This window comes from Streptomyces sp. NPDC003077, assembly GCF_040611095.1.
Taxonomy (GTDB): Bacteria; Actinomycetota; Actinomycetes; order Streptomycetales; family Streptomycetaceae; genus Streptomyces.
In genome coordinates this window covers 1-57,397 of record NZ_JBEXNM010000049.1, presented here as the reverse complement: position 1 = coordinate 57,397, position 57,397 = coordinate 1, and the positions used below count along the sequence as shown (strand labels likewise).

48 protein-coding genes, 1 tRNA gene, 1 other RNA gene and 1 pseudogene (1 of these 51 cut by a window edge) are annotated in these 57,397 nt (G+C 72.3%); 35 read left to right on the top strand and 16 right to left on the bottom strand.

Features of this window, described 5'->3' with window-relative positions; genetic code table 11:
* From ftsE to ssrA, 5 genes are all read left to right on the top strand, one after another.
* Positions 1-22, top strand: the end of a protein-coding gene (gene ftsE, locus ABZX96_RS27250) for a cell division ATP-binding protein FtsE (RefSeq protein ID WP_355549450.1). 668 nt of this gene lie to the left of the window's left edge; 22 of the gene's 690 nt are visible here — the last part of the coding sequence; the start codon falls outside the window, past its left edge; its stop codon occupies positions 20-22.
* A 9-nt stretch (positions 23-31) separates the two neighbouring features.
* Positions 32-943, top strand: a complete 912-nt coding sequence (gene ftsX, locus ABZX96_RS27245; protein ID WP_355549448.1) for a permease-like cell division protein FtsX — start codon at positions 32-34, stop codon at positions 941-943.
* Positions 944-1,010: 67 nt separating this feature from the next.
* Positions 1,011-2,237, top strand: coding sequence for a S41 family peptidase (locus tag ABZX96_RS27240; protein WP_355549447.1), 1,227 nt, complete (start codon positions 1,011-1,013; stop codon positions 2,235-2,237).
* 75 nt (positions 2,238-2,312) lie between these two features.
* Entirely contained in the window at positions 2,313-2,819 is a 507-nt protein-coding gene (gene smpB / locus ABZX96_RS27235; protein WP_355549445.1) for an SsrA-binding protein SmpB, read from the top strand.
* 279 nt (positions 2,820-3,098) lie between these two features.
* Positions 3,099-3,468, top strand: a transfer-messenger RNA (tmRNA) gene (ssrA, locus tag ABZX96_RS27230).
* A gap of 103 nt (positions 3,469-3,571) precedes the next feature.
* Here the strand turns inward: ssrA and ABZX96_RS27225 are convergent.
* Complete coding sequence (locus ABZX96_RS27225) at positions 3,572-4,786, bottom strand: MFS transporter (RefSeq protein ID WP_355549467.1); 1,215 nt, start codon at positions 4,784-4,786, stop codon at positions 3,572-3,574.
* Positions 4,787-5,085: 299 nt separating this feature from the next.
* Between ABZX96_RS27225 and ABZX96_RS27220 the strand changes: the two genes are divergently transcribed.
* From ABZX96_RS27220 to ABZX96_RS27210, 3 genes are all read left to right on the top strand, one after another.
* Entirely contained in the window at positions 5,086-6,078 is a 993-nt protein-coding gene (locus ABZX96_RS27220; protein WP_355549443.1) for a LysR family transcriptional regulator, read from the top strand.
* A 140-nt stretch (positions 6,079-6,218) separates the two neighbouring features.
* Entirely contained in the window at positions 6,219-6,752 is a 534-nt protein-coding gene (locus ABZX96_RS27215) for a DUF4232 domain-containing protein (RefSeq protein WP_355549441.1), read from the top strand.
* 272 nt (positions 6,753-7,024) lie between these two features.
* Entirely contained in the window at positions 7,025-7,438 is a 414-nt protein-coding gene (locus tag ABZX96_RS27210; protein ID WP_355549439.1) for an ATP-binding protein, read from the top strand.
* Between the two features lie 391 nt (positions 7,439-7,829).
* Here the strand turns inward: ABZX96_RS27210 and ABZX96_RS27205 are convergent, their stop codons facing one another.
* The gene (locus ABZX96_RS27205; protein ID WP_355549437.1) at positions 7,830-8,606 is read right to left on the bottom strand and encodes a methyltransferase; all 777 of its coding nucleotides are present in this window, start codon (positions 8,604-8,606) and stop codon (positions 7,830-7,832) included.
* A 320-nt stretch (positions 8,607-8,926) separates the two neighbouring features.
* Between ABZX96_RS27205 and ABZX96_RS27200 the strand changes: the two genes are divergently transcribed.
* The 6 genes from ABZX96_RS27200 (at position 8,927) to ABZX96_RS27175 (ending at position 17,120) form a co-directional block, all read left to right on the top strand.
* On the top strand, positions 8,927-9,580 hold the full coding sequence (locus tag ABZX96_RS27200; protein WP_355549435.1) for an ABATE domain-containing protein: 654 nt from the start codon (positions 8,927-8,929) through the stop codon (positions 9,578-9,580).
* 1,182 nt (positions 9,581-10,762) lie between these two features.
* The gene (locus ABZX96_RS27195) at positions 10,763-11,302 is read left to right on the top strand and encodes a sigma-70 family RNA polymerase sigma factor (RefSeq protein ID WP_355549433.1); all 540 of its coding nucleotides are present in this window, start codon (positions 10,763-10,765) and stop codon (positions 11,300-11,302) included.
* Positions 11,299-12,039: a zf-HC2 domain-containing protein gene (locus ABZX96_RS27190; RefSeq protein WP_355549431.1), complete on the top strand. Its 741-nt coding sequence runs from the start codon at positions 11,299-11,301 to the stop codon at positions 12,037-12,039. The genes ABZX96_RS27195 and ABZX96_RS27190 overlap by 4 nt, the downstream gene beginning before the upstream one ends.
* A gap of 176 nt (positions 12,040-12,215) precedes the next feature.
* A complete protein-coding gene (locus ABZX96_RS27185; RefSeq protein WP_355549429.1) occupies positions 12,216-14,606 on the top strand; it encodes a UvrD-helicase domain-containing protein in 2,391 nt (796 codons plus the stop codon).
* 488 nt (positions 14,607-15,094) lie between these two features.
* Entirely contained in the window at positions 15,095-16,528 is a 1,434-nt protein-coding gene (locus ABZX96_RS27180; protein ID WP_355549428.1) for an NAD-dependent malic enzyme, read from the top strand.
* A 310-nt stretch (positions 16,529-16,838) separates the two neighbouring features.
* Positions 16,839-17,120 (top strand): HU family DNA-binding protein, encoded by a 282-nt coding sequence (locus tag ABZX96_RS27175; protein WP_007382399.1) that lies wholly within the window; start codon positions 16,839-16,841, stop codon positions 17,118-17,120.
* A gap of 1,120 nt (positions 17,121-18,240) precedes the next feature.
* Here the strand turns inward: ABZX96_RS27175 and murA are convergent.
* Positions 18,241-19,581 carry a UDP-N-acetylglucosamine 1-carboxyvinyltransferase gene (murA, locus tag ABZX96_RS27170; RefSeq protein ID WP_355549426.1) on the bottom strand — a complete coding sequence of 447 codons (1,341 nt, stop codon included), beginning with the start codon at positions 19,579-19,581 and terminating at the stop codon, positions 18,241-18,243.
* Positions 19,582-20,084: 503 nt separating this feature from the next.
* Between murA and ABZX96_RS27165 the strand changes: the two genes are divergently transcribed.
* Entirely contained in the window at positions 20,085-20,675 is a 591-nt protein-coding gene (locus tag ABZX96_RS27165) for a YqgE/AlgH family protein (protein WP_355549424.1), read from the top strand.
* Positions 20,676-20,758: 83 nt separating this feature from the next.
* Here the strand turns inward: ABZX96_RS27165 and ABZX96_RS27160 are convergent, their stop codons facing one another.
* Entirely contained in the window at positions 20,759-21,931 is a 1,173-nt protein-coding gene (locus ABZX96_RS27160; protein ID WP_355549422.1) for a LysR family transcriptional regulator, read from the bottom strand.
* Between the two features lie 304 nt (positions 21,932-22,235).
* Between ABZX96_RS27160 and ABZX96_RS27155 the strand changes: the two genes are divergently transcribed.
* The 3 genes from ABZX96_RS27155 (at position 22,236) to ABZX96_RS27145 (ending at position 25,621) form a co-directional block, all read left to right on the top strand.
* A complete protein-coding gene (locus ABZX96_RS27155; RefSeq protein WP_355549421.1) occupies positions 22,236-23,432 on the top strand; it encodes an MFS transporter in 1,197 nt (398 codons plus the stop codon).
* Positions 23,419-23,709, top strand: a complete 291-nt coding sequence (locus ABZX96_RS27150) for a DUF3039 domain-containing protein (RefSeq protein ID WP_355549420.1) — start codon at positions 23,419-23,421, stop codon at positions 23,707-23,709. Before ABZX96_RS27155 ends, ABZX96_RS27150 begins: the two co-directional genes overlap by 14 nt.
* 490 nt (positions 23,710-24,199) lie before the next feature.
* The gene (locus tag ABZX96_RS27145) at positions 24,200-25,621 is read left to right on the top strand and encodes a DUF5685 family protein (protein WP_355549419.1); all 1,422 of its coding nucleotides are present in this window, start codon (positions 24,200-24,202) and stop codon (positions 25,619-25,621) included.
* 269 nt (positions 25,622-25,890) lie between these two features.
* Here the strand turns inward: ABZX96_RS27145 and ABZX96_RS27140 are convergent, their stop codons facing one another.
* Complete coding sequence (locus ABZX96_RS27140; protein ID WP_355549418.1) at positions 25,891-26,187, bottom strand: SSI family serine proteinase inhibitor; 297 nt, start codon at positions 26,185-26,187, stop codon at positions 25,891-25,893.
* Positions 26,188-26,191: 4 nt separating this feature from the next.
* On the opposite strand from ABZX96_RS27140, the gene ABZX96_RS27135 reads away from it, so the two are divergent.
* From ABZX96_RS27135 to ABZX96_RS27095, 9 genes and pseudogenes are all read left to right on the top strand, one after another.
* A complete protein-coding gene (locus ABZX96_RS27135) occupies positions 26,192-26,941 on the top strand; it encodes a hypothetical protein (protein ID WP_355549416.1) in 750 nt (249 codons plus the stop codon).
* 249 nt (positions 26,942-27,190) lie between these two features.
* The gene (locus ABZX96_RS27130; protein WP_355549465.1) at positions 27,191-28,495 is read left to right on the top strand and encodes an extracellular solute-binding protein; all 1,305 of its coding nucleotides are present in this window, start codon (positions 27,191-27,193) and stop codon (positions 28,493-28,495) included.
* Complete coding sequence (locus tag ABZX96_RS27125) at positions 28,492-29,415, top strand: sugar ABC transporter permease (protein ID WP_355549414.1); 924 nt, start codon at positions 28,492-28,494, stop codon at positions 29,413-29,415. Before ABZX96_RS27130 ends, ABZX96_RS27125 begins: the two co-directional genes overlap by 4 nt.
* A gap of 50 nt (positions 29,416-29,465) precedes the next feature.
* Positions 29,466-30,356: a carbohydrate ABC transporter permease gene (locus ABZX96_RS27120; protein ID WP_355549463.1), complete on the top strand. Its 891-nt coding sequence runs from the start codon at positions 29,466-29,468 to the stop codon at positions 30,354-30,356.
* Positions 30,357-30,429: 73 nt separating this feature from the next.
* A complete protein-coding gene (locus tag ABZX96_RS27115) occupies positions 30,430-30,591 on the top strand; it encodes a hypothetical protein (protein WP_355549412.1) in 162 nt (53 codons plus the stop codon).
* Positions 30,588-32,231, top strand: a complete 1,644-nt coding sequence (locus ABZX96_RS27110; RefSeq protein ID WP_355549410.1) for a beta-N-acetylhexosaminidase — start codon at positions 30,588-30,590, stop codon at positions 32,229-32,231. Before ABZX96_RS27115 ends, ABZX96_RS27110 begins: the two co-directional genes overlap by 4 nt.
* 871 nt (positions 32,232-33,102) lie before the next feature.
* Entirely contained in the window at positions 33,103-33,999 is an 897-nt protein-coding gene (locus tag ABZX96_RS27105) for an FAD binding domain-containing protein (RefSeq protein WP_355549408.1), read from the top strand.
* 1,784 nt (positions 34,000-35,783) lie between these two features.
* A pseudogene (locus ABZX96_RS27100) lies at positions 35,784-36,347 on the top strand ((2Fe-2S)-binding protein); the annotation flags it as partial.
* A gap of 458 nt (positions 36,348-36,805) precedes the next feature.
* Positions 36,806-39,148, top strand: a complete 2,343-nt coding sequence (locus ABZX96_RS27095; RefSeq protein ID WP_355549407.1) for a xanthine dehydrogenase family protein molybdopterin-binding subunit — start codon at positions 36,806-36,808, stop codon at positions 39,146-39,148.
* 198 nt (positions 39,149-39,346) lie between these two features.
* Here ABZX96_RS27095 and ABZX96_RS27090 read toward each other — a convergent pair whose 3' ends face one another.
* From ABZX96_RS27090 to ABZX96_RS27075, 4 genes are all read right to left on the bottom strand, one after another.
* Positions 39,347-40,381 (bottom strand): serine hydrolase domain-containing protein, encoded by a 1,035-nt coding sequence (locus ABZX96_RS27090; RefSeq protein ID WP_355549405.1) that lies wholly within the window; start codon positions 40,379-40,381, stop codon positions 39,347-39,349.
* On the bottom strand, positions 40,381-40,584 hold the full coding sequence (locus ABZX96_RS27085; protein WP_355549403.1) for a hypothetical protein: 204 nt from the start codon (positions 40,582-40,584) through the stop codon (positions 40,381-40,383). Before ABZX96_RS27085 ends, ABZX96_RS27090 begins: the two co-directional genes overlap by 1 nt.
* Before the next feature lie 351 nt (positions 40,585-40,935).
* Entirely contained in the window at positions 40,936-41,121 is a 186-nt protein-coding gene (locus ABZX96_RS27080) for a hypothetical protein (protein WP_355549401.1), read from the bottom strand.
* A gap of 207 nt (positions 41,122-41,328) precedes the next feature.
* A complete protein-coding gene (locus ABZX96_RS27075) occupies positions 41,329-41,532 on the bottom strand; it encodes a hypothetical protein (RefSeq protein WP_355549399.1) in 204 nt (67 codons plus the stop codon).
* A 242-nt stretch (positions 41,533-41,774) separates the two neighbouring features.
* Here ABZX96_RS27075 and ABZX96_RS27070 point away from each other — a divergent pair, with 242 nt between their 5' ends.
* The 3 genes from ABZX96_RS27070 to ABZX96_RS27060 all read left to right on the top strand — a co-directional run bounded on the left by ABZX96_RS27070 (position 41,775) and on the right by ABZX96_RS27060 (position 43,721).
* Positions 41,775-42,608: a helix-turn-helix transcriptional regulator gene (locus tag ABZX96_RS27070; protein WP_355549397.1), complete on the top strand. Its 834-nt coding sequence runs from the start codon at positions 41,775-41,777 to the stop codon at positions 42,606-42,608.
* On the top strand, positions 42,583-42,765 hold the full coding sequence (locus ABZX96_RS27065; protein ID WP_355549395.1) for a DUF397 domain-containing protein: 183 nt from the start codon (positions 42,583-42,585) through the stop codon (positions 42,763-42,765). Before ABZX96_RS27070 ends, ABZX96_RS27065 begins: the two co-directional genes overlap by 26 nt.
* A 215-nt stretch (positions 42,766-42,980) precedes the next feature.
* Positions 42,981-43,721 carry a GntR family transcriptional regulator gene (locus ABZX96_RS27060; RefSeq protein ID WP_355549393.1) on the top strand — a complete coding sequence of 247 codons (741 nt, stop codon included), beginning with the start codon at positions 42,981-42,983 and terminating at the stop codon, positions 43,719-43,721.
* A 228-nt stretch (positions 43,722-43,949) separates the two neighbouring features.
* Here the strand turns inward: ABZX96_RS27060 and ABZX96_RS27055 are convergent.
* Together ABZX96_RS27055 and ABZX96_RS27050 are read right to left on the bottom strand one after the other, a co-directional pair.
* Positions 43,950-44,021, bottom strand: a tRNA-Cys gene (locus ABZX96_RS27055).
* Between the two features lie 281 nt (positions 44,022-44,302).
* On the bottom strand, positions 44,303-44,641 hold the full coding sequence (locus tag ABZX96_RS27050) for a hypothetical protein (protein ID WP_355549391.1): 339 nt from the start codon (positions 44,639-44,641) through the stop codon (positions 44,303-44,305).
* 491 nt (positions 44,642-45,132) lie between these two features.
* On the opposite strand from ABZX96_RS27050, the gene ABZX96_RS27045 reads away from it, so the two are divergent.
* From ABZX96_RS27045 to ABZX96_RS27030, 4 genes are all read left to right on the top strand, one after another.
* Positions 45,133-46,638, top strand: a complete 1,506-nt coding sequence (locus ABZX96_RS27045; RefSeq protein ID WP_355549390.1) for an MFS transporter — start codon at positions 45,133-45,135, stop codon at positions 46,636-46,638.
* A 659-nt stretch (positions 46,639-47,297) separates the two neighbouring features.
* Entirely contained in the window at positions 47,298-49,094 is a 1,797-nt protein-coding gene (locus tag ABZX96_RS27040) for a DEAD/DEAH box helicase (RefSeq protein WP_355549388.1), read from the top strand.
* Positions 49,095-49,542: 448 nt separating this feature from the next.
* Positions 49,543-50,184 (top strand): helix-turn-helix domain-containing protein, encoded by a 642-nt coding sequence (locus ABZX96_RS27035; RefSeq protein WP_355549386.1) that lies wholly within the window; start codon positions 49,543-49,545, stop codon positions 50,182-50,184.
* 181 nt (positions 50,185-50,365) lie between these two features.
* Positions 50,366-51,145 (top strand): S16 family serine protease, encoded by a 780-nt coding sequence (locus tag ABZX96_RS27030; protein ID WP_355549384.1) that lies wholly within the window; start codon positions 50,366-50,368, stop codon positions 51,143-51,145.
* Between the two features lie 222 nt (positions 51,146-51,367).
* Here the strand turns inward: ABZX96_RS27030 and ABZX96_RS27025 are convergent, their stop codons facing one another.
* The 5 genes from ABZX96_RS27025 to ABZX96_RS27005 all read right to left on the bottom strand — a co-directional run bounded on the left by ABZX96_RS27025 (position 51,368) and on the right by ABZX96_RS27005 (position 55,912).
* Positions 51,368-52,471 carry a glycine betaine ABC transporter substrate-binding protein gene (locus ABZX96_RS27025; protein WP_355549382.1) on the bottom strand — a complete coding sequence of 368 codons (1,104 nt, stop codon included), beginning with the start codon at positions 52,469-52,471 and terminating at the stop codon, positions 51,368-51,370.
* On the bottom strand, positions 52,471-53,394 hold the full coding sequence (locus ABZX96_RS27020; protein ID WP_355549380.1) for an ABC transporter permease: 924 nt from the start codon (positions 53,392-53,394) through the stop codon (positions 52,471-52,473). Before ABZX96_RS27020 ends, ABZX96_RS27025 begins: the two co-directional genes overlap by 1 nt.
* Positions 53,391-54,668 (bottom strand): betaine/proline/choline family ABC transporter ATP-binding protein, encoded by a 1,278-nt coding sequence (locus tag ABZX96_RS27015; protein WP_355549378.1) that lies wholly within the window; start codon positions 54,666-54,668, stop codon positions 53,391-53,393. The genes ABZX96_RS27020 and ABZX96_RS27015 overlap by 4 nt, the downstream gene beginning before the upstream one ends.
* 112 nt (positions 54,669-54,780) lie before the next feature.
* A complete protein-coding gene (locus ABZX96_RS27010) occupies positions 54,781-55,428 on the bottom strand; it encodes an ABC transporter permease (RefSeq protein WP_355549376.1) in 648 nt (215 codons plus the stop codon).
* A 16-nt stretch (positions 55,429-55,444) separates the two neighbouring features.
* Entirely contained in the window at positions 55,445-55,912 is a 468-nt protein-coding gene (locus ABZX96_RS27005; protein WP_355549375.1) for an Lrp/AsnC family transcriptional regulator, read from the bottom strand.
* 252 nt (positions 55,913-56,164) lie between these two features.
* Between ABZX96_RS27005 and hppD the strand changes: the two genes are divergently transcribed.
* Positions 56,165-57,241: a 4-hydroxyphenylpyruvate dioxygenase gene (gene hppD, locus ABZX96_RS27000; RefSeq protein WP_355549461.1), complete on the top strand. Its 1,077-nt coding sequence runs from the start codon at positions 56,165-56,167 to the stop codon at positions 57,239-57,241.
* The last annotated feature ends 156 nt before the right edge of the window (positions 57,242-57,397 follow it).

The window sequence follows — 57,397 nt, the reverse complement described above, 5'->3', positions numbered from 1 at the left end:
CGTGTACGGCTACCAGCACTGAAAGGACGCCATGCGCGCCCAGTTCGTCCTGTCGGAGATCGGCGTCGGCCTCCGGCGAAACCTCACGATGACGATCGCCGTCATCGTCTCCGTAGCCCTCTCGCTCGGCCTGTTCGGCGCGTCGCTCCTGATGAGCGACCAGGTCAACACCATGCAGGGCTACTGGTACGACAAGGTCAACGTCACCATCTACTTCTGCAACAAGAACGACGCCCAGGTCAGCAAGCGCTGTGCGAAGGGCCCGGTCACCGAGCAGCAGAAGAAGGAGATCAAGGCGGAGCTGGACCGGCTGCCGCTCGTGGAGAGCGTGCAGTACGAGTCCAGCGAGCAGGCGTACAAGCTCTACAAGGAGCAGTTCGGCAACACGCCCGTGGCCGGGCTGGTGATCCCCGAGCAGCTTCCGGAGTCCTTCCGGGTCAAGCTCAAGGACCCGACGAAGTACTCCGTCATAAAGACGGCGTTCTCCGACCGTCCGGGCGTCCAGGAGGTCCAGGACCAGCAGGAGACCGTCAAACCCCTCTTCAACCTGCTCGACGGGATGAAGGTGGCGGCGCTGGGCGTGATGGGGCTGATGCTCCTGGTGGCGCTGCTGCTGATCGTGAACACCGTACGGGTCTCCGCCTTCAGCCGGCGGCGGGAGACGGGGATCATGCGGCTGGTGGGAGCGTCCAGCTTCTACATCCAGATGCCGTTCATCCTGGAGGCGGCGATCGCCGGGCTGCTCGGCGCCCTGTTCGCCGGGGTGCTGATCGTGGGCGGCAAGTACCTCCTGGTCGACAACTGGCTAGCGGGCCGCATCAAGGTCGTCAACTTCATTGGCTGGGATTCGGTGCTGTCGGTGCTGCCGCTGGTACTGCTGATCGGCTTGTTGATGCCGGCGCTCGCGGCGTTCGTCGCGCTCCGCAAGTACCTCAAGGTGTGAGTTTCGCCTAGGGCGCCGTACGGTCAACAGGCCGTACGGCGCTTCTTTCTGGCCTACACTCACCGGCATGTCGGGCCCGTGGCTGTTCGTCCGGCCCCGCCGCATCCGCCGCGGGGCGGCCCTGACATTGGTCTTCACGAGTGTGCTCGTCACCGGAGCGGCGGCGGGCTCCTGGGGCGAGAACCCCGGCACCGGCGCGGAACGGCGCATACCGGCTCCCGGAGGCTCCGCGCCCGCCACCCCCCGCCGCGCCGACCGGCAGGCCGTCGAGGACGCCGTCACGCGCGCCATGAAGGCCGGCGAGTCCGGCGCCGAGGCCGCCTCCGGCGTCGTCAGCCGCGGCGGCGACCGCTGGTCCACCGTCTACACCGCGGGCGAGTACGCGGGCTTCCGCCAGGAGCTGGACGGCGTGTACGTCGGCACCGGTCTGTGGGTGCGGCAGGCGGCGGACGGGTGGATCGAGGTGGCCCGGACCCAGCCCGGCAGCCCGGCCGCCGAGGCCGGTGTCCGGGCCGGGGACGTGCTGCGCGCCGTCGACGGCACGCCCGTCCGGCACCACCCCGTCACCGACGTGGTGGCCCGGCTGCGCGGCGACCTCCCGAAGCGGCCGAACGGCGCGCCGCGAGGCCGCGACCGCGACGCCCCGGTGGGCAGCCGGGTGGCGCTGGAGCTGCGGCGTGGGGAGCACACGTGGACCGAGGCGCTGCGCCGCGTGCGCCTGAAGGTGCGCAATGTGACCACCGAGTGGCCGGCCGGCGCGGATGGCCCGCTCCGGATCAAGGTCGACACGTTCGCCAAGGGCACCGGCGAAGAGGTCCGGCGCGCGGTCCGCGCGGCCTCCCGCCGCCACGGCATCCTGCTCGACCTGCGGGGCAACACCGGCGGCCTGGTCACCGAGGCGGTCACCGCCGCCTCGGCGTTCCTGGACGGCGGTCTGGTCGCCACGTACGACGTCCACGGAAGCCAGCGCGCCCTGTACGCCGAGGACGGCGGGGACACCGCCGTCCCCCTGGTCGTCGTCGTGGACGGCGGCACGATGAGCGCGGCCGAGCTGCTGACCGGCGCGCTCCAGGACCGGGGGCGGGCGGTCGTCGTGGGCTCGCCGACGTTCGGCAAGGGCGCCGTGCAGATGCCCAGCGAGCTGCCGGACGGATCGGTGGCCGAGCTGACGGTCGGCCACTACCGCACGCCGTCGGGCCGGGCCGTGGACGGGCGCGGGATCGCCCCGGACCTGAACGCCGAGGACGGCACGGAGCGCCGGGCCCGCACGGTCCTGTGGGGCTTGGGCGGCTGACCCGTCCGGGCGACCGATCCGCCTCGGGAATTGGCTCGCCTTCCTACCGGTGCGTAGTGCGAAAATGGCCGCACTATGACCAAGGGCAAAGGCAGCAAGAACAAGGGCAAGGACGACGGCCGCAAGCTCGTCGCGCAGAACAAGAAAGCGCGCCACGACTACCACATTCTGGACACCTACGAATGCGGTCTGGTGCTCACCGGCACGGAGGTGAAGTCGCTCCGCCAGGGCCGGGCCTCGCTCGTGGACGGGTTCGTCCAGATCGACGGCCACGAGGCGTGGCTGCACAACGTGCACGTCCCGGAGTACGCCCAGGGCACGTGGACCAACCACAGCGCCCGGCGGAAGCGGAAGCTGCTGATGCACCGGGCCGAGATCGACAAGCTGGAGTCCAAGAGCCAGGAGAGCGGCCACACGATCGTGCCGCTGTCCCTGTACTTCAAGGGCGGCCGGGCCAAGGTCGAGATCGCGCTGGCCAAGGGCAAGAAGGAGTACGACAAGCGGCAGACGCTCCGGGAGCAGCAGGACCGGCGCGAGGCGGAGCGCGCGATGTCCGCGGCGCGGCGCCGCCAGCGGGCGTGATCGCAGCCGCGGGGTCGTCCGGACGGACGGGCCGGGTGGCGGGCGTTCCGGACGGCGGCTCTTCCGGACGCGTGGCCTCGCCGCGTGCCTGGTGCCGGGCCTGATCGCGGGGCCTGATCGTGGGGTCAGGTCTGGGGTCGGGTCGGCGTGGCCCGGGGCTCGCCGGGTGCCCGGGAATATGCTGGCACCGCCCTACGTTGGTCACGTACGATGGCACACGTGCCCCCGCGAGGGGCCACGGCGCTCCACCGAGTGGGGCGTGCTTTGAAAAAACAACATGGGGATGATCGGTTTCGACAGCGGATGTCGAAGCAGGGGAAGCGAGCCGAGGAAGCGGCAATGATCTCGTTAACCATGTGTCGCAACCAATAATCGCCAACACCAAGCGCGATTCCTTCGCCCTCGCTGCCTAAGTAGCGACCTGCGAAGTGTCAGCCCGGGGATGTTCCCGACCCGGATCCTGGCATCAGCTAGGGAACTAAACCACTAGGCCCGGTCACGGGGCCTGGTGGGAAATCAAACAGTGACTGAGCCCGTCGGAGACTTGTCCGCGTGATCTCCGGGGCCGAGAAAATCGCAGCGGACTGCGCTCGGAGAAGCCCTGATTCCGCACCGTTGGACGCGGGTTCGATTCCCGCCATCTCCACTCATCCCATGTGGGAGAACGGCCCCTGGCCCGCCGCGTCGTCGGCGGACCGGGGGCCGTTCTCGTATGCGGGCTTCCCGTACACGTGCTGCTCGTATGCGGGCGGTCACGGCTTCGCGTCCGCCGTCCGGCGCGCGCGGCCGGTGACCGCCACGGCCGTGACGAGGGCGAGCGCCGCGGCGGTGGCCGGGACGGCGTACCCCGAGTGCGGGCCGAAGGCCGGGCCCAGATGCTGTACGGACCAGCCGCCCATCGCCGAGCCCGCCGCGATGCCGCCCAGCAGCGCCGTCACCGCCAGCGTCATCCCCTCGTTCAGGCGGGCCGGCGGCGTACGGGACTGGAGCAGCGCCATGGCCGTGACCATGGTCGGCGCGGTCGCCATCCCCGCCACCAGCAGCGACCCCGCCAGGAGCGGCAGGCCGCCGCGGGACGCGGCGAGCAGCGGCAGCAGCATCAGCAGCGCCATCGCGCCCACGCACCACACGAAGCGGCTGCCCGGCGACCCGGCCGGGCGCAGCAGCCCGTACACCAGCCCGGCCGCGCAGGACCCGGCCGCCTGCAGCGCCAGTACCGGGCCCGCCGCGCCCTGGTGCCCGTGCGCGTCCGCGAACCCGATGGTGACGATCTCCAGCGAGCCGAAGACCGCGCCGGTGGCGAGGAAGGTCACCAGCAGCCCGGCCACCCGGGGGTCGCGGACGGGCGACCGGCCGGTCCGCGGGGCGCCGGGCGTCACCGGCGGCTCCGTACGGCGCTGCGCGGCGAACAGCACTACGCCGGTGAACAGCAGCACCGCGCCCACGAGGGTGCCCGCCTCCGGGAACAGCGCCGTGCACAGGAAGGCCGCGAGCACCGGTCCGAGCATGAAGCAGAGCTCGTCCGCGGCCTGTTCGAAGGCCTGGGCGGTGTGCAGCGCGCGCGGGTCGCGCCGGAAGAGGTGCGCCCAGCGGGCACGGGACATCCCGCCGGTGTTGGGCGTGGTCGCGGTGCAGGCGTACGCCGCGAAGAGCGTCCAGACGGGCGCCTGGAGGCGTACGCACAGCAGCAGGGCCAGGGAGCCGGCGACCGCCACGGCCGTCGCGGGCACGGCGACCCGGGCCTGTCCGTGGCGGTCGACCAGCCGGGCCGTCCAGGGGCCGACCACCGCGGTGGCGGCGAGGCCGGTGGCGGTCACCGCGCCGGCCAGCGCGTACGAGCCGTACGCCCCGGCGATCATGATGACCGCGCTGACGCTGAACATGCCCATGGGGAGCCGGGCCACCAGGTTGCCCGCGGTGAAGGCGCGCGCCCCCGGGACGGCGAAGAGCCGCCCGTAGGGGGCCAGGACCCGCGCGAAGGGGGCGCGGCGCCGGGGCCGGGCGGCGGTCGGGCGGACGGGCGGCGCGGTCACGGGCCGGGAGGCGAGGAAGAGGATCACGCGTCTACGGTCGCGGGTCGCTCCGTGGTGGGTCCAACACCTTTGGGGCGGGGATTGACGCGGATGGGTTGTTAATCCGGGATGGGGGAACGAGGGGTTCTCGGGGCGGGGATCGATATGGATGGGTGTGGGGCGCGGGCGGTGCGCTCCCCAGGGAGACGGCCCCGGGCGGTGTCGCCCACCCCGTCGTCCGCCACCATGGCCCGATGCCCCACGACCTGGACCCGCGCCTGCTGCGGGCGTTCCTCGCCGTCGCCGACGAACTGCACTTCACCCGGGCCGCGGCCCGCCTCTACGTCGCCCAGCAGGCGCTCAGCCGGGACGTCCGCCGGCTGGAGCGGGAACTGGGCGCCGACCTGTTCGTGCGGACGACCCGGCAGGTGGCGCTCACCCCGGAAGGGGCCCGGCTGGTCCCGTACGCGCGGCGGGTGCTGGACGCGTACGAGGAACTGGCCGCCGCCTTCCGCGCGGAGCCGGAGCGCCCGCTGCTCGTCGACATCAGCGCGCCCGTCGGCACCGCGCACCGGGTGCTGGAGGAGACCCGCCGGGCGTGTCCCGACACCGAGTTCGTGGCCCGCTTCCACAGCGGGCTGACCGGCGCGGCCCCGGAGCTGCTGGCGGGGCGGCTGGACGTGTCCTTCGGACGGCTGGCCGGGCTGCCGCCGGACGTGCGGGCCGGGCTCGCGCACCTGCCCGTCCGGTACGAGCCGATGGCCGTCCTGCTGCCGGCCGGCCACCCGCTGGCGGCGCAGCCGGCCGTCCCGCTCGCCGCGCTGGCCGGCCAGACGCTGTACGCCGGAGCCGGGAACCCGCACACCGCCGAGTGGACCGACCTCGCCCACCGGCTGTTCGCCGGGCGCGGGATCGCGATGGCCGAGCCGTTCCCGGAGATCGACGGCTCGGAGGAGTTCATGCGGGTGGTGCGCAAGAGGGGGTGGTGGGTGCTGGCGAGCGTGGAGTTCATCGACGTCCCCGGTATGGCGCTGCGCCCCCTCGTCGACCCCGTACCGCTCTCGCCCGTCTCGATGGTGTGGCGGCGCGGCCTGCGGCACCCGGGGCTCGCGGCGCTGCGTACGGCGTGTCGCGCGCTGGGTGCGGCAGGGGGCTGGCTGCGGCGGCCGGATGGCGGGGACTGGCTGCCGGAGGAGGACGCGGGGCTGATGACGGGTGGAGAGGGGGCCGCGGGGGCGGCGGGCTGACGGGCCCGGGGGCGGTGCGGGGAACCGCGCGGCAAAGTTCCGGGCAAGGTGCGTGATCTTCGTCTCTTCAGGCAACCTCCGCGGCGCTCCGCTCATCATCACCAACAGACGAGGAACGGCCGACCATTGCAGGGGGATTCGTGCGGAAGCGTGCACTGATGCTGGCGCCCTTGGCCGCGTTGGTATTGGGGCTCGGGGCGGTCGGCTGTGACGAGCCGCGCGCCGACGCGCTGCGGGCCGGCTGCGTCACCAAGGACCTGAAGTGGAAGGCCGTCGTCCTGAAGAAGACGGGCAAGCCCGGCGGCTATCGCACGGGGCGGCTCTCCGCCGTCAACACCGGTGCGAACGATTGCGTCTTCCGGGGCTTCCCGTCCGTGCTGGTCAACGTCGGCAAGGGCCCGGAGGCCAACGGGCGCGGCTACGGCCGGGCGCGCCCGGTCAGCCTGCCCAGCGGGAGCGGCGTGGCGATCGACCTGCGCTACAAGACCGCGGGCAAGGCCGAGGCCGAGTTCGGGTGCCTGGTGGAGAGCGACTCCGTGTGGGTGACCGCGCCGAAGGACGAGAACGGCGGCGTGCGGATACCCGTACGGGACGAGGCCGGGCGGCACGCGCGCTTCCAGATCTGTGACGACACCGTCCGGATGATGCCGCCCCGGCGGATGAGCGGGAAGTAGCCCGCCGGGAGCGCGGGCGGGGAGCGCGCGCCCGGCGCGGCGCGAACGCGGGCGGTGAGCCGCAGGCCAGAGCCCGCCATTGTGTCCCGGCCGAGGGGGTCGGGGCATCGATCGGTCGTATGGCAGTTGATGGCTTTTTGCGCATCCGTTTCGGCCGCCCGACCGGCAACCCGCCTTTCAGACGCCTGCCGGGCCACATCTGGAATGCGACTCCGTTTTTGCCGCCTCTTACCCACTGTTCAAGAGTAGTTACGGAGTGCGACCGTTGTCTCATGAACCAGGAGATCCAACTCACCTGCGTACGTGAGCGCTTTTATCGCCGCGAGCGGCGATCCGTGCCGCTGGCGAGGGAGTTCGTACGTCAGGCACTCGCCGAACTGGGGATGGGTGCCGGCGAGCGTGCGGAAGAGGTGTTGCTGTGCGTGAGCGAGCTGGTGACCAACGCGCTGGTGCACGGGGTGCCGCCGGGGCGCGGTTTCCGGCTCCAGCTCTGGGTCACCGGCGACGGCGCGCTGCGGGTGGAGGTGCACGACAGCGGGGAGGGCCGCCCCCGCGCGGGCGCGGTGCCGGCGGGCGCCGAGGAGGAGGCCGGGCGCGGGCTGATGCTCGTGGAGGCGCTCGCGGACAAGTGGGGCGTGGGGGAGCGGGCACCGGGCAAGATCGTTTGGTGCGAGTTCGAGGTGTGAGGCGGGGGCGGGGCGCTCAAGGGGCCCTGGGGCTCGTCGCCTGAAGGGGCGGTGGGCCGGGACTCGTCCCCTGAAGGGGCGATTCCGGTGGGCCGGGGCTCGTCCCCTGAAGGGGGCCGGTTCCGGGCCGTCACCGCCCCCGCAGGGTCGGAGACCATCCGCTGGGGAGGGCCCGTGACGGGAACCCGTTCGCGGCGAGGCCCCGGGCCCGGAGCGCACCTGCCGGAGGGGACGCACCCGTCCCCGTACGGCGGGGACGGCGGCGCGTCCGGCCCGGCCCCCGGCGAGCCCGGCCCGGCCCCGGCACCGGCGCGTCCGGCCCGGCGGGTCCGGCTCCCCCGGCGCGGGCGGCCGACGGGCGGGCGCCCGATGGACGGGCGCCCGCGCCGCCTCACTCGGGGTTGCTGACGCGGATCTTGGACTGGCCGTGCGGCCGGCTCTCCCAGTCCTCCATGAAGCGCGCCTCCAGGCCGTGCTTGCGGGCCATCGCCAGCAGCGTCTCCGTGCGGTAGTAGAAGTCCTCGCGCAGCACGTGGTGTTCGGTGCCCTCCGTGCGGTCGAAGGTGAAGTCGAAGTACCCGCCGGGCGCCAGGATGCGGCCGACGTGGGCCAGCGCCTGGTTGATGACGTGCGCGGGGGAGTGCGAGAAGACGCTGTGCGCGTGCACGATGTCGAAGTGCCGGTCCGGCAGGAAGTCGAAGGTCAGGTCCTGCGTGATCGTCAGGTGCGGCAGCTTGTCCTGGAGTTCGTAGCGCGTCAGGGTGCGCTTGGCGGCGACCAGGATGTCGGGCGAGATGTCGATGCCGTAGTAGTTGCCGGTGTCGAGGTACTGGATGAAGCGCCAGCCCGCCCGCAGGTTCCCGCAGCCGATGTCGAGCATGCGGTGCTCGGGGGCGATGCCGTGCTCCTTGAGGTAGGAGAACTGCATCTCGCCCAGCGCCAGCCAGCGGTCGTGGCTGCGGCTGCCGACCGCCGCCTCCGGGTTGCGGCTGGTGTCGGAGGCCATGACGGCGCGGTAGTAGGCCACGTGGTCGGGGTGCTTCAGGCGCAGCCAGCCGTCCCGGGCGGTGCGCTTGAGGTAGGGGGCGATGCGCTCGGGGTGCTGTACCGCGTAGCGGACCTTGTGGGTGAGGGTGGCGCGGTTCCTGAGCATGTTCTTTGGCGACATGGAGACCTTCGTCCGGACGGGCCGACGCGCGGCGGCGCACGGCACGACGACAGACCGCTCGTCGCGCCGTGCCATATGCATGACGTGTATACGCGCACTGTATACGTGTCTTGTATAGACGCCTTGTATACCCCCGGGGTTCATCTGACGGGCGAGCGGGCGCGAGGGAGTGCGCGGGGGTGCCCGGGGCGCCTTCGGGGCGGGCGGAAGGCCGGGAGCGGGAGGCGGCGGGCCGGTACCGAGGGTTCCGGACGAGGGGTCGGGCCGGGCACTCTGGGAGACGAGCGTGGCAAGCGTTGTCCCGAAGGAGTGACAGGCACATGGCGGCGCCCTACGACCTGCGGTACGACTGCGGGCGGATCAGTCTCGACCTGGTGGCCACCGCCGGCCACCCGCGGACCGAACGGCTCGCCGGACCGGAGGAGTTGACCGCCTGGCTCGTCGGCGCGGGAGTGGTGCCCGGCGGCGCGCGGCTCGGTGGCGTGGACCGCGCCTGGGTCGCCCGCTTCCGGGCGCTGCGCGAACTGCTGCGCCGCGTCGTGCACGGCGAACTGCGCGGCGGCGCCGACGAGTCCGACCTCGCGCTCCTCAACAGGACGGCGGCGAGCGCCGAACCACCCATAAGGGCGTTACGCGCGCCGGACGGCACCCTGGTGCGCGCCCTCGCCGGGCCGCCCGACTGCGCCGGTCTGCTCGCCGCGGTGGCCCGGGACGCGATCGTCCTGCTCACCGACGCGGTGACGCGCGCTCAGTTGCGGCAGTGCGAAGGGGAAGGTTGCTCCCTGGTCTACCTGGACACCTCGCGCGGACGGCGGCGGCGCTGGTGCTCCAGCGAGGTGTGCGGGAACCGCGAACGGGTGGCGCGCCACCGTCGGCGCGCCACCCGTGGAACCGCCGAGGGGGGAGCCCCCGGCACTCCCGCCTCTGCGTCCGCTCCCGCCTCTGCCTCCGCGTCCGCGTCGGCGGTCCGATGAGGTGCCGGTGCGGGTGCCGGCGCCGTGGGTCCGGTGGCGCGGTGCCGGGGCCCGGCCGTCCCCGCCGGTGAAGGCGCACCTGCGAAGCCGGTGAAGCTGGTGAAGCCGCTCAGCCCGAGAAGGCGCCCTTGTGAAGCCTGCGAAGCCCGCGAAGTCGGCGAGGCCCGTGAAGTTGGCGAAGCACGTGAAGCCCGTGAAGGGCGCGCCGGTGGCGGCGCCGCGACCCCCGTACGCGGCGCCGCCCGACCCGGCGGCGTGGTGTCCGCCACCGCTCCCGGTGTGGCTGTGGTGGTGCGCGGTCCCGTTCCCCGGCGCGTTCGTGGTGCCGGCCGGGCGGCCGGTCGCGCGGGCCCCGGCGTCGTCGTCCCCCCTGTGTCCGGTCGAACGCCGCACGGTGCCTCCCCCTGGGCGAGTCGGTGTCCCCGAAACCGTCTCTCGCACCGTTGTACGGGATGAACGCGCGCGTTCGCTCAATCGGCGAATGAGGGGTGCGTCACAGTATTCGGGCTGAACATGGAAGCCATTCGATCCGTAACCGACCGGCCCGACATCGATACGTAAAGAGCCGAAGAATTACGTAAGGAACCGAAGGGGTGGCGGAGGGATATGGGAGCCGTCATGGGGATGGTGCTCCGTCCCGTACGCGGAACCCGTTCCGGTCGTCGGGAGGGCCGGGCGAACGCGTCCGTGCGGCCGGTCCGAGATTCTTCCGCGGGCGTTGAGTCGCGCTGCCGCGGCGGCCCGTAGTCCCGTAGTGAGGATTTCCCATCGGGCCCGCCGGGACGCGTCTTCGGAGGGCGGAGAACGGGGGTACGGGACGGACGTGCGCGGGCGGGACCTGGCCGCCGGGAGGTGTGCGACCACCCGTGGTGACCAGCGCGCGCCCCCGCCGCCGAGGGGGACGAGGGAAAGGCGGGGGATGAGGGAAGGCCGGGAAAAGAGCGCGTCCGCTGGAAGGACGGGAACGGCGTTGGCCGAATCATGTACGGGGGTGGCGGAAATGCACACGGCGACCTTACGGAAATGTTCCACCGTGCCTTTTCGCGGGACGGCGGCTGATCGCGGTGGTGGCTTCCGCGACCGCTCCGCTTTCCTTTCCGGACCGGCGCGCGCGCCCGGATTCGGGGGCTGATTCCCGTGTCGTGCGAATGTCGCTTCCGCCCTATCGACCCGGGGGTCGGCGTGCGCGAGGATGCCGACGTGGCAGACCGGACGAGCCCGGACGAGGAGCTCATGCGGGCGCTTTACGAAGAGCACGCGGGCCCGCTCTTCGCTTTTGTTCTGCGCCTGGTGGCCGGGGACCGGCACCGGGCCGAGGACGTGGTCCAGGAGACGCTGCTGCGCGCCTGGCGCAACGCGGACCAGTTGCAGCGCGCGACGGGTTCCGTCCGCCCCTGGCTGGTGACCGTCGCCCGGCGGATCGTCATCGACGGCCACCGCAGCCGCCAGGCCCGGCCGCAGGAAGTGGACGCCACCCCGCTGGAGACGATGCCCGCCGCCGACGAGATCGACCGGGCGCTGCGCCTGATGACGATCTCCGACGCGCTGGCGGACCTGAGCCGAGCCCACCGAGAGGCCCTGATCGAGACCTACTTCAAAGGGCGCACGGTCAGCGAGGCGGCGGAGGTGCTGTGTGTGCCGGCCGGGACCGTGCGGTCCCGTGTCTTCTACGCGTTGCGCTCCCTGAAGCTTTCGCTCGAAGAACGAGGAGTGACGGCGTGACCCCGCCCACAGAGCCGATCCCCCACAGCGACGTCGGTGCCTACGCGCTCGGTGCCCTGTCCCCGGCGGAAGCGGCCCGTTTCGAGGAGCACCTCGCCGGTTGCGCGCGGTGCGGCGCCGAACTCGACGACCTGATGGAACTGACCCCGCTCCTGGCCGACTACCGGGACACCGCCGCGGACACCGCGACGCTCACCGCGACCCCCGGCCCGAACGTCCTGGAGGGCCTGCTGGACGAGGTCACCGCCACCCGGCGCACCCGCCACCGCCGCCGCCTGTACCTGGCGGGCGCCGCGGCGGTGCTGATCGTCGGCGGGCCGCTGGCCGCCGGCGCGCTGACCTCCGGCTGGCAGCACGACACACAGGCGCACCAGTCCGGTTACACGCAGACCGGCTACGGGAGGGGCGAGAAGGTCGGGACCGTCGACCCGGTCACCAAGGTCGCGGCGACCGTCTCGATGGAGCCCAAGCCCTGGGGCACCCATGTCGCGCTCAAGCTCGGCAACGTCAAAGGCCCGCTGACCTGCGACCTCGTCGCGGTCGGCAAGAACGGCGCGGAACAGACCGTCACCACCTGGGCGGTCCCCGAAGGGGGTTACGGCCTCAAGGACGGCGCCTACAAGTGGAACCGGGACCCCCTCTACACCCACGGCGGGGCCGCGATGAACCGCGACGACATCGACCACTTCGAGGTCCGCACCCTGGACGGGAAGCGGCTGGCCTCCATCAAGGTGTAGCGCCGGGCCTCCATCGAGGTGCGCGGCGGGCGCGGGGCATCGCCCGCCGCGGAGCCGCGCACTCCGCCGCCGTCCCCCGTCCGCGGTCGCTGTCCGGTCGCTGACCTGCAGGTGCGTCCGTTGCCGGGTTCGCGTACGGTGGACGGCTGCCCTACGCACAGCAGAAGGGGGCTTGGGTGGCCGCGCAGAACGCCACGCACGCGCCGGATTCCGTTCGCGACCGCGAAATCGAAACCGAGCAGACGCATCTCGACCGCGTCTACGAGCGTCTTGAGGAGAAGATCCACGAGGCCGAGTTCCTGATGGACGACGCCGCCAAACGGGGTCAGGTCGGCACGCCCGGCGCGCTCGCCGAGCGGGACGCCCAGGTCTTCCAGGCCGGCGTCCACCTCCACCGGCTCAATTCGGAGTACGAGGACTTCCTCTTCGGCCGCATCGACCTGCTCCTGGGCAAGGACGGGGAGAAGGGCCCGGACGGCGCGTACACCTCCGTCGAGCCCGCCGACGGCGCGATCACCGACGGCCGCGCCGAGATCGCCGAGACGCTGCACATCGGGCGGCTCGGCGTCCTGGACGCGGACTACAGTCCGCTGGTCATCGACTGGCGGGCGCCCGCCGCCGCGCCGTTCTACCGGGCCACGCCGGTGGCGCCGGGCCGGGTCGTGCGCCGCCGGGTGATCCGTTCCAAGGGCCGCCGGGTGCTCGGCGTCGAGGACGACCTGATGCGTCCGGAGATCACCGCGACGCTGGACGGGCACGAGCTGCCCGCCGTCGGCGACGGCGCCCTGATGGCCGCGCTGGGCCGGGCCCGCAGCCACACCATGCGCGACATCGTCGCCTCCATCCAGGCCGAACAGGACCTGGTCGTGCGCGCCCCCGCCGCCTCCGTCACCGAGGTCGAGGGCGGGCCGGGCACCGGCAAGACCGCCGTCGCCCTGCACCGCGCGGCCTACCTCCTCTACCAGGACCGCCGCCGCTACGCGGGCGGCATCCTCGTCGTCTCCCCGACCCCGCTGCTGGTCGCCTACACCGAGGGCGTGCTGCCCTCGCTCGGCGAGGAGGGCCAGGTCGCCATCCGCGCCCTGGGCTCGCTGGTCGACGGCGCCGAGGCGACCGCGTACGACACCCCCGCCGTGGCCCGGATCAAGGGCTCCAGCCGCATGCAGAAGGTGCTGCGCAAGGCCGCCCGCGGCGCGCTGGAACTCGGCACCGGCCGCCCGGCGGCCCAGGACGGGCAACTGGCTTTCGGTGAGGACGAGGACGGCGGCTCCCCGCACGGCCGCGCCGTGCCCGACCGGCTGCGCGTGGTCGCCTTCGGCGCCCGCATCGAGCTGGACGCGGACGAACTGCGCCGCATCCGGCAGGCCGCCCTCGGCGGCACCGCCCCGCTCAACCTGCTGCGCCCGCGCGCCCGCCGCCTCATCCTGGACGCGCTGTGGTCCAAGTCCGGCGCCTCCACCCGGCACACCGACCCGGAGCTGGCCGCCGAGGCGCGGCAGGCGTTCGACGAGGACATCACCACCGAGCCGGAGTTCGCGGACTTCCTGAACGCCTGGTGGCCCGAGCTGACCCCGCGCCGGGTGCTGGCCGCCATGGCCGACGAGCGCCGGCTCGCCCGCTGGTCGCGCCGGGTCCTGAACCCGCGCGAGGCCGGCCGGCTGGCCCGTTCGCTGCGGCGGCTGGACGCGGCGGGCCAGGGCCCGCTGTCGGTCCACGACGTGGCCCTGCTGGACGAGCTCCAGCTCGTCCTGGGCGCCCCGGCCCGGCCCGCCCGGCCGCGCGAGGCCGACCCGCTGGACCAGCTCACCGGCCTGGAGGAGCTGACCACCTTCGCCGACCGCTCCTCGGGTGGCCGAGGCCGCCGCGACCGGCTGGAGGAGGAGCGCACGGAGTACGCGCACGTCATCGTCGACGAGGCGCAGGACCTCACGCCCATGCAGTGGCGGATGGTCGGCCGCCGCGGCCGGCACGCCACCTGGACGATCGTCGGCGACCCGGCGCAGTCCTCCTGGTCCGACCCGGACGAGGCCGCCGCCGCCCGCGACGAGGCCCTGGGCGCCCGTCCGCGCCGCCGCTTCACCCTCACGGTCAACTACCGCAACCCGGCCGAGATCGCCGAGCTGGCCGCCAAGGTGCTGGCCCTGGCGATGCCGGGCATGCAGGCGCCGTCCGCGGTCCGCTCCACGGGCCTGGTGCCCCGGTTCGCGGTGCCGGACGGCACCGGCGACGCGGCGCTGGCCGCCGCCGTGCGCGAGGAGGCCGCCCGGCTGCTGTCCGAGGTGGACGGCACCGTCGGCGTGGTCGTGGCGATGAACCGCCGGGAGCAGGCCCGCTCGTGGCTGTCCGGGCTCGGCGACCGGGTGGTGGCGCTCGGTTCCCTGGAGGCCAAGGGCCTGGAGTACGACGCGACGCTGGTGGTCTCCCCGGCCGAGATCGCGGACGAGTCCCCGGCCGGGCTGCGTGTCCTGTACGTGGCCCTGACGCGGGCCACCCAGCGGCTGACCGTCCTGTCCGGCGCCCGCGACGAGCCGGACGAGCAGGGGGTCCCGGACCTGCTCAGGGACTGAGGGGCAGGCGGGGCCGATCGGGTGGAATCCCGGGGCCGGACCGCTTCCGGGCCAGGCGTCGAACGGGAGTGCTGGGACGGGATTCGTTCCGGGAAAGGGTTTGTTAGCCTTGTAAGTGGCACCGGCCCGATCCAAGCCCCCGGGCCCAACCTTAGTCGCTGCGAGCGACCACTTGCCGCGAGGCGAGCATGGCGGGTCGGTGTCACCTCATCAGCGCGACGGGCGCCTTCCGGACCTCTCCGGAAGGCGCCCGTCGTCGTTGGCGCGGGGTTCCCCGGGAGGCTTCGAGGAGCGGCGCTCGCGCCGGGCGGGTCTTCCCTCCGCCGACTCTCTCTCGTATGGTGGAATTGTCTTTCCGAAACTGGTAGCTCGTTACCGTCTACCGGCTGGTAGGTGGGACGATCGAACAACGCCCTCCGGCCCTTGGCCTCCCCTCGGGCCCGGTACGGGGCACAGAGAGTCACAAGGGAAAGCAGAGGAAGTCGGCCATGGCAACGGCGCCTAGCGTCTCGTATTCGATGACGGTGCGACTGGAAGTCCCCGCGAGCGGCACCGCCGTCAGCCAGCTCACCACGGCCGTGGAGTCCTCCGGCGGGTCGGTCACCGGCCTCGACGTGACCGCCTCCGGCCACGAGAAGCTCCGTATCGACGTCACCATCGCCGCGACCTCCACCGCCCACGCGGACGAGATCGTCGAGAAGCTGAGGGGCATCGAGGGCGTCTCCCTCGGCAAGGTCTCCGACCGTACGTTCCTGATGCACCTCGGCGGCAAGATCGAGATGTCGTCGAAGCACCCCATCCGGAACCGCGACGACCTCTCGATGATCTACACCCCCGGCGTCGCCCGGGTCTGCCAGGCCATCGCGGACAACCCCGAGGACGCCCGCCGCCTGACCATCAAGCGCAACAGCGTCGCGGTCGTCACGGACGGCTCCGCGGTGCTCGGCCTGGGCAACATCGGCCCCAAGGCCGCGCTGCCCGTCATGGAGGGCAAGGCGGCCCTCTTCAAGCGGTTCGCCGGTATCGACGCCTGGCCGCTGTGCCTGGACACCCAGGACCCCGACGCGATCGTGGAGATCGTCAAGGCCATCGCCCCCGGGTTCGCCGGCATCAACCTGGAGGACATCTCCGCGCCCCGCTGCTTCGAGATCGAGGCGCGGCTGCGCGAGGCGCTGGACATCCCCGTCTTCCACGACGACCAGCACGGCACCGCCATCGTCGTCCTCGCGGCCCTGACCAACGCGCTGCGCGTGGTCGGCAAGAAGGCCGAGGACGTGCGCGTGGTCATGTCCGGCGCGGGCGCCGCCGGCACCGCCATCCTCAAGCTCCTGATCGCGGCCGGCGTCCGGCACGCCGTCGTCGCCGACATCCACGGCGTGGTGCACCGCAAGCGCGCCGACCTGGTCGACGCCGACCCGGACTCGCCGCTGTGCTGGATCGCCGACAACACCAACCCCGAGGGCATCACCGGCACCCTCAAGGAGGCCGTGGTCGGCGCCGACGTCTTCATCGGCGTCTCGGCCCCGAACGTGCTGGACGGCGACGACGTGGCCAAGATGGCCGACGGCGCGATCGTCTTCGCGCTGGCCAACCCGGACCCCGAGGTGGACCCGGCCGTCGCCCGCCAGAGCGCCGCCGTCGTCGCCACCGGCCGCTCGGACTTCCCCAACCAGATCAACAACGTGCTGGTCTTCCCGGGCGTCTTCCGCGGCCTGCTGGACGCCCAGTCCCGCACGGTCAACACGGACATGATGCTGGCCGCCGCCCGCGCGCTGGCCGACGTCGTCCACGACGACGAGCTCAACGCGAACTACATCATCCCGAGCGTCTTCAACGACAAGGTCGCGGGCGCGGTGGCCGGCGCGGTGCGGGACGCCGCGAAGGCCGCCGGAGGCGCTGTGACGGCCGCCACGACGGGCTGACGCACGGCGCGTCGCGTGACACCGCGCCTTTCGGTCCCCCATAGGGTGGCCAGGCGGCACACGGCCGCGCACCGGTGGGAGCGCGGCCCGGGGCGGCGCGGTGCGGAATGTCACCACTACGAGGCTGAGGTGCTTTTCGTGTGACCCTCACGGGTGCCGGATTGGCTTTCCCGATGCAGGTGGGGGCAGGATGCGTACCCGGGCGCGAGGGTCTGGCAAGCAGACCCGGGTCCGGGGACTGTCCGAGGGCCCTGGCAGCATCGGCTTCGATCTCACGCCTCATTGGCAAGAAGAACACGGGAGTACAAACATGAACCGCAGTGAGCTGGTGGCCGCTCTGGCCGACCGCGCCGAGGTGACCCGCAAGGACGCCGACGCCGTGCTGGCCGCCTTCGCCGAGACCGTCGGTGAGATCGTCGCCAAGGGCGACGAGAAGGTCACCATCCCCGGCTTCCTGACCTTCGAGCGCACCCACCGTGCCGCTCGCACCGCGCGCAACCCGCAGACCGGCGACCCGATCCAGATCCCGGCCGGCTACAGCGTGAAGGTCTCCGCGGGCTCCAAGCTCAAGGAAGCCGCCAAGGGCAAGTGATCCGGGGCCCCCGGGGACGAGGGGCACGGACACACTGATTGATCACGAGAGGCAGCCACCCTGAGGGGTGGCTGCCTCTCGTGCGTACGGCTTCGCCCGGCCGGGGTGCCGGTGGTGGTGCGGGGTGCGTTTGCGGCCGTGGGCCGCGGGGTGCCGTTGCTGGTGCGGGGTGCGTTGGTGGCCGCGGGCCGCTGTGGAGGCGCTGTACGGGGCGTGGGCGCCGTATCCCCTGGTCAGGAGGGTTACCGGGCCAGGCCCGGGGCTTTCGGGGCCCTGCGGGGCGTGTGGGGGCGTGGTGGGGGCTTGGTGGGCCTTGGTGGGGCTTGGTGGCCTTGGGGTGTCGTTTGGGGGCGGGCCCGGCGAATTCAAGCCTGCCCGGTGGTTGAGGACACGGTGACGGATGCGGTGATGAGCCGCGGTTTTCCTGCCGGGCCGGGGGCGGAGGCCCGCACGCTTCGGGGCGAGCCCGGCATTTTTAGCCCGTCCGGCGTTTGAGGACGCGGTGACGGAGTGGATGACGAGTCGCACCTGCCGACTGCCCCCGTGGGCTGTGCCTGCCCTTTCCGGGCCGGATCCGCCCTTTCCAGCCTGTCCGGCGGTTGAGGACGTCCGGGTGCTTGGGGCCGGGCTCGCCACATTTCAGCCCGTCCGGCGTTTGAGGACACCCCGGTGAGCGCGGGTACGGGCTCGGGGGCGGGTGGCGGGTGATCTTTGGATGCCGGTGAACGCCGGGGGCGTTGTCCTCAATCGCCGGACGGGCTTGTTTTTGCCGGGCCGTCGTCCATTGGTGCGGGTGGGGTGGATTTGCCGGGCCGTCGTCCATTGGTGCAGGCGGGGGAGGGGCTGATTTGGCGGGCCGCTGCCCACTGGTGCGGGTGGGGCGGGGTGGATTTTGGCGGGCCGTCGTCCATTGGTGCAGGCCGGGGAGGGCTGATTTGGCGGGCCGCCGTCCACTGGTGCGGGTGGGGCGGGATGGATATTGCCCGGCCGTCGTCCATTGGTGCAGGCCGGGCGGGCCGGGCGGGCCGGGTGGCGGGCCCGGATGCGCCGAAGGGCGGCCCCGTGAGAGAAGGGCCGCCCTGGGGCGTGGTGCGCGGGCGCGTAGGCCGCGGGGGGCGGGTCAGGCGTCGCCGTCGGGGCCGTTCGGGAGTTCCACGTGGGCGCCGAGGGAGATCAGCTTCTCCATGAAGTTCTCGTAGCCGCGGTTGATCAGGTCGATGCCGTGGACCCGCGAGGTCCCCTGCGCCGCCAGCGCCGCGATCAGGTACGAGAAGCCGCCGCGCAGGTCGGGGATGACCAGGTCGGCGCCCTGCAGCTTGGTGGGGCCGCTGACGACCGCCGAGTGCAGGAAGTTGCGCTGGCCGAAGCGGCAGTCGGAGCCGCCCAGGCACTCGCGGTAGAGCTGGATGTGCGCGCCCATCTGGTTGAGCGCGGAGGTGAAGCCGAGCCGGGACTCGTACACCGTCTCGTGGACGATCGACAGGCCGGTGGCCTGCGTCAGCGCCACGACCAGCGGCTGCTGCCAGTCGGTCTGGAAGCCGGGGTGCACGTCCGTCTCCAGGGCGATGGCGTTGAGCGCGCCGCCCGGGTGCCAGAAGCGGATGCCCTCGTCGTCGATCTCGAAGGCGCCGCCGACCTTCCGGTAGGTGTTCAGGAAGGTCATCATCGAGCGCTGCTGCGCGCCGCGCACGTAGATGTTGCCGTGCGTGGCGAGCGCGGCGGACGCCCAGGAGGCGGCCTCCAGGCGGTCCGGGAGGGCGCGGTGGGTGTAGCCGTCGAGCTTGTCGACACCGGTGATCCGGATGGTCCGGTCGGTGTCCATGGAGATGATCGCGCCCATCTTCTGCAGGACGCAGATCAGGTCCTCGATCTCCGGCTCCACGGCCGCGTTCGACAGCTCGGTGACGCCCTCCGCCAGGACGGCGGTCAGCAGCACCTGCTCGGTCGAGCCGACGGACGGGTACGGCAGGCGGATCTTGCAGCCGCGCAGGCGCTGCGGCGCCTCCAGGTACTGGCCGTCGGCGCGCTTCTCGATGACGGCGCCGAACTGGCGCAGCACGTCGAAGTGGAAGTCCACCGGACGGCCACCGATGTCGCAGCCGCCCAGGCCGGGGATGAAGGCGTGGCCGAGGCGGTGCAGCAGCGGGCCGCAGAACAGGATCGGGATGCGGGAGGAGCCGGCGTGCGCGTCGATGTCCGCGACGTTGGCGCTCTCCACGTGCGACGGGTCGAGGACGAGCTCGCCGGGTTCCTCACCGGGGCGCACGGTGACGCCGTGGAGCTGGAGCAGCCCGCGTACGACGCGCACGTCACGGATGTCGGGCACATTGCGCAGCCGGCTCGGACCGCTTCCGAGCAGGGCGGCGACCATGGCCTTGGGTACGAGGTTCTTCGCGCCGCGAACCCGGATCTCGCCCTCAAGCGGGGTGCCGCCGTGGACAAGCAAAACGTCGTCGGTCATGGATCTCGCGTTCCTGGAGACGGGCAGGGCCAATGAGAAATGGTAAGCGCGGTACGAGGGGTGCCCGCAGGGGTGTAGGGCCTCCAGGCGTGTAATGGCTTTGTCACAACACGTACCGTTCTGGGCGGGCCACGCACGGTGATGCGGCGCGGGGGGCGTGAGGCGCCTGGGGGAGCGCGAGGCGGCGCGGGGGGTGGTGCGGTGCCCTGTGTGTCCCCTTTCTTTGTCATCTGATGGTTCCTGTCCACGGGTGTGGCTCCGCGTGTCGTGTGTCCGGTTTTCCGGGTGGGGCGTGCGGGGCCGTTGTGGTGGCGCGGATCTCGTCGCGGAGGGTTCCGGGGGGTCGCGGGGTTCGTTCGTACGAGGTCGGGGCCGCCGCGCGAGCCGCGTCCGTACCCGGCGGTCCGCCGTGCGGCCCCCGGTCCGTACGTGTCCGGTACCGGTCGCACTCGGGTCCGGCCGTTGACTCCCCGGAGGGGTGGGAAGTGCGGGATCATGTGCCCATGACCGAGGTGTCCTCGCTCACCGGCCGGCTGCTCGTCGCCACGCCGGCGCTCGCCGACCCGAACTTCGAGCGCGCGGTGGTGCTGATCCTCGACCACGACGAGGAAGGCTCCCTCGGCGTGGTCCTCAACCGCCCGACCCCCGTCGGGGTCGGCGACATCCTGGAGACCTGGGCGCCCCTGACCGGGGAGCCCGGCGTCGTCTTCCAGGGCGGCCCGGTGTCACTGGACTCCGCGCTGGGGGTGGCGGTGGTGCCGGGAGGCCCGGAGGACCCCGAGGGCGCGCGGCCGGGGGACGGGCCGCTGGGCTGGCGCCGGGTGCACGGCGCGATCGGCCTGGTCGACCTGGAGGCCCCGCCGGAGCTGCTGGCCACCGTCCTCGGCAGTCTGCGGATCTTCGCCGGGTACGCCGGGTGGGGTCCCGGCCAGTTGGAGGACGAGCTCGTCGAGGGCGCCTGGTACGTCGTCGAGTCCGAACCGGGCGACGTCTCCTCGCCCGCCCCCGAACGGCTGTGGCGGGCGGTGCTGCGGCGGCAGCGGAACGAGCTGGCGATGGTGGCGACGTATCCGGATGATCCGTCGCTGAATTAGCCGGGGCCCGGAATTGGCCGCGGGGCTCCGAATCAGCCGCGGGGCCGGTGCCGGACTCTTCGGGGCGGCCGGCGCCGTGCTTCCTATAGGCGTCCAGGCGCCCAGGCGTCAGGTGACGGTTCCGGCCCGGCCAGCCGGAAGAAGCGCTCCGCCAGGGGGTGGGCCCCGCGGGCGGGGATCGCCAGGCGGACCGGTACCGGTGGCGCGTTCTTGAGGCGCAGGAAGCGGAGCCCGGGGTGGGTGTGGCGCTGGGCCACCGGCTCCGGGGCCACGCCGACGCCGTGGCCGGCGGCCACCGCCTCCAGCCACTCGTCGAAGTTGTCGGCCGTGCACACCGGGCGCGGGCGGCGGCCCTCGGGCCAGAGATCGGGGCGGGTGGTACCCGTCACGGTGTTCACGACGAGCGGGAGGTCCGCCAGCTCGGCCCAGTCCAGGACGCGGCGGCGGGCGATGGCGCGCAGGGCGCGGGCGGCGGGGTGCGGGCCGGTGGGCGCGGATGCCGGGGTGCTTCCGCGTCCGTGGTGGGCCCGGGCGGTCCCGCGTCCGTGGTGGGCCGTGGCCGTGGCCGGGCCGCGTCCCGCCGTCTCGCTCGTCTCCGCGCGGGCCACCACCGCCACCCGGGGCTCGTACAGCAGCACCCGTGTGCGGACCCGCGCGCCCGGAGGCGCCTCCCCGCGCAGCACGGCGACGTCCGCCGCGCCGGACTCCAGGCCCGCCAGGGGCGTGTCCCGGCGCACCAGGCGGACGCCGGAGCCGGTCGCCGCCTCGAACTCCGTGCTGATCCGCCCGCAGGCGTCCGGCAGGAGCGAGGTGAACCCGAGGCGCAGGACCGGCGGCACGCCGGGGGCGCGCAGCGCGTCGGCCAGCCGGCCGAGCAGCGGCGCGAGGGCGTCGTAAAGGCGCTGACCGGCCTCGGTCGGCTCCACGCGGCGGGTGGTGCGGTCAAGGAGCCGGGTGCCGAGGGTGCGTTCCAGGGCGCGGATGGTGCGGGTCAGGGTGGGCTGGCCGACGTACAGCCGGTCGGCGGCGTGGGTGAAGCTGCGCTCCTCGGCGACGGTGACGAAGGCCCGCAGGTGCCGCAGCTCCACGGTGTCGAGGACGCGGAGGGCGTCGTCCGAGACGGTGGCCGGGCCGGTGGCCGGGTCCGGGAACAGGTCGGTGGTCGGGTCGGCGGCCGGGTCGGTCGTCGGGGCTGTGGCCGCGCTCAGGAGCGCGTCCAGCGTGAGGTCCTCGTGGCCGTCCCGAAAGGCGTTCATGCCTCCTGAACATAAAAGGTCCCCGTCGGCATTTCCCCCACCTTCCGGAGACTCCCTACGTTTCCGTCGTCGCTGCTTCGGACGGACGCGGGTCGCGCCGGGACGGACACGGTCGTCTCGAACGGCCGGGGCGCTGTCCGCTGCCTGTATGCGGTCCCGGTCGTGACGGCCCCGGAGGCGCGCCGCGCGCCGATCACGGCCGTTCGCAAACGGCCACGAACACCACCACGGACGACCACGAAGACAGCGCGGACGACCACGGACGATCACAGATGATCACGGGAGCTGAGCGGAGTTGCACTCGATGCGGAAGGTCTGGCTGCTGGCCCTGGGGGCGTTCACCCTGGGGCTCGACGCGTATGTCATGGCGGGGCTGCTGCCCGTCGTCGCGGACGACCTGGGGACGACGGTCTCGCTGGCCGGGCAGATGGTCACCGTCTTCACGTTGGCGTACGCGATCGCCGCGCCCCTGGTCGCGGGCGCGCGCGGCGGGATGAGTCCGCGTACGTGGATCGTGGTCGCGCTCGCGGTGTTCACGCTCGGGAACGCCGCGACGGCGCTGGCGCCCTCGCTGGGGGTGCTGCTCGCCGCGCGGGTGGTCGCCGGGGCCGGCGCCGGCGTCTACTCGGCGCTGTCCACGGCCGCGGCCTCCGCGCTGGCCGGTCCCGAGCGGCGCGGGCGGGCGCTGGCGCTCGTCATGGGCGGCATGAGTACGGGGACGGTGCTGGGCGTCCCGGTGGGCGTGCTGCTGGCCGAGCGGGCGGGGTGGCGGTCCACGATGTGGCTGGTCACGGCGTTGGGCGCGGTCGCGCTGGTGGGGCTGGTCGCGTTGCTGCCGCCGGTGCCCGCCGACCCGGCCGTGTCCGTGCGGGCCCGGCTGGCGGCGGTCACCGACCGGCGGGTGGCGCCGGTCGTCGGGGTGTCCTTCCTGGCTGCGGTGGCGAGCCTGGGCCTCTACACGTACCTGGCGCCCGTCCTGGCCGACGCGGGCCGGGTGCGCGAGGTCGCCCCGTACCTGTGGGCGTGGGGGATCGGCGGGGTGCTGGGCAGCCTGGCGGCCGGGCCGCTGGTGGACCGTACGGCCGGGAGCGGGCGGCGCGGCGGGGTCGCGGCGCTGGTCGGCGTGGTGATGGCGGCCATCGCCGGGGCCCAGGCGCTGCTTCCGGCGCTCGCTCCGGTGCCGCTCGCGGCGGCTGCCGCCCTGGTGATCTGGGGCGCCGCGGGCTGGGCGCTCCAGGTGCCCCAGCAGCACCGCCTCCTCGCACTGCGGGACGACCGTGGCACGGTGGCGCTCGCCCTCAACAACTCGGCGCTCTACCTGGGCAGCGCGGCCGGTTCCGCGCTGGGCGGGCTGGCGCTCGGCGCGGGCGTGGCGCCGGCCGCGCTGCCGTGGGCGGCGGCCGGGATCGCGGCCCTCGGACTCGCCCTCCACATGTGGGCAAGCCGACGCTCCCGGCATGGGGTGCGCGTCGGTACCCTTGACGGTTATGAGCACTCTTGAGCCCGAGCGCGGGGCAGGAACGGGAACCCTCGTAGAGCCGACGCCCCAGGTGTCGAACGGCGACGGCGACCACGAGCGCTTCGCCCACTACGTCCAGAAGGACAAGATCATGGCGAGCGCCCTGGACGGGACGCCCGTCGTCGCGCTCTGCGGCAAGGTCTGGGTACCGGGCCGCGACCCGAAGAAGTACCCGGTCTGCCCGATGTGCAAGGAGATCTACGAGTCCATGGGCGTCGGCGGCGGCGACGACAAGGGCGGCAAGGGCGGCAAGAAGTAGCCCCGACGCGGCCCGCGCGCGCCAGGCCCGCTCCGGACGGACAACGGACGGCCGAGGGCGCCGGTGTGCCGTGCGGACCCGGCTTCCGGGTCCGCTGAGCCCTCCCCGTCGGAGAACGTCGTCCCGTCGTAGGGCGCCGTCCCCGTCGAAGGACGCCGTGCCGTCGGCACACCCGGCACCACCCGTGACGTCGGCTCCCGGAACCTGATCGAGGTTCCGGGGGCCGACGTTGTCGTTGGCGGGCCCCGGCGGGAGGCGGCCGAGGCGCGTGCCCTGTGCGCGCCGGGGCTGTCCCGGACCCGGCGATCACGGTGGCGTATGAGCGGCTTGGTCCCCGTGCGCCCCCGCGAAGCCGACCGTGCCCACCGCGCCCGACGCGCGTGCCCCCGCCCCCGCGAAGCCCACCGCGGCTGAGGCCCCGGCGTTCCCGGTGGCTACCATCCAGGTCGCTGTCGATCCACACCGACGCTTCACGGGGGTTCATTCGCGCATGTTCGGAATCGTCAGGCCCTGCACCCATCGCCTCACCCAGGGACTCAGAACGGAGTGGATGGCCCATCTGTGCGGCCTCTGCCTCGCGTTGCGCAGTGATCACGGGCAGTTCGCCCGGGTGGTCACGAACTACGACGGGCTGATCGTCTCCGCCCTGGTGGACGCCCAGGCCGGTACGGCCGCCGAGCGCCGCCGCACCGCCGGGCCCTGCCCGCTGCGGGGTATGCGGACCGCGTCGGTGGCCCAGGGCGAGGGCGCCCGGCTCGCCGCGTCGGTGTCGCTGGTGCTCGCGTCGGCCAAGATCCGGGATCACGTCGCGGACCGCAACGGGCTGCTGCGCCGCCGTCCGGTGGCCGTCGCGGCCCGCAGGGTCGCCGCGAGCTGGGACCGGGCCGGGGCGCGCACCGGAGCCACGCTCGGCTTCGACACGGCCGTCCTCGTCGACGCGGTGGACCGCCAGGTGGGCATCGAGGAACTGGCCGGGCCGGGCACGCCGCTGACGGTCATCACCGAGCCCACCGAGACGGCCACCGCCGCGGCCTTCGCGCACACCGCCGTACTGGCGGGCCGACCGGGCAACGCCGCGCCCCTGGCCGAGGCCGGGCGGCTCTTCGGCCGGCTGGCCCACCTCTTGGACGCCGTGGAGGACCGCGCGGCGGACGCCGCCGAGGGCGCCTGGAACCCGCTCACCGCCACGGGCGCCACCACCGCCGAGGCCCGCCGCCTCTGCGACGACGCGCTGCACGGCATCCGCCTCGCGCTGCGCGACGTGGAGTTCGCCGACTCCGCCCTGGTGCACGCCCTGCTGGTGCACGAACTGCGGCGCTCGGTGGACCGCGCCTTCGGCACGTCCTCCTGCTCCCTCACGGGACGGAGGCCGTCCGCCGGGGGAGAGGGCGGCTCCGGGGCAGGCATGTACGGCGGCCAGGACGGTTCCCCGCACCAGCACGGTGGCCCCCACCACGGCGACGGCCACCCGCCGCTGCCCGGCCAGCCCCCGCGGTACGCCGGACAGCCCCCGCAATACGTCCAAGCCCCGGCCGGTACCTCGTACGTGCACGCGCCGCAGCACCTCAACGGCCCGCGGCAGCCCTACGTCGGTGACCCCGTCCTGCCCGGCGGGCCCGGCGACGGCCATGGAGGCGGCCACGGCGGAGACCCGGGCGGCTTCGGGTTCGGAGGAGCGCCCCGCCCTCCCCAGAAGCCGAAGGTGCCGCGCGGCTTCTGGGCGGGGTGCGCGGTCGCCATCGGGCTGTGCTGCACCTGCCAGGTCTGCTGCGCCTCGGAGTACGAGGGGCCGTGGTCGCGGCAGAAGCGCGAGGGGTGCTGCCAGTCCTGCGACTGCTGCGATTGCTGTGACGGTTGCGACTGCTGTGATGGCTGCTGCTGCGACGGGTGCGGCTGCGACTGCGGCTGCTGATGAGGGGCAGGGGCCCGGAACGCCGGAAGGGACCGCCCGAATCCCAGGATCCGGACCGCGTTCGCCGACGTAGCGCGTGAAAGGCCGTCGGCGCCGGGCGCGGAAAGGCCCGCCGGTAACCACCGCCGGGCGCGAAAAGGTCCGCCCCCACCATCGGGGGCGGACCTTTCCGCGCGTTCGTGGAGCGGGGTCAGGGCCCTTGCCCTAACCCCCTCAGCAGCCGACGAGATTGATGTGCCGTCAACTCGCACCGCCCACGGCCGCCCCCCTCACCGCTTCCCGAGATCGAACACGCCCCCGCTCTCCGAGCCGGCGACGCACTGGTTGGGGTAGGTGCGGGCGAAGCCGGAGGGCTTGTCCTTCCAGGTGCCGTGGGCCACGACGGTGACCGGCTGGTAGATCATCGTGCAGGGGCGGTCGACGCGCGCCAGGTGCGAGAAGTCGCCGTCCGCCTTGCCGATGGCCTTGCAGGACTTGGCCGGCTGGGGGTGGTTGCCGCCGTCGGGGGTGCAGGTGAGTTTGGTGGTGCGCAGCACCTTGCCGGTGGTGTCGGGGCCGGAGTGCACGGTGATGGTGAACGACCCGCGGGGTTCCTTCGCGGCGGCCGTGGAGGGGCGGCCCGGCGAGCCGGACTCCGCCGGCGGGCGGCTCGCGGCCCCGGTGGGGAGCGGAGTACCCGCCGAGGGCGCCCCCGGGGACGCGGCCGACGATTCCGGCGATGCGGGCGAGGACGACTCTGGCGATGCGGACGAGGGCGCCCCCGGGGACGCGGCCGAAGGCGATCCCGGGGAGGCGGACGAGGCCGCGCCGTCCCTCCCGGTGGCCCCGGGCGAGGAGGCCTTCCTCCCGGACTCCCGCTGGGCCTCCCTCTGGTGCTCCTTCCTGAACTCCTTCCTCTCCCTCTCGGAGTCCTTCCGGGCCTCTCTGGCCTCCCTCTCGGACTCTCTCCCGGCTTCCCCCGTCTCCCGCCCGGGTGCGCCGCCGCCGCTGTGCCCGCCCGGCCTCTTCCCGTCCTGCGCCGAGGCTCCTTCCTTCCTGAAGGTGCCCTGCTTCTGGTCTCTCGCCTGTGTGCCGTTCCCCTGGGACGGCCCAAGTCCCGGCGGTGAAAAGGTGATTTTCCTACCGTTCTCCGAGGGATCGCTGTCGCCGCTGGGTGCGGAGCCCCCCGTCCCCGAGAACGGCCAGCCCACGCCTCCGGAACCCGACGGCTGGGGGGTCGCGAGGGCGGCCGACCCGGTGAGGGGCAGCAGGCCCAGGGCGACGGCGGGGAGTACGGCGGTTCGTACGGAGCTGAGACGCATAGGACCATCCTTCGAGTAGGCGTATACGCCTCATGGATAGTCATGTCGGGGCGTTCCGGGGCGGATTGTGGGCCACTGGTGGCGTGTCGCCGGGTCCGGCGTTGCGCGGGGCGCTCTCGCTGATCACGGAGTGGTGGAGACCTTCGGTCGGCTCTTGTGGGGGACGCCGACCCCGCTTAGCCTCCTGAGAATTGTGCAGCGCGAAACGCTCGTTGCGTATGCTGCAACGCCGCTAGGGAGGGTCCCCATCATGCAGCCGTCTTCCCGGATGTCCCGTCGCCTACCGCCCCGGATCGTCGCCTCCGTCACGGGCGTTGCCCTCGCGGGGCTCGTCGCCACCGCCTGCGCGCCGTCCACCTCCGACACCAGCGCCAAAGAGGACACCAAGACCGGCACCGTGCGGGTCTGGCTCTTCCAGGAGGTCAACAACAAGCCGAAGGAGGAGGTCGTCCAGCAGGCGGTGACGGCCTTCAAGTCCCGGCACAAGGATGTCGACGTCACCGTGGACTACATCCCGGTCGACACCCGCGCGCAGCGCATCAAGGCCGCGTTCAACGACCCGAAGAGCGCGCCCGACGTCATCGAGTACGGCAACACCGACACGGCCGGCTACGTCAAGGACGGCGGACTGGCCGACGTCACCAAGGAGTTCGGCGCCTGGCCGGAGGCCAAGGACGCCGACCCGACGGCCAAGGACTCGGTCACCGTGGACGGCAAGGTCTACGGCGCCCCGCTGTTCGTCGGCGTCCGCGCGCTGTACTACCGGACCGACGTCTTCAAGGACCTGAAGATCCCGGTGCCCACCACCCAGGCCGAGGTCGCCGCCGCCGCGAAGAAGATCCGCAAGGAGCGGCCGGAGCTGTACGGCCTGGCGGTCGGTGGCGCGTACACGTACGGCGCACTGCCCTTCGTCTGGGCGCACGGCGGCGAACTGGCCACCGGCAAGGACGGCACGTACACCGCCGCGATCAACGACGCCAAGGCCAAGGACGGCATCAAGGCGTACACCGACCTGTTCAAAGACGACAACTGCCCGGCCTCCAAGTGCGCCGACATGGGCGGCAACGACACCGTCACCGCCTTCGCGTCCGGAAAGGCGGGCATGGCCATCGGCGGCGACTTCAGCCACCAGGCCATGGAGGACGGCAAGGTCAAGGGCAAGTACGCGGTGGTGCCGCTGCCCGGCGTGAAGAAGGGCGAGATCGCCCCGGCGTTCGCGGGCGGGAACAACATCGGCGTGCTCAAGAGCAGTTCGCACCGCACGCTGGCGGTGGACCTGATGAAGGAGCTGGCCGGGAAGAAGACCCAGCGCGCCCTGTTCGACGCCATGGGCTTCCTGCCGACGTACACGGACGTGCGGGCCGAGGCGGCGAAGAAGGAACCGTTCGTCGAGCCCTTCGTGAAGACGCTGGACGCGGGCGCCAAGTTCGTCCCGGCCTCGCCGGCCTGGGGCGCCATCGACTCCTCGCTCGTCCTGCCGACGATGTTCCAGGAGATCGTCAGCGGCCGTAAGGAGCTGGACGCGGCGGCCGACGACGCCGCCAAGAAGATGGACGAGGCATTCAAGAAGTGAGCACCGCCAACGCCCTCGCCCGGCGGCGCTCGGGCGGCTGGACGCCCTGGCTCTACCTCGCCCCCGCGCTGGTGGTGCTGGGCGGCCTGCTCGTCTACCCGATCTACCAGCTCGGGCTGATCTCCTTCCTGGAATACGACCAGGCGCAGGTCAGCGGCGGCCAGCCGACGACCTTCAAGGGGCTGGACAACTACGCCGAACTGTTCGGGGACGGGCAGTTCTGGCAGGTCCTGCTCACCACCGTGCTGTTCGCCGCGGCCTGCGTCGTCGGCACCCTCGCGGTGGGCTGCGCGCTGGCGGTGCTGCTGACCCGCATCCGTGTCGTGCCGCGGCTGGCCGTGATGCTGGCCGCGCTCGGCGCCTGGGCGACCCCCGCCATCACCGGCTCCACCGTCTGGGTCTTCCTCTTCGACCCGGACTTCGGGCCGGTCAACAAGGTCCTGGTGTGGCTCGGCCTGACCGGTTTCGAGGACTTCTCCTGGACGTACGGGCGCTTCAGCGCCTTCGCCCTGGTCTTCCTCGAAGTCGTCTGGACGTCGTTCCCGTTCGTCATGGTGACCGTCTACGCGGGCATCAAGGCCGTCCCCGGCGAGGTGCTGGAGGCGGCGGCGCTGGACGGCGCCTCCCAGTGGCGCATCTGGCGCGGCGTCCTCGCGCCGATGCTGCGGCCCATCCTCGTCGTCGTCACCATCCAATCCGTCATCTGGGACTTCAAGATCTTCACGCAGATCTACGTGATGACGAACGGAGGCGGCATCGCCGGCCAGAACCTCGTCCTCAACGTCTACGGGTACCAAAAGGCGTTCGCGTCCTCGCAGTACAGCCTCGGCTCGGCGATCGGCGTCGTGATGCTGCTGATGCTGCTCGGCGTGACGCTCGTCTATCTGCGCCTGCTGCGCCGCCAGGGGGAGGAGCTGTGAGCGAGACACCGACCGTCGCCGACACGCGCGGCGCGGACGCCGTGACCGAGGTGCGCCCTGCGGACGGCGCGGGGGCCCCGCGACGCCGCCGGCCGCTGGTGCGGCGGCCCTGGCGGCTGGCCGCCGAGGCCGGGGCGCTGCTGATCGCCGCCGTCGTCGCCTTCCCGCTCTACTGGATGGTGCTGTCGGCCTTCAAACCCGCGGGCGAGGTGCAGTCCACCGAGCCGCGCCCCTGGACGCTGGAACCCACCCTCGACTCCTTCCGGCGGGTCTTCCAGCAGCAGGACTTCGGGCGCTACTTCCTGAACAGCCTGTTCGTGGCGGGCGTGGTGGTCGTCCTCTCGGCGCTGATCGCCTTCCTGGCGGCGACCGCCGTCACCCGCTTCAAATTCCGCTTCCGCACCACCCTGCTGATCATGTTCCTGGTCGCGCAGATGGTGCCGGTGGAGGCGCTGACCATCCCGCTGTTCTTCCTGATGCGGGACGTGGGCGACGCGGTGCCGGGCATCGGCCTGAACACGCTGGGCTCGCTGATCCTGCCGCACCTGGCGTTCTCGCTGCCGTTCGCCATCTGGATGCTGCGCGGCTTCGTCAAGGCCGTGCCGCCCGCGCTGGAGGAGGCCGCCGCCCTCGACGGCGCGAGCCGGGCCCGCTTCCTGTGGCAGATCCTGTTCCCGCTCGTCTTCCCCGGACTCGTCGCGACCAGCGTCTTCTCGTTCATCTCCACCTGGAACGACTTCCTGTTCGCCAAGTCGTTCATCATCAGCGCCACCGAGAACTCCACCCTCCCCATGGCCCTGCTCGTCTTCTTCAAGCCCGACGAGAACGACTGGGGCGGCATCATGGCCGCGTCCACCGTGATGACCATCCCCGTCCTGATCTTCTTCGTCTGCGTCCAGCGGCGGCTGGTCTCGGGGTTGGGAGGGGCGGTGAAGGACTGATGCCGCCGCACTCGGAGGACGGCGCGCACGAGCGGAAGGACGGCCCGCACTTGCGGAAGGACGGACGGACGCCATGACGGACGCGGAAACGCGAAGCAACCCGGGTACGGGCACGGGCATGGACCCGGGTACGGGCATGGACATGGGCACGGACACGGGCATGGACACGGGCATGGACATGGACACGGGCATGGACACGGACACGGACCCCACACAGCGGGAGGCACAGCGATGACATCCACCACAGCCGACGACCCCGGACTGATCCCGGCACCGGGGGACACCGCGTGGGAGCGCGGCGGCGCGGGCGTCGTCCTCTCCGACGGCACGGCCCTCGCCGCCGCCCCGGGCACCGAACGCACGGCCCGCTGGCTGCGCGACACGCTCGGCGCGGCGCTGGACCTGCCGCTCGCCCCGGGCCCGGCGGACGCCCCGGGCACCATCACCCTGGACCTCGACCCGGACCTCCCCGCCGAGGGCTACCGGCTCGACACCACCGGCGGCGGCATCCGCGTCACCGGAGGCGACGCGGCGGGCGTCTTCTGGGGCGCGCAGACGCTGCGCCAGCTCCTCGGCCCGGACGCGTTCCGGCGGGCGCCGCTGCACCCGGACGCGCCCGTCGCCGTCCCGGCCGTACGGATCCAGGACGCGCCCCGCTTCTCCTGGCGCGGCATGATGCTCGACGTCGCCCGGCACTTCCTCCCCAAGGAGGCGGTGCTGCGCTACCTCGACCTGCTCGCCGCCCACAAGCTCAACGTCCTCCACCTCCACCTCACCGACGACCAGGGCTGGCGCATCGAGATCAAGCGCTACCCGAAACTGACCGAAGTGGGCGCCTGGAGGGAGCGGACCAAGCTCGGCCACCGGGCCTCCCCGCTGTGGGACGAGCGCCCGCACGGCGGCTTCTACACCCAGGACGACGTGCGGGAGATCGTCGCCTACGCCGCCCGGCGGCACATCACCGTCGTCCCCGAGATCGACATCCCGGGCCACTCGCAGGCCGCCATCGCCGCGTACCCCGAACTCGGCAACACCGACGTCGTCGACACCACCGCCCTGAAGGTCTGGGACACCTGGGGCGTCAACCCCAACGTCCTCGCCCCCACCGAGGCCACCCTGCGCTTCTACGAGAACGTCTTCGAGGAGGTGCTCGCCCTCTTCCCCTCCACCTTCGTCCACATCGGCGGCGACGAGTGCCCCAAGGACCAGTGGAAGGCGTCTCCCACGGCCCAGGCCCGCATCGCCGAGCTGGGGGTGGGGGACGAGGACGGGCTGCAGAGCTGGTTCATCCGGCACTTCGACCGCTGGCTGACCGCCCGCGGGCGGCGCCTGGTCGGCTGGGACGAGATCCTGGAGGGCGGCCTCGCCGAGGGCGCCACCGTCTCCTCCTGGCGCGGCTACGCGGGCGGCATCGCCGCCGCCAAGACCGGCCACGACGTGATCATGTGCCCCGAGCAGCAGGTCTACCTCGACCACCGCCAGGACGGCGGCCCCGACGAGCCCGTCCCCATCGGCTACGTGCGCACCCTGGAGGACGTCTACCGCTTCGAGCCGGTGCCGCCGGAGCTGACGGACGACCAGGCCGCCCACGTCCTGGGCACGCAGGCCAACGTCTGGACGGAGGTCATGGAGTCCGTCTCCCGCGTCGACTACCAGGTCTTCCCCCGGCTCGCGGCGTTCGCGGAGGTCGCGTGGTCGGCCCTGCCCGCCCCCGACGCCCGCGACTTCACGGGTTTCGAACGCCGGATGACCGCCCATTACGCCCGCCTGGCCGCCCTCGGGGTCGACCACCGCCCGCCCGGCGGCCCCCGCCCCTGGCACAAGCGCCCCGGGCTGCTCGGACGTCCGATCGAGGGGGCGCCGCCGAACGTGTGAGATGGGCCCCCGGGAGCGGGGGTCGCTCTGTGGCCCCGGGGCGCGTTGTGGCGTTGTGCCTCGGGGCCGGTTCGAGTGTTGTCCTTCGGGGGCTGCCTCGTCCCCGGAGGACGCGGGCCCGGCCGGGACGGGGGCGTTGTGCCCGGGTTCGCGCGTCTTCCGGGGTTCTGCCTCGTCCTGGGGGTGCGGGCCCGGCTGTGAACGGGGGGAGGGCGGCGCCCCAGGGGGCCCTGGCTCGTCCCTGGGGGCGCGAGTCAGGCGGGGTTCGCGGCATGCCCGGGGCGTTCCTGTTCTGCCCCCGGAACCTGCGTGCCCGGCGGGGTTAGGCGCGTTGTGCCGGGGATGTCCGGCGCGCCGTGCCGGGCTGATCCCGCCTTGCCCTGAAGTACGCGGACCCGGCCGGGCCGGTATGACCCGGTCAGGCCGGTATGCACCGGCCGCTCCCGGGCGTCCCCCATCCGCCCGGGAGCGGTTCGGTTCGTGTGCGAAGTCGGCCGGAATGGGTGCGTGTCGGCCGGTCCGGAGGCGCCCCCCCCGCCCGTCCGGAAGTGCTCCGATCCGCGTGTGGAGTCGGCCGGGATGGGTGTGTGTCGGCCGGTCCGCAGGCGCCCCCGCCCGTCCGAAAGCGCTCCGATCCGCGTGTGGAGTCGGCCGGGATGGGTGCGTGTCGGCCGGTCCGGAGGCGTCCCCCATCCGCCCGGGACCGATCCCGTCCGCACGCGGAACCGGCCGGACCGGTCCCCGGCGCGCGGTTCCCGGACCCTCTCGCCGGGGGCCCGCCCGGATGTGCCAGAGTTGCCACGTCCGGCCCGGGAGCACGTACCGTACGGCGCAGCGGAACAGCCGGGACACCGGGGAAGGGGCAGCTGGGTTGACCACGCACGCACCGCAGGCGTCGCAGACGGTGACGTTGCCGGCCTCGCTGGACGAGGCGGTGGCGGCGCTCGGCGCCATGCCCGCCGCCGTACCGGTCGCCGGCGGCACGGACCTGATGGCCGCCGTCAACTCCGGGCTGCTCAGACCCGCGGCCCTGGTGGGCCTGGGCCGGATCAGCGAAATCCGCGGCTGGCAGTACCAGGACGGCCACGCCCTCCTCGGCGCCGGGCTCACCCACGCCCGCATGGGCCGCCCCGACTTCGCCGCGCTGATCCCCGGCCTCGCCGCCGCCGCCCGCGCGGCCGGACCCCCGCAGGTCCGCAACGCCGGGACGCTCGGCGGCAACATCGTCACCTGCGCCCCGACCGGCGACACGCTGCCCGTGCTCGCCGCCCTCGAAGCGACCCTGATCATCGCCGGGCCCGGTGGCTCCCGCCGGGAGATCCCGGTCGGCCACCTGCTGGCCGGCCGCGAGATGCTGCGCCCCGGCGAACTCGTCGGCTACGTACGGGTGCCGCTGCTGCACGCGCCCCAGACGTTCCTGAAGGCCACCGGCCGCACCGGCCCCGGCCGGGCCACCGCCTCGGTCGCCCTCGTGCTGGACCCGGCGCGCCGCCAGGTGCGCTGCGCGGTCGGCGCGGTGGCCGTCATGCCGCTGCGTCCGCTGGAGGCCGAGCACTGGGTGGCCTCGCTGATCGACTGGGACGGCGAGCGGACCCTCGTCCCGGAGGCGCTGGCGGCCTTCGGCGAGTACGTCGCCGCCGCCTGCGTCCCCGACCCGGCGCCGCCGCAGGACGGCTCGGAACCACAGACCCTGCCGCCGGCCGCGCTGCACCTGCGCCGTACGGTGGCAGCCCTGGCCCGCCGAGCACTTGGGAGGGTGCTCTCGTGAGCGACGCACCGGATCCGCAACAGCCGCAGCAGCCCCGTCACGAGCCCCGACACGAGACGCGTCACGAGCCCCACCACGGGTGGCAGCCGCTGCCGCAGGGCGCCGAGTACGAGTCGGACGCGACGGCCTTCGTCCAGTTGCCGGAGGGGTTCACCGCGGACTCCTTCGGCGGCCGGTCCGGCGCGCCCGGCACCCCGTCCGCGCCCGACGCCGGGACCTGGACCGCCGACCCCCTCGCCGCCCCTGGCCACGGCTACACGCCACCGGCCTCCTTCTCGGCGCACTCCCCGTACGAACCCTCGGCACCCGCCGACGAGTCGGCGCACGGCCCGTGGACGACGCCGTTCACCGACGCGTCCGCTGAGGCCCCTGCGGACCTTCACCCCTCCGCGGATCCGCACGCCCCCGCGGCCGACCCGGCGCAGGCGCAGGCCGGGACGCCGGTGGCGTGGCCGGACGCGGGCGGCAACGGCACCGGCTCGACCGGCCAGTGGTCCGTCCCCACGACGGACGAGGCGCTGGAGGAGTCCGGCGAATACCTGGTCGGCGACGACCGCGCGGGCACGCACGCCCCGTACGGGTCCGTGTACGGCGGCACCTACGGGGACGGCTACGGCACGGGCGGCTACGCCCCGGGCGGCGTCGGCGCGTCCGGTCACTGGGACCCGAACCAGGACTCCACGCACCCCGGCCCCGCACACCCCGAACCGGCACACCAGGCCGGACCGGAGTACGCGGAGCACACGGGACACGCAGGGCACACGCGTCTGGGCGACCACCCCGACCACCCCGACCGCACCGACTATGCCGACCACCAGGCGCCCCACGCGGGCCACGGCGTTCCGGAACAGCCGGGCCCGGGCGAGGTGGGCATGGACCGCGGGGGCACGGACCGAGGAGGGACGGACGCGGGCCACGCGCCGTTCGATCACGCCGGTGCCGGTCAGCTCGCGGGACACGAGTTCCCGACGCAGCGGCGCGCGGCGGGGGACCAGGAGGTCTCTCGCCCTGCTGTGACGGACGATTCCCTGACGGCGCATCAGCCCCCCGGACACGAGGCAACAGAGCCGGAGAACCCCGCCCACGACGCGTCCGGTCATAACGCGCCCGATCACGACGCGCCCGCCCACGACGCACCCGCCCACGACGCACCCGCCCACGACGCACCCGCCCACGACACGCCCGATCACGACGCGTCCGGCCATGGGACGCTCGGGCGCGGCATGCCGCTGCGGGACGCGTACGACCCCGGAACGCCCGGCCACGAACCGTCCGCAGACGCGGCGTCGCCGCACGGGACACCGGAACACGCGGCCCCCCCGTCATACGACTCCACCCCCGCGCACGGCACTCCGGCGCACGGCACTCCGGCGCACGGCACTCCGGCGCACGGCACTCCCGCGCACGGCACCCCCGCCGCCGGTTACGAGACCGCCGACCCCGCCGCGTTCGACATGGGCGGCTCGGCTGCCCACGCGCCCATGGACGCTGCGCCTGCCGACGACCCGGCGCCGGACGCCGCCATGCCCCCGGAGCCCGCCCCGGCACCGGCCCAGGCCGCCCCGTTCCCCCAGAACGACACCACCGAGGACACGGACAGCACCCCCGACACCACTTCCGACACCACTCGCGACACCGCCCTCCCCTCCCCGGACGAGGCCCCCGTGGCCGCCGCCGCGGTCCCCGCCCCCCGGCAGCAGCGGGACGCGGAGGCAGGCCGTGCGCCCGCCGAGCCCAGCACCGGACCGGAGGACGCCCTCCCCACGGACGCCTTCCCCACCGAGCCGCACGACGAGCACCCGCACTTCTCCTACGTGCTGCGCGTCAACGGCGTCGACTGCCCCGTCACCGACGCCTGGATCGGCGAGTCCCTGCTCTACGTGCTCCGTGAGCGGCTGGGGCTGGCCGGGGCCAAGGACGGCTGTTCGCAGGGCGAGTGCGGCGCCTGTTCCGTCCAGGTGGACGGCAGGCTGGTCGCGTCGTGCCTGGTGCCCGCCGCGACCGCCGCGGGCAGCGAGGTGCGGACGGTGGAGGGCCTGGCCAAGGACGGGGTGCCGTCCGACGTCCAGCGGGCGCTGGTGGCGTCCGGCGCCGTGCAGTGCGGTTTCTGTATTCCGGGCATGGCGATGACCATCCACGACCTGCTGGAGGGCAACCACGCCCCGACCGAGCTGGAGGCGCGCCAGGCGCTGTGCGGCAACCTGTGCCGCTGCTCGGGGTACCGCGGCGTGCTCGACGCGGTCGACGAGGTCGTCCGGGGACGCGAGGAGGCGGCCGAGGCCGCCGAGGCGGAGGCCGAGGCCGCGGCGTCCGACACGGGTGCCCGCATCCCCCACCAGGCGGGCCCCACCGACCCGCCCGCCGAGCCGACCGCACCGGACGCGCACGAGGCCGGCTTCGCGGACCCGGGCGTCCCGGACGGAACCACGCAAGGCGGCGCGTACGGGACCGACTACGCGGACGCGGACGCGGGCCTCCCGGGCGACGCGTCCACTCAAGGTGCGTACGCCCCCCAGGAATCGTCCTCGTACGACCCGAACACCTACACCACGGACCCCCTCCACCAGCCCGCCTACGACCCCGCCACGCCCTACGACGCGGAAACGGCGACGCACGCCCCGGGAACACCCCCCGACCCGGCGGCCTACCCCTACCCCGACCAGGCGCCCTACGCCCAGGCCGCCTACGACCCCACGGCGACGGCGGCGTACGACCCCACCCCGTACGACCCGGCCGCGTTCGACCCGAACGCCCCGTCCCCGCACGCCCCGCCCTCGGGCGCCGACCCGCAGACGGGAGGCACCGCATGACCGGCTCGACCGACGGCGCCACCACCACCCCCGAGGCGGGTGTCCCGGCCCCGGCTCCCGCCGCCGAGCCCGCGCCGCACGGCATCGGCGTCTCCCTGCCGTCCGCCGACGCCCCGGCCAAGACGCAGGGCACCTTCCCGTACGCGTCCGACCTGTGGGCCGACGGCCTGCTGTGGGCCGCGATCCTGCGCTCGCCGCACCCGCGCGCCCGCGTGCTGTCCGTCGACACCAAGCACGCCGCGGAGATGCCCGGCGTGCGGGCCGTCATCACGCACGCGGACGTGCCGGGCGACGCCGGGTACGGCCGGGGCATCGCCGACCGCCCGGTCTTCGCCCGCGACGAGGTGCGCCACCACGGCGAGCCGATCGCCGCCGTCGCCGCCGACCACCCCGACACGGCGCGCCTGGCGGCGGCGGCCATCGCCGTCGAGTACGAGGTCCTGGAGCCGGTCACCGACCCGCAGCTCGCCTTCGAGGCCGAACCGCTGCACCCGGACGGCAACCTGATCCGGCACATCCCGCTCCGCTTCGGCGACCCGGAGGCCACCGGCGAGGTCGTCGTCGAGGGCCTGTACCGCATCGGGCGCCAGGACCCCGCGCCCATCGGAGCCGAGGCCGGGCTCGCGGTGCCGCGCCCGGACGGCGGCGTGGAGATCTACACCGCGTCCACCGACCCGCACGGCGACCGCGACCTGGCCGCCGCCTGCTTCCGGCTGCCGCCCGAGCGCGTCAAGGTCGTCGTCACCGGCGTCCCCGGCGCCACCGCCGACCGCGAGGACCCGGGCATCCAACTGGCCCTGGGCCTCCTGGCGCTGCGCACCGGCTGCCCCGTCAAGTACGCGGCGACCCGCGAGGAGTCCTTCCTCAGTCACGCCCACCGCCACCCGACCCTCCTGCGCTACCGCCACCACGCCGACGCCGAGGGCAAGCTGGTCAAGGTGGAGGCGCAGATCCTGATGGACGCGGGCGCGTACGCGGACACCTCCTCCGACGCCCTCGCCGCCGCCGTCTCCTTCGCCTGCGGCCCGTACGTCGTCCCGCACGCCTTCGTGGAGGGCTGGGCCGTACGGACGAACAACCCGCCCTCCGGCCACCTGCGCGGCGAGGGCGCCCTCCAGGTCTGCGCCGCGTACGAGGGCCAGATGGACAAGCTCGCGGCCGAACTCGGCCTCGACCCCGCCGAACTGCGCCTGCGCAACGTCATGGCCACCGGCGACCTGCTCCCCACCGGCCAGACCGTCACCTGCCCGGCCCCGGTGGCCGAGCTGCTGCGCGCCGTGAAGGACGCGCCGCTGCCGGAACTCCCCAAGGACGCGCCGGAGGCGGACTGGCTCCTCCCGGGCGGCCCGGAGGGCGCGGGCGAGCCGTCCGCCGTCCGGCGCGGCGTGGGCTACGCGCTGGGCATGGTGCACGTCCTCGGGGCCGAGGGCACCGACGAGGTGTCCACGGCCACGGTCAAGGTCAGCGGCTCGGTCGCCACCGTCATCTGCGCGGCGGTGGAGACCGGTTCGGGCTTCAGCACCCTCGCCCGGCAGATCGTCCAGGAGACCCTGGGCATCGACGAGGTCCACGTCGCCGGCGTGGACACCGACCAGCCGCCCGCCGGACCCGCCTGCCACGGCCGGCACACGTGGGTCTCGGGCGGGGCCGTGGAACGCGCCGCCAAGATGGTGCGCACCCAGCTCCTCCAGCCCCTGGCGCACAAGTTCGGCATGTCCACCGAACTCCTCCAGATCACCGACGGAAAAATCACTTCCTACGACGGTGTCCTGAGCACCACCGTCGCCGAAGCGCTCGACGGCAAGGAACTGTGGGCCACCGCCCAGTGCCGCCCCCACCCCACCGAACCGCTCGCCGGCGACGGCCAGGGCGACGCGTTCGTCGGCATGGCCTTCTGCGCGGTCCGCTGCGTCGCGGACGTGGACGTCGAACTCGGCACCGTCCGCGTCGTGGACATGACGGTCGCCCAGGACGTCGGCCGCGTCCTGAACCCCCGCCAACTCCACACCCGCATCGAGGCAGGCATCACCCAGGGCCTGGGCGCCGCCCTCACAGAAAACCTCCGCACCACCCGAGGCCGAATCCGCCGCCCCGACCTCACGGGTTACCCCCTCCCCACGGCCCTCGACGCCCCCGACATCCGCATCGTCAAACTCGTCGAGGAGCGGGACGTCGTGGCCCCCTTCGGCGCCAAGCCCGCGAGCGCCGTTCCGGTCGTCACCTCCCCGGCGGCGGTCGCCGCGGCGGTCCGGGCGGCGACGGGGCGGCCGGTCAACCGGCTGCCTATTCGGCCGCAGGCGGCGGTGGTGGTGCCGGTGGGGGCGGAGCAGGGGCGGTAGCGGGAGCGGTTTCGTCAGCTGACGGGACCGCCCTCAGCCTGTGGGCGAACCGTCGGCGCCGCAGGGGTCCGCACCGGTTCGGGACGTGGGCTGGTGGTGGCTTCTTGTCCTCGGAGGGCCATCATCCGGTTGGCAGGGCCTCCCAGACGCAGGGGTGGTGCGGTCGGCCGGCAGCTCCCCATCGTGGTCCTCCGGGTGTCAGGTCGCCGAGACGGTTTTCAGAGCGAGGGCCCGGAGCGGTGCGAGGCGGGCGCGGGCCGGGCCGTGGTAGACGGCATTGGTGCAGATCACCAGGTAGCGGCCGGTGTCGGGCGCCAGGTAGAGGCTGGTTCCGGTGAAGCCGTGGTGGTAGGCGACGCGTCCCCCGTCGGCGAGGACCCAGGACAGGCCGCGGTGCAGACCCGGCTCGATCGGTGCGTGCGGGATCAGAGCGGCCCGTAGCCACCGGTCCAGAGCACCGCTTTTGCCCGTGAAGGCGGTGATCAGACTGAGGGCGTAGGTGGCGAGGTCGTTGGGCGTGGAGAAGACGCCCGCGTGACCCGCGATACCGCCCATCAGAGCGGCGTTGTCGTCGTGGGCGGCACCCCAGATCCGCGGTGCGCCGGGGACGCGCTGTTCGGTAGGGGCGACGTCCCGGGCCCGGGTGACGGGTCCGTAGCGGGTGCTTCCCATGCGCAGGTCGGTCCACAGCTCGTGTGCCAGCACGTCCAGGGGCGTGGCGTGGATGTGGGCCAGTGCCAGGCCGAGCAGGATGTAGCCGCGGTTGACGTACCGGTGCCGACCGGGTTGTCCTTCCAGCGGCTCCCTGCACAGGAGTTCGTGCAATTGGGCCTCGGCGCCTCGGTAAAGGTCCAGGCGGGTGGAGGCCCGCAGACCGGCGGTGTGCGTCAGCAGTTGCCGGACGGTAGCGTCACCGCTGGGCGTTTCACCGGCCATCGGTGGCAGCACGTCTCGCACCGGCGCGTCCAGATCCAGAAGCCCGGCGTCGAGGGCCCGGCCGACCAGGGGCCAGGTGGCGACGACCTTCGTCAGGGAGGCGATGTCGTACGTCGTGTCCGTGGCCGGGGACGCGTCGCCGCACTCGGGGGCCACGATGCCGGCCGTCAGGACACGCCGCCGGCCGTCGGCGGTGCCGCAGACGATGACACCGCCCGGAGTGCCGCCGTCATCGACCAGGGTGGCGAGGGTTTCGTGGAGCCGGGCGGTGTCCGCGGCGGGGAACGGTACGGGCATCAGGGGGCCTCCGGAATGTGGATGATGTCGGCTCCCAGCGTGGTGAGGTTGGCCAGCAGGTGGCCGTAGCCGCGCCGGAGACGGAACATGCCGCGGATCGTAGAGGTGCCGTCGGCGGCGAGGGCGGCGATCGGCAGCGCGTCACCGCCCGGATGTCGCAGGCTGCCGCGATGGGAAGAGCCCGACACCTGTGTAGCAGGCATGCTCCGGTGTCGGGCTCTTCTATGCGGTTGTCAGTGGCGCATTGCCACCTCCTTCCTGATGGAGGGCGGATTTGGGTGGGCTCCCCTCAGGGGGTAAGGGGAGCTGCTTCAGGGCCCGTCGGCCTGTTCATACGAGGCGGTGGGGTGTGGACGGGCTGCTCTGCCGGGGGTGATCCGGTGTCCCGCCGGTCGCCGGGGGACGCTTTCCCGGCCGGCCTTTGGCGTCCCGCCGACCAGCACACCGAGCAGGGGAACGGGCAAGGCGGAATGACGTGAGAGGCGGGCACGTAGTAGACGGTGCCGTGCCATTCCCCGCCGAATAGGTCGGTCATCATGAGCAGTTGGCCCCGATCACTGGTGCCGGGGATGTCGCCGGATTGCCTGGCTCGCCGCGAACGCCGCCCAGGTGTCGTGTTCCGCGAAAGCCTCCTGCCGGGCGTCCCACTGTTCCTGGCAGATCTGACATCCGGGTACCGGCTTTGCTTCGTACAGCCAGGCGTCCAGGTCCTTCCCGGTGTAGAACGCCGCGTGCGCCATGTGAACCACCCCTTTGTGGTGTCGGTGTCGAGAACTCGGCGCATTCCGCCGGTGTTGCCGGGCGGAGTGAGAACGGGGAAGCGAGCCATTGCCAGCCACGGCGTTTACCCGCTTCGTTGCTTGGGCCCTCGATCACCAGGAGCGCCCGCGTTCGGCCTATTACGCGGCCTACGGAACCGGTCACGGTGTCCAAGACCCAGCCGCTGATCACGGCTGTCGCCCTGCTGCTTCGTGCGCGGCCTGATGGCACTCATGGGCCGAGGCCAACCTGAGTTTTCGCCCGGTTACCCACTCGTGGTGGTCACCGCTGAACCGCAGGAGCGCGCGATCCGCTTCGTCATTGGCCTGGACGACTTCACCGACCAGCCCCGTCGCGGTGTTCACGACGTACACACCTTCGCGGTAGGTCACCTCACCGCCTCCTCTCTGTCCCACATGAAGCAAACGGCGAGGTGGGCCGCAGGGGGAGGGGCCGCGCACTAGCAAAGTCAACTGTTCCTTGGCATACGCAGGTATGGGCACATGCCGACGACGGCAAGAGGTTACGCACTCGTACGAGTGAAGCTACGGGCATTCCTCGGGCGAAAGGCCGGTGCCACGATGAAGTGGAGCTGTCCATAACGCGACGAGCGGTTAGTGGCAGGGGGCTGGATATGGCGGGGCCAGAAGAGATTTTCCGGCAGGAACTCAAGCACCGGCGAGAAGAAGCCGGACTCACCCAGCAGGCACTTGGGTCCCTCACGCACGTCAGCGGGGCCTTCATCTGCCAGATCGAATCGGGCGTGCGTCGCGCACAGCCGCCGTTGGCGCGAGCGTTTGACCTCGTGCTGAAGACCGACGGCCTGTTCGAACGTATGGCGATCACGATTGCCAAGCACGCCGACGTGCCCGACTACGCCAAGCAGGCCGCCGTGCTCCTCGGGGAGGCCACGTCCATCTGTGAGTACGCGGGTGTCGTCTTGCCAGGTCTATTGCAGACAGAGGGGTACGCGACGGCGCTCATGCAAGCAGCCGCCCCGAACCAGTCACCGGAGGATACGGCAACGAACGTCCGCGCTCGGCTTGATCGATCAGCGAACATTCTCGAAAGCGAGAAAGTGCCTCTTCTGTGGATGATTATCCACGAATTGGTCCTCACCGCACCCATCGGCTCATCCGCGGTGATGTCGGAGCAGCTGGCACACGCCGTAGATGTTGCGCACGGAAGGCGCGCGGTGATCCAGGTGCTCCAGGTCAAAGAAGGGGTACATGCCCTTACGAGCACAGGTCAACTGGCGCTTTTCGGCTTTGCGGAAGACCCTCCAGCCGCATACCTTGAGAGCGCGTACTCAGGGCAGCTCGTGGAAGACCAAGGCTTGGTGCGTAAGTACCAAGCATCCTTTGAGTGGGCCAGGGCTATCGCCCTCCCGCCTCGTACCTCGCTCGAATTCATCACCTCCGTAGCAGAGGATCACCGAAAAAATGCCAAAACTGACAGCCTGGCGTAAAAGCAGCTACTGCAACGGTGACGGCGGACTGTGCGTTGAAGTCTGCGACGGCATTCCCGGACTCGTCCCCGTGCGCGACTCCAAGAACCCTTTCGGCCCGATCCTGCGGTTCCCTGACCGGGCTTGGACGGAGTTCGTCTCGACGTTGAAAAAGTAGTGCACCAGGAACGGCGAAGGCGGCCCCGGTACTCACCGGGGCCGCCTTCATGACGACGAACCGTCGGCCTGTTCATACGTGGCAGCACCAACCACGAGCGATCAACCAAACCGGAGCGAGGTTGTGCTAGCTCGAAACTAGGACTTGAACTAGTTCAGGCGCAATGCTTGCATGTGAACTAGCTCACACGAGCGTTGCTGTGCGAGCATCGCCCCATGACCACGCCGAATCGTCGCATCGCCGAGACCTACCGCCAGAAGATTCGAGACGGTGTGCTATTTCCTGGCGAGCGACTTCCGAGTGTTCGAGAGATGTCCGAGGAACATGGAGTGGCCACGGCCACCGTTCGCGCCGGGATGGGCTGGCTTCGGACGGAAGGCTGGATCGTCACCACTCAGCGAGGATCTTTTGTTGCTGATGCCGCACGCAACGTTTCGACGCCGGCCGACAGGCTCGAACGCATTCGCCGCATGGGCAGCATCCTTGGCGCTGGGGAAACGAAGAGGGTGGTGTCTGCGGAGGTCATCGTGCCGCCCTTGTATGTGGCCGAGCTTTTTGATCAGGAGCCGAATGAGCAAGTCGTGCGGCGTGAGTACATCATCGGGGCTGGAAAGCAGCGGCTCGCTCTTGAGGTCGACTGGTACCCGAGGGAATTCGCACCGCTGGTCCCGGATTTGCTCAGCAGGGAACCAGGGGTTCCGGTCGCAGGCCATCCAGGGCGTGGTAACGATTTGCTGTCGCAGATCGAGAGCGCTACTGGTCGTACCGTGCGCTGCGGGCGGGACGCTATACATGCTCGTACCGCCGACCATCGCGAGGCCGGGCATCTGGGCATTCCGGTCGGCGCACCCATCCTTGCCGGGGCCCATGAATGGTCCGACAAAGAAGGCGCCATCGTGTACGGCGAGTGGTGCCTGCCCGCTCTTTTGACGATCGGCTACGAGTACAAGTTGTAACGAGATTATGCGTAGGGCCTTTCAGGAAGCGCACTCGAACCCTGATCAGGTTCTATGCGAGAGAGGCGAGGACCTGCACATGGCGAAAGCCCTCGTACAGCGGGGTCAGCAACGGAGACTGCGCAGAGCGGCCCCGGAGCACTGGCCGACTGGGGTCGGCGAGGAGAGCGGACAGCAAAAGGCGGCCCCGATGCCTACCGGGGCCGCCTTCATGACGACGTACAACAGAGGCCGTGACCGGAATCGAACCGGCGTAACTCGCTTTGCAGGCGAGCCCCTCAACCACTCGGGCACACGGCCGTCGACCTGGTGCTTCGTTCCGGGGCCCTTGTGGGCCGGCGGGGAAGCGCCGAGGTGATGTCCTGACCTTATGCCGTGGGGCGGGGGTGTCGGCAAGAGGTGGGAGGGTGCCGCCATGTGGTTGCAACACGGGCTTCATGAAGCGGGGTTGGCGGCGGAGCAGGGGGGCGGCGCCTGCGTCGTGGGCCCGTGCGCCCGTGGCGGGGTGAGTGGGTAGGCGCCCGCCACGGACGCCGGGACCGGCGACCCGGGACGAGGCGGGACCGGGTCGCCGGGCTGGGTCACCCCGCGGTGTTGGTGTGCCAGATGGCCTTGCCCTGGTAGTAGATGACGACGTTGCCGTCATCCTGGATGGCCAGTTCGGCACCGGGCTTGCCGGAGGTGTTGGACGCCCAGACGGCGGTCTGGCTGGCGTCGTACACGACGAGGTTGCCGTCCTGCTGCATGACGGCCGACTCGCCGTACGGGTAGACGCCCTCGGCCTGCCAGGCGGGCTTGCCGTTGCGGTAGACGACGAAGTTGCCGTCCTCCTGGAGACGCAGCAGGGTCTCGCCGTTGCCGGACGTCCACGCCATGTTCCGGAAGATCTTGGAGATCGGGCGGAAGATCGCGTTGGCCATGTTCGATACCCCCTGTTCTGCGACCGGGGACGGTCCCCGGTCCGTCACCGGGCGCCACGCTAGTGCGACCGTTCCCCGTGCTTTCAGGGTGGAAAGCGCCAACCGGATCAGGGGGTTTGGAGCGGTGGTCCGAGGGAGCGGAAGGCGCCACGGGACCATGCGTGCCCCGCTTCCCGTCGGTCCCGGATGCCACCCCGGCACCCGGTCGGCCGGGTCGCCCGTGCGAAGCCAGCAGGTCCGAGGCGGGCGGCTAGGGCTGTACCCGGAGTACGTCAAGTGGCGGAGGGGGTCCGGAATTTGGCGGATTGGGCATCGTTCCGGCATGGACCAGAAGGGCCCCCGTCCGTCCGGTGTGGCCGTTACCGGCCATTTCCGTCCGTTCCGCGTCATCGTCCCTGGGCCGAGGTCGGACGGTGTAGGCCGAAGGGCGCAGAAAGATCTCCGTCCCGCGACAGGGGTGAGAGGTGTCTACGGCTCTTACTCTGACCCGTATGACTGCCGTGGACCCACGCGACGCCGACGTCGCCCCCGCCGACCCTGCCGTAGCCCCACCCGGGACGGAGCCCGAGGAGGAACAAGAGCGCGGCGGTGTCCTCAGCCGCCCCTACCGGGCGCTGACCCTCGGCATCATCTCGGTCGTCTCGCTGATCGCCTTCGAGGCCAGCGCCGTGAACACCGCCATGCCGGTGGCCGCCCGGGCCCTGGACGGCATCGAACTGTACGCGTACGCCTTCTCCGCGTACTTCACCGCGAGCCTGTTCGCCATGGCCCTGTCCGGTGAGTGGAGCGACCGCAAGGGGCCGCTCGCGCCGCTGTTCACCGGCATCGCCGCGTTCGGCGCCGGGCTGGTGATCGCCGGCGCGGCGGGGGAGATGCTGATCTTCGTGGCGGGGCGTGCGGTCCAGGGGCTCGGGGGCGGGCTGGTGATCGTCGCCCTGTACGTCGTGGTCGGGCGCGCTTATCCGGACCGGTTGCGGCCGTCGGTGATGGCCGGGTTCTCGGCGGCGTGGGTGCTGCCGGTGATCGTCGGGCCGCTGCTCGCCGGGACGGTCACCGAGCACCTGGGATGGCGCTGGGTCTTCCTGTCCATACCGGTGCTCATCCTGCTGCCGCTGCTGGTCATGCTGCCCGCGCTGCGCAAGCTGCCGGACGCGGAAGGGTCGCCGGCCGTGAACAAGCGCCGCATCCTGCTCGCCCTGGCCGTCGCGGCGGGTGCCGGGCTCCTTCAGTACGCGGCCCAGGGGCTGAGCTGGCTCTCGCTGATTCCCGCGGTGGCCGGGCTGGCGCTCGTGGTCCCGTCCATCCTGCGGCTGCTGCCGAAGGGCACCTTCCGGGCGGCGCGCGGGCTGCCGTCCGTCATCCTGATCCGCGGGCTGGCCGCCGGGTCGCTGCTCGGCGCCGAGAGCTTCATCCCGCTCATGCTCGTCACCGAGCGCGGCCTGACGGCGACGCTCGCCGGGCTGTCCCTCACGGCCGGTGGGCTGGCCTGGGCCCTCGGCTCGTTCACGCAGAGCCGGCCGCGCTTCGGGGCGTACCGGGAGCGGCTGATGTGCGTGGGCCTGCTGTTCGTGGCCGCGGCCATTCTGGCCGTACCGCTGGTGCTGATCGACGGGATGCCGGTGTGGCTGGTGGCGGTCGCCTGGACCCTCGGCGGATACGGCATCGGGCTGAACATCTCCAGCGGCAGTGTGCTGCTCCTGAAGCTCTCCCGCCCCGAGGACGCGGGCAGCAACGCCGCCTCCCTCCAGGTGTCCGACGCCCTCGGCAACGTGACGTGCGTGGGCGTGAGCGGCCTGCTGTTCGTCGGTTTCGGGGGAGGGACGGTGGCCGCGGCCGGGGTGGCGGGCGGCGGCTCCGGTGGTTCCGGCGGGCACGGCATGGCCTTCGCGGTGGTGTTCTTCGCCATGGCGGCGGTGGCTCTGGTGGGGGCCTGGGTGGCGACCCGCATCCCGGTTCGGAAGCCGAAGGCGGCGGCTGCTGCCGCACAGCCGGTCTGAGGGGGTGGGGGAGGCCGTCGGGCCGGGCTGGGGGCCGGGAGCGGACGGGGACGGGGACGGGGACGGGGGCAGGTCCCGGGCGGTGGGGGAACGCGTCCGGGGACGGCGATGGGGGCGGGCTTCCGGGCGGCAGGGGAACGCGACCGTCCGGGGACGGCGAGGGGGTCGGCCCCGGGCAGTGAGCGAACGCGTGCGGGGACGGCGGCGGGGGCAGGCCCTGGGTGGTGGGAGAACGCGTCCGGGATGGCGGCGGGGACAGGCCCTGGGCGGTGGGGGGAACGTGTCCGGGGCGGCGGCGGGAGCGGGCCGGGGCACCCCCGAGGCCGACGCCCGAGGCCCTGCGGAAACAGGCTGCGAACATCCGTCCGATCAGGCTGCGGGCGCCCATCCGATGATGCCCCGGGCACCTGCCTGATCAGGCTGCGGACGCCCGTCCGACGATGCCCCGGACCCCCGTCCGATCAGGCCGTGGACCCCCGTCCGACGACGCCCCGGCCCCCCGCCCCACCGCACCCCAGGCACCCCCACCACCCCCCGAGCACACCGCCCCCGAATGGCCGGATCCGCCCCCCGTGGGCGCCTTCCGCGACTGCGCCTCGGCCGTCGCGGGCGAGTTACCCTTGCGCGGTTGCCGTTCGCCGACCCGCCCGACGGAGACCGTGACTACCACCACCAGCGCCACCAACAACCACCACCTGTCCCCCGCCTTCCCGGGCCGCGCGCCCTGGGGTACCGCCAGCAAACTGCGTGCCTGGCAGCAGGGGGCGATGGACAAGTACATCCAGACCCAGCCGCGGGACTTTCTCGCGGTGGCGACGCCCGGCGCGGGCAAGACCACGTTCGCGCTGACCCTCGCCTCCTGGCTGCTGCACCACCACGTCGTGCAGCAGGTGACGGTCGTCGCACCGACCGAGCACCTGAAGAAGCAGTGGGCCGAGGCCGCCGCCCGGCTGGGGATCAAGCTCGACCCGGAGTACAGCGCGGGCCCGCTGGGCCGCGAGTACCACGGCGTCGCCGTGACGTACGCCGGTGTGGGCGTGCGGCCGATGCTGCACCGCAACCGCGTCGAGCAGCGCAAGACCCTCGTCATCCTCGATGAGATTCATCACGCCGGTGACTCGAAGTCCTGGGGCGAGGCGTGCCTGGAGGCGTTCGAGCCGGCCACCCGGCGGCTCGCGCTGACGGGTACGCCGTTCCGCTCCGACACCAACCCGATCCCCTTCGTGACGTATGAGGAGGGCAACGACGGCATCCGCCGCAGTTCGGCGGACTACACCTACGGTTACGGGAACGCGCTGGCCGACGGCGTCGTCCGCCCGGTGATCTTCCTGTCGTACAGCGGCAACATGCGCTGGCGCACCAAGGCCGGTGACGAGATCGCGGCCCGGCTGGGCGAGCCGATGACCAAGGACGCCGTCTCGCAGGCCTGGCGCACGGCGCTGGACCCGCGCGGCGAGTGGATGCCGAACGTCCTGCGGGCGGCCGACCGCCGCCTCACCGAGGTCCGCAAGGGCATCCCGGACGCCGGCGCGCTGGTGATCGCCTCCGACCAGGAGCAGGCCCGCGCGTACGCCAAGCTGATCCGCGAGATCACCGGCGAGGGCCCGACCCTCGTCCTCTCCGACGACAGCGGCGCCTCGCAGCGCATCGACGACTTCTCGCGCTCGGACGACCGGTGGATGGTCGCCGTCCGGATGGTGTCCGAGGGCGTGGACGTGCCGCGGCTGGCGGTCGGCGTGTACGCGACGACGATCTCCACGCCGCTGTTCTTCGCGCAGGCCGTGGGCCGCTTCGTGCGCTCCCGCAAACGCGGCGAGACGGCGTCCGTCTTCCTGCCGACCGTCCCCATGCTGCTCGGGTTCGCGAACGAGATGGAGGTCGAGCGGGACCACGTCCTCGACAAGCCCAAGAAGGACGGCGATGAGGACCCCTACGCCGAGTCCGAGAAGGAGATGGACGAGGCCAACAAGCAGCAGGACGAGGACACCGGCGAGCAGGAGCAGTTCTCCTTCGAGGCGCTGGAGTCCGAGGCGGTCTTCGACCGGGTGCTCTACGACGGCGCCGAGTTCGGGATGCAGGCCCACGCGGGCAGCGAGGAGGAGCAGGACTACCTCGGCATCCCCGGCCTGCTGGAGCCCGACCAGGTGCAGATGCTGCTCCAGAAGCGGCAGGCCCGGCAGATCGCGCACAGCCGCAAGAAGCCGGACAGCGAGGCCGACCTGCTCGAACTGCCCGCCGAGCGGCGGCCGGTGGTCACGCACAAGGAGCTGCTGGAGCTGCGCAAGCAGCTCAACACGCTGGTGGGCGCGTACGTGCATCAGAGCGGCAAGCCGCACGGCGTGATTCATACGGAGCTGCGCCGGGTGTGCGGCGGCCCGCCGAGCGCGGAGGCCACGGCCGGGCAGCTCAACGAGCGGATCAGGAAGGTCCGGGAGTGGGCGACGCGGATGCGGTGACGGGCGCCTCCTCGTGGTAGGCCCCCTCGGCGCCTGATGGCTCACCCGTTCCGAAGGGCGGTGTCCGGAAAACGGACGCCGCCCTTCGAGCCTTTCACCCTCCGTCACAAGGCGCACGCGGGGACCCGTGCGCCCCCGTACGCGCCCGGCGTACCGACCGGTGAAGACGCAGGCCGTCCGAGGCCCAAACGCGGGCCATACCGGGCGAGTCGGGGCACGGTCGGCGGACGTGGAAGGGATATTCCGGGCGCCGGAGACCGGATTCTGGACGGACTCTTCCGCTCATCGGACTGGCTCGCTACTGTCCGGTGACGCACACGCCCCGTGGCAGCGCCGCCGCGGAGCGCAGCCGGAGCCAAGCGGCCGGCGGCCTCTTGCGCGCGCGCTGCTCCGGGACGGGCAGCGCGAGGTGCGCGACGAGCCGCCACTCACCCGAGGAGGGGGCGTCGTGACCGCGGAAACCTCCCAGACGCTCGACCGAGGACTGCGTGTCCTGAAACTGCTCGCCGACACCGACCACGGCCTGACCGTGACCGAGCTGTCCAACAAGCTCGGCGTCAACCGGACCGTGGTGTACCGCCTGCTCGCGACACTGGAGCAGCACGCCCTCGTACGCCGCGACATCGGCGGCCGGGCCCGCGTGGGCCTCGGCGTGCTGCGCCTGAGCCGTCAGGTGCACCCGCTGGTGCGGGAGGCCGCGCTGCCCGCGCTGCGCTCGCTCGCCGAGGACATCGGGGCCACCGCGCACCTCACCCTGGTGGACGGCACGGACGCGCTGGCCGTGGCCGTCGTCGAGCCCACCTGGACCGACTACCACGTCGCCTACCGGGCCGGGTTCCGCCACCCGCTCGATCGCGGGGCCGCAGGTCGGGCCATCCTCAAGGCCCGCCAAGGGCGGATCGAGGACGCCGGGCTCGCGCTGACGCACGGGGAGCTGGAGGCCGGGGCGAGCGGGGCCGCCGCGCCGCTGCTGGGCGTCACCGGCATCGAGGGGAGCGTGGGCGTGGTGATGCTCGCGGACACCGTGCCCGAGCGGGTCGGCCCCCGGGTGGTCGACGCGGCCCGCGAGGTGTCCGAAGCGCTGCGGTGAGCGGGGGCGCGGCGTACGACGGGAGCGTGTTCGCGTCCTTGGGGGCGGTGCTCCGTGACGGGAGCGTGCTCGCGCGCCCTTGGGGGCGGTGCTCCGTGACGAGGGTGTGTCGCCGGGAGGCTCGGCGGTGGACGGCCCCGCCCGCGGGTCGCGTCCCGGGGAGGTCAATTAGGGTGGCGGGGTGTCTTCTCGCGTCCGTGCCCTGATGGTGTGCTCCGTCCTCGTCGTCGCGCTGCTCGCCGCCGCGGCGTTCGCCCCGCTGCCGTTCACGCTCGCGTACCCCGGTTCGACGGCGAACGTCCTGGGTGCCGACAAGGGCAAGCAGGTGATCACGATCAGTGGCGTGCCCACCCGCGAGACCAGCGGGCAGATGCGCATGACGGCCATCGTGGCGACCGGCCCGAAGGTCTCCGCGCACTTCACGGACGTGGTCAAGGGCTGGTTCGCCTCCGACCAGGCCGTCATGCCGCGGGACTCGGTCTATCCGGTCGGCGACAACGAGCAGCAGGTCGCGGAGCACAACATGCGGGACATGCGCCAGTCCCAGAGCACCGCCACCCAGGCCGCGCTCGCCTACCTCGGGGACCGGGCCAAGGGCGCGAAGGTCGATATGCGCCTGGAGAAGATCGGCGGCCCGAGCGCCGGCCTGATGTTCGCGCTCGGCGTCGTCGACAAGGTGGCCGGCGACGGCCGGGGCAAGGACCTGACCGGTGGCCGGACGATCGCGGGCACCGGCGCCATCACCCCGGACGGCAAGGTCGGCGTGGTCGGCGGGGTCGCCCTGAAGATCCAGGCAGCGGGCCGGGACGGCGCCTCGGTCTTCCTCGTCCCCAAGGGCGAGTGCGCGGACGCCGAGGCCGGGCGGCCGGACGGCGTCCGCCTGATCCCCGTCACCACGCTCGCCGGCGCCGTGGATGCGCTCAAGGCCCTGAACGCGGGCGGCAAGGTCCCGAGCTGCTGAGTCCACGGTCGCTGAGCCCTCGGCCGCTGACGGGCGGCGCCGGGCCCTGAACGCGGGCGGTGCCCGGCCTCGGTCCCGGCTCCGGTCGCGGCCCCGAGGAACGACGCCCGCCCTGACGAACCGAACCCAGTTCCGGCGGGCAGCCCGAGCCTCGGCCCCCGGACGCGGCCCCAGCGCGGCCCGACGCCGTCCCCACGCCCGGCCCGCGCCCCCCGGCGCCCCTCACCCCTCCTCGATGAACCCCCGCTCCACCAGCCAGTCCTTGGCGACCTTGTGCGGGTCCTCGCCGTCCACGTCCACCTTGGCGTTGAGGTTCTGGGCGACCGAGTCGGTCAGCGCCTTGGTGATGGGGGCCAGCACCTCGGCGATCCGCGGGTATTTCTTCATGGTGTCCGCGTGCATCTCCGGGGCGGCGTTGTAGTTCGGGAAGAAGTGCCGGTCGTCCTCCAGGACGCGCAGTCCCATGGCCTTGATGCGGCCATCGGTGGTGAAGACCTCGCCGAAGACGCAGCGGCCCTCGTGCGCGGTCTCGGTGTAGACCACGCCGCCGGTCATCTTCCGGATGTTGCCGGACGGGATCTTCAGGCCGTACGCCTTCGCCATGCCGGGGAAGCCGTCGTTGCGGGTGGCGAACTCGTTCTCCACGCACAGGGTGACGGCGCCGGGGTCCCGCTTGGCGAGCGCGGCGACGTCGGAGAGCGTCTTCACGCCCAGCTTCCGCTGGTTGTCGGCGTTCAGGGCGAGGGCGTAGGTGTTGTTGAGGGGGGCCTGCGGCAGCCACTCCAGGCCGTTTTTACGGTCGCCGGCGCGGACGGCCTCCCACTGCTTCTTCGGGTCCGCTATCGGCTTGTCGTGGCCGAGGTGGGTGATCCAGCCCGTCCCGGTGTACTCGTACATGCCGTCGGCGGTGCCGGTCTTCACGGCCTCGCGGGCGCCGATGGTGCCCTGGATGTTGGTCTTGTCGATGACCGTGGCCCCGGCCGCCTTGAAGGCCAGGCCCATGATCTGGCCGAGGATGATGTTCTCGGTGAACTCCTTGGACGTGACGGTCAGTTCGGCGCCTTTCAACGGGAGTCCGCGGCCGATCGTGCCCGGCCGCACGTCGTCCGTCATGGGGCTGCCGCTGACCAGGCCGCACCCGCTCAGCGCCACGACCCCCACGAGCGCGCCCGCGAGCGCCACCGCCGTCAGGCCGTGTCCCCGGACGTACGTCCGCCCGCGCGCCCGCCGCCGGGGACGGGCCCCCGTTCCCTCGTCCGCGTAAGCACCGCGCACCGCCCGCGCGGAGCACCCGGCGGGCGCCCCGTCCTCACTCCTGGCCCCCATCACTCACTCCCCTCCAACCCCCTGGGCCGCAGCAGCAGTTCGGCCAGCGAGGCCAGCCAGTCGACCAGCAGGGCCAGGACCACCGTCAGGACCGAGCCCAGGATCAGGACGGGCATCCGCTGCGTGATGATGCCCGCCGAGATCAGGTCGCCGAGCCCGCCGCCGCCGCCGAAGGTGGCGAGCGTGGCGGTGCCGACGTTCAGGACCAGCGCGTTGCGGACGCCCGCGAGGATCAGCGGGACGGCCAGCGGGAGTTCGACCCGGCCCAGGACGCCGAGCGAGGACATGCCGATGCCGCGGGCGGCCTCGGTGAGCGTCGGGTCGATGGCGTTGAGGCCGGCGATGGTGTTGGCCAGCACCGGCAGCACCGCGTAGATCACCATGCCGATGACGGCGGCGCGCCCCCCGATGCCGATCCAGATGACCAGCAGCACCAGCAGACCCAGGGCGGGCACCGCCTGCCCGAGGTTCGCGAGGGCCATCGCGACGGGCGAGGCGCGGCGCAGCTTCGCCCGGGTCAGGGCGATGCCCAGCGGGATGGCGATGACCAGCACGAAGAGGGTGGACAGCGCGGTCAGCGCGATGTGCTGGCGCACCGCGATCCACACTTTGCCGTCGTCCACCGCCTGGTGGGCGACGGAGTCCAGTCCGGCGCCCCGGAACCACAGCCAGGTGGCGAGCAGCACGGCCACCAGGACGGCCGGCAGGAACGTCACCTTGCGCCAGGTGATGCGGCGCTGCGGCCGGGTCGGGAGCGGCACGGCGGACGCGCCGTTCGGGGAGTCCCCCGGGACGCCGTCCGGGTCGGGCGTGGCGTGGGTGGTGGTGCGGAAGGCCACGCCGGGGCCGCCGGGCGCCTCGTGCGCGCCGGAGGGCCGCGGGCCGGGGCCGTCGCCGCCGGGTGGCCGGGCGTCGGGGCTCATGCCAGGCTCCCGCCCGCGCCGCCCAGGCCCTCCTGGGCCTGGCGGGTGCGGCGGGCCCGCGCCTCGGCGAGCTCGTGCCGGTGCTGCATGGCCTCCAAGCGGTCTTCCTCCAGCAGCTCGTGGACGTTGTTCATCAGCGTCTCCATGTCCACTACACCGATGTACTCGCCGCGCCGCCCGGTGACCGCGACCCGGCCCGCGTTGTCGGTGAGCACCGCCTCCAGCGCGTCCCGGAGCGTCGCGTCGCGGGTCACCGTGTCGTGGACGAGCGTCCCGGCGCGGGCGAGCGTGCCCTTGGCGAGGGTGAGGTCGCCGCGGCGCAGCCATTTGTACGGGCGGCGGTGGCGGTCCAGGAGCAGCACCTCGTTGGTGGTCCCGGAGCGCAGCAGGTCGAAGATCTCCTGGAGGGGGTCGTCCACGGCGGCGGTCGGGAAGTCGACGATGCCCACGTCGCGCACCCGGGTGAGGTTGAGCCGTTTGAGCGCGGCCCCGGCGCCGACGAACCCGGACACGAAGTCGTCCGCCGGGTTGGTGAGGATGGCCTCCGGCGTGTCGAACTGGGCGATCAGCGAGCGTTCGCGCAGCACGGCGATGCGGTCGCCGAGCTTGATGGCCTCGTCGAAGTCGTGGGTGACGAAGACGATCGTCTTGTGCAGCTCGTGCTGGAGGCGGATCAGCTCGTCCTGGAGGTGGTCGCGGGTGATCGGGTCGACCGCGCCGAACGGCTCGTCCATCAGGAGGACGGGCGGGTCGGCGGCCAGCGCCCGGGCCACGCCCACCCGCTGCTGCTGCCCGCCGGAGAGCTGGCGCGGGTAGCGGCCGTGGAACTCGCCCGGGTCCAGTCCGACCAGGTCGAGCATCTCCTCGACGCGGCTGGAGACCCGGCCCTTCGACCAGCCGATCATCTTCGGTACGAGGGCGATGTTCTGCGCCACGGTCATGTGCGGGAACAGGCCGGACGTCTGAATGGAGTAGCCCACTTTGCGGCGGAGTTTGACCGGGTCGATGCCGGTGACGTCCTCCTCGCCGATCTGGATGCGCCCGGAGGTCGGTTCGATCAGCCGGTTGATCATCTTGAGCAGGGTGGACTTTCCGCAGCCGGACGGACCCACGAGGACGACGACCTCGCCGGGCCTGATGTCCATCGTGACGTTGTCCACGGCGGGCCCGGGGCTGCCCGCGTACCGCTTGGTGAGGTTCTCCAGCCGGATACCGGCGCCGGAGACCGCGCCGGAGGCCGTGCGGGTGCCGGAGAGCGCGCCGATTCCGGCCACGGTGCTGCCGGAGGGAGCGGATCCGGACGGGCCGGAGGGAACGGAGGGAACGGATCCGGACGGGCCGGTTGGGCCGGAGGGAACGGACCCGGACGGTCCGGAGGTGGAGCGGTCAGGCACGGATCCCCCTGGAGATGGTCAGGCGTCCGATCAGGACGTACACGGCGTCGAAGAGGAGAGCGAGCAGGACGATCCCGAGCGTCCCGGAAAGCACCTGGTTGAGCGCGTTGGCACTGCCCAAAGAGGCGATGCCGCGGAAGATCTCGTTGCCCAGGCCGGGCCCGGAGGCGTAGGCGGCGATGGCCGCGATGCCCATCAGCATCTGCGTGGAGACCCGGATGCCGGTCAGGATGGGCGGCCACGCCAGCGGCAGCTCCACCCGGAACAGCCGGGCCGCCCGCGACATGCCGATGCCGCGGGCCGCGTCCAGCAGATCGGCGTCCACCCCGCGCAGACCTACGATCGCGTTACGCACGATGGGGAGGAGCCCGTACAGCGTCAGGGCGATGACGGTCGGCGCGACACCGAGGCCGACGATGGGGATGAGCAGGCCGATCAGCGCGAGGGACGGGATCGTCAGGATCGTCGCGGTGCTCGCCGTCGCGAGATTGCCCGCCCATTCGCTGCGATAGGTGAGCACGCCGAGGGCGACCCCGAGCACGGTGGCGATCACCATGCACTGGAATACCGCGCTGGCGTGCTGGAACGTGTCCGTCAGGAGCTGGGCGTGCCGGTTGCCGACGTACTCCCAGAAGCTCACTCGGCGTTCTCCTCGGTCAGTTCCCCGATGCTTGTTTCACCAGGGGAATGATGCGCAGTGGAACCGGATTTTCCATGACGATCGCCGTCGAGGCCCGCATAATGCCGTCAAAACCTACAACGCGGTCGATTACCCGCTGAAGGTCCGCGTTGGACCTGGCGACGAGTCTGCACAGCATGTCCCCATGTCCGGTCGTTGTATGCAGCTCCAGCACTTCCGGAACGGTTGCCAAATGGACACGGACATCGGCCCCTTGGCCCTGTTTGATCTCCAGCGTCGCGAAAGCCGTCACCGGATATCCGAGCGCCGCCGGATCGACGTCGGGCCCGAATCCGCGGATCACCCCATTGGACTGGAGCCGGTCGAGTCGCGCCTGCACCGTGCCGCGCGCCACGCCGAGCCGCCGGGACGCCTCCAGGACGCCGATCCGGGGCTCCTCCGCGAGGAGTTCCAGCAGCCGTCCGTCCAAATGATCGATCGCCATGGGCAGTCCTTCCCTGAGGGGTGGTCATCCTGTACGAATCGTCCGACGGAATCGCCGGTTCGGTGTACAGGTTGCCCAGTAAAAACGTGAACTATTGCGCACCTTGTGGATCAGGGAGAGTCTGCGGCCATGGCAGACACCACGCTGAACACCGAACCCACCCCCAGCACCGGGCTCGGCACCTCTGGCACCACGACCGAGCCGGGCCACCCTCACCCGGAACGGCGGGCCGATCCCTTCCCGGTCAAGGGAATGGACGCGGTCGTCTTCGCCGTCGGCAACGCCAAACAGGCCGCGCACTATTACTCCACCGCCTTCGGCATGACCCGTGTGGCCTACTCCGGACCGGAGAACGGCAGCCGCGAGACCGCCAGTTACGTTCTCGAATCCGGCAGCGCCCGTTTCGTCTTCGTCTCCGTCATCAAGCCCACCACCGAATGGGGCCGTTTCCTCGCCGACCACGTCGCGGCCCACGGTGACGGCGTCATCGACCTCGCCATCGAGGTCCCCGACGCCCGCGCCGCCTACGCGTACGCCCTGGAGCACGGCGCCACCGGCCTGGAGGAGCCCTACGAGACGAAGGACGAGCACGGCGTCGTCGTCCGGGCCGTCATCGCCACGTACGGCAAGACCCGGCACACCCTGGTCGAGCGCACCAACTACGAGGGCCCCTACCTGCCGGGCTTCGTCGCCGCCGGGCCGATAGTGGAGCCCGGACCGCGCCGCTTCCAGGCCATCGACCACTGCGTGGGCAACGTCGAACTCGGCAAGATGGACGAGTGGGTGTCCTTCTACAACCGGGTGATGGGCTTCACCAACATGAAGGAGTTCGTCGGCGACGACATCGCCACCGAGTACTCGGCGCTGATGTCCAAGGTCGTCGCGGACGGCACCCGCAAGGTGAAGTTCCCGCTCAACGAGCCGGCGATCGCCAAGAAGAAGTCGCAGATCGACGAGTACCTGGAGTTCTACGGCGGCCCCGGCGTCCAGCACATCGCGCTCGCCACCAACGACATCGTCGCCAGCGTGCGGGCGATGCGCGCGGCGGGCGTGGAGTTCCTGGACACCCCCGACACCTACTACGACACGCTCGGCGAGTGGGCCGGCGAGACCCGGGTGCCCGTCGAGACGCTGCGCGAGCTGAAGATCCTGGTGGACCGGGACGAGGACGGCTACCTGCTCCAGATCTTCACCAAGCCCGTCCAGGACCGCCCGACCGTCTTCTTCGAGATGATCGAGCGGCACGGCTCGATGGGCTTCGGCAAGGGCAACTTCAAGGCCCTGTTCGAGGCGATCGAGCGCGAGCAGGAGCGGCGCGGGAACCTCTGACCGCCTCCGCCTCGTAGCGGGCTTCTCCGAGCAGGCGGCGGGTTCCCGGATCACCCGCGTGCCCCGGGTGCGGGGCTGCGAGCCCGCGGCCTCGGGGCACGCCGGGATCCCGTACGCCGTCCCGCCGCCCCCGCCGGACCTGACCCCGGCGGGGGC

Bases quoted from the DNA above. Each gene is read 5' to 3' on its own strand.
- ftsX (WP_355549448.1), top strand. From the start codon at position 32: ATGCGCGCCCAGTTCGTCCTGTCGGAGATCGGCGTCGGCCTCCGGCGA.
- ABZX96_RS27240 (WP_355549447.1), top strand. From the start codon at position 1,011: ATGTCGGGCCCGTGGCTGTTCGTCCGGCCCCGCCGCATCCGCCGCGGG.
- smpB (WP_355549445.1), top strand. From the start codon at position 2,313: ATGACCAAGGGCAAAGGCAGCAAGAACAAGGGCAAGGACGACGGCCGC.
- ABZX96_RS27220 (WP_355549443.1), top strand. From the start codon at position 5,086: ATGCCCCACGACCTGGACCCGCGCCTGCTGCGGGCGTTCCTCGCCGTC.
- ABZX96_RS27210 (WP_355549439.1), top strand. From the start codon at position 7,025: ATGAACCAGGAGATCCAACTCACCTGCGTACGTGAGCGCTTTTATCGC.
- ABZX96_RS27205 (WP_355549437.1), bottom strand. From the start codon at position 8,606: ATGTCGCCAAAGAACATGCTCAGGAACCGCGCCACCCTCACCCACAAG.
- ABZX96_RS27200 (WP_355549435.1), top strand. From the start codon at position 8,927: ATGGCGGCGCCCTACGACCTGCGGTACGACTGCGGGCGGATCAGTCTC.
- ABZX96_RS27180 (WP_355549428.1), top strand. From the start codon at position 15,095: ATGGCAACGGCGCCTAGCGTCTCGTATTCGATGACGGTGCGACTGGAA.
- ABZX96_RS27175 (WP_007382399.1), top strand. From the start codon at position 16,839: ATGAACCGCAGTGAGCTGGTGGCCGCTCTGGCCGACCGCGCCGAGGTG.
- murA (WP_355549426.1), bottom strand. From the start codon at position 19,581: ATGACCGACGACGTTTTGCTTGTCCACGGCGGCACCCCGCTTGAGGGC.
- ABZX96_RS27165 (WP_355549424.1), top strand. From the start codon at position 20,085: ATGACCGAGGTGTCCTCGCTCACCGGCCGGCTGCTCGTCGCCACGCCG.
- ABZX96_RS27160 (WP_355549422.1), bottom strand. From the start codon at position 21,931: ATGAACGCCTTTCGGGACGGCCACGAGGACCTCACGCTGGACGCGCTC.
- ABZX96_RS27155 (WP_355549421.1), top strand. From the start codon at position 22,236: ATGCGGAAGGTCTGGCTGCTGGCCCTGGGGGCGTTCACCCTGGGGCTC.
- ABZX96_RS27150 (WP_355549420.1), top strand. From the start codon at position 23,419: ATGAGCACTCTTGAGCCCGAGCGCGGGGCAGGAACGGGAACCCTCGTA.
- ABZX96_RS27145 (WP_355549419.1), top strand. From the start codon at position 24,200: ATGTTCGGAATCGTCAGGCCCTGCACCCATCGCCTCACCCAGGGACTC.
- ABZX96_RS27135 (WP_355549416.1), top strand. From the start codon at position 26,192: ATGGTGAACGACCCGCGGGGTTCCTTCGCGGCGGCCGTGGAGGGGCGG.
- ABZX96_RS27130 (WP_355549465.1), top strand. From the start codon at position 27,191: ATGTCCCGTCGCCTACCGCCCCGGATCGTCGCCTCCGTCACGGGCGTT.
- ABZX96_RS27115 (WP_355549412.1), top strand. From the start codon at position 30,430: ATGACGGACGCGGAAACGCGAAGCAACCCGGGTACGGGCACGGGCATG.
- ABZX96_RS27110 (WP_355549410.1), top strand. From the start codon at position 30,588: ATGACATCCACCACAGCCGACGACCCCGGACTGATCCCGGCACCGGGG.
- ABZX96_RS27095 (WP_355549407.1), top strand. From the start codon at position 36,806: ATGACCGGCTCGACCGACGGCGCCACCACCACCCCCGAGGCGGGTGTC.
- ABZX96_RS27090 (WP_355549405.1), bottom strand. From the start codon at position 40,381: ATGCCCGTACCGTTCCCCGCCGCGGACACCGCCCGGCTCCACGAAACC.
- ABZX96_RS27085 (WP_355549403.1), bottom strand. From the start codon at position 40,584: ATGCCTGCTACACAGGTGTCGGGCTCTTCCCATCGCGGCAGCCTGCGA.
- ABZX96_RS27080 (WP_355549401.1), bottom strand. From the start codon at position 41,121: ATGGCGCACGCGGCGTTCTACACCGGGAAGGACCTGGACGCCTGGCTG.
- ABZX96_RS27070 (WP_355549397.1), top strand. From the start codon at position 41,775: ATGGCGGGGCCAGAAGAGATTTTCCGGCAGGAACTCAAGCACCGGCGA.
- ABZX96_RS27065 (WP_355549395.1), top strand. From the start codon at position 42,583: ATGCCAAAACTGACAGCCTGGCGTAAAAGCAGCTACTGCAACGGTGAC.
- ABZX96_RS27060 (WP_355549393.1), top strand. From the start codon at position 42,981: ATGACCACGCCGAATCGTCGCATCGCCGAGACCTACCGCCAGAAGATT.
- ABZX96_RS27050 (WP_355549391.1), bottom strand. From the start codon at position 44,641: ATGGCCAACGCGATCTTCCGCCCGATCTCCAAGATCTTCCGGAACATG.
- ABZX96_RS27045 (WP_355549390.1), top strand. From the start codon at position 45,133: ATGACTGCCGTGGACCCACGCGACGCCGACGTCGCCCCCGCCGACCCT.
- ABZX96_RS27025 (WP_355549382.1), bottom strand. From the start codon at position 52,471: ATGGGGGCCAGGAGTGAGGACGGGGCGCCCGCCGGGTGCTCCGCGCGG.
- ABZX96_RS27020 (WP_355549380.1), bottom strand. From the start codon at position 53,394: ATGAGCCCCGACGCCCGGCCACCCGGCGGCGACGGCCCCGGCCCGCGG.
- ABZX96_RS27005 (WP_355549375.1), bottom strand. From the start codon at position 55,912: ATGGCGATCGATCATTTGGACGGACGGCTGCTGGAACTCCTCGCGGAG.
- hppD (WP_355549461.1), top strand. From the start codon at position 56,165: ATGGACGCGGTCGTCTTCGCCGTCGGCAACGCCAAACAGGCCGCGCAC.